This is a genomic window from Micromonospora sp. WMMD964 (assembly GCF_029581455.1).
Lineage (GTDB): Bacteria > Actinomycetota > Actinomycetes > Mycobacteriales > Micromonosporaceae > Micromonospora.
This window is the reverse complement of the sequence record NZ_CP120860.1, coordinates 3,825,007-3,882,275: the sequence shown is the minus strand read 5'-3', so window position 1 is coordinate 3,882,275 and position 57,269 is coordinate 3,825,007. Positions and strand designations below refer to the sequence as shown.

Here is a 57,269-nt window from a genome sequence, read left to right as displayed (position 1 = left end):
CTCCCCCGCAGGATGTCGGTGCCCGGCAACCAGTGGACCCGGTAGAGCCGCTCCCCGGCCCAATCACTCACCGCGGCGCTCCCACCGTCCCCGACCCGACCAGGCGGGCCAACAGCCGCCGGGCGGCCAGGCCCCCGGTGTCGATGTTGATGCTCAACTCCTGGTAGCGGTCCGGCTCGGCGGCGATCACCTGCTCCAGGATGTCGAGCGCCGTCACGTCCTGCATCACCACCGTGTGGTTGCTGTCGTGCAGGTACTCGCTGACCGACTCGTCGTCGATGGCGAAGTCGCGCGCCACGGCCCAGAAGTCGTAGGTGGTGTGCTCGGTCGACGGGGTGATCGCGTACACGATCTCGGCGTGGAAGGCTTTGTCGTCCTCGCCCTCGGCGGGCGGATAGACGCCCTGCGGCGCGATCCGGCTGTGCAGGAGGTAGAGGCAGGGCGGGTGGTACTCGATGTCCTGCCACCGGGTGATCCGACCCTGGATCCCGGTCGAGCGCGCGTAGAACGGTGGACACGCGGCGTCGTCCATGTGCCGGCTGACGTAGACGATGCCCCGGTCCTCGTCCACGGTGGTGGTGATCGGGGTGTCCGCCACCTCCGGCGTGCCGATGTAGCCGCCATGCAGGTACGTCTCATGGGACAGGTCCATCAGGTTATCCACCAGCAGGCCGTACCGCGCGTTCAGCGGGGCCATGCCCCGCACCACCGCGTAGCGGGGGTCCGCCAGCCAGGGCGCGCGGGGAATCGTCGTCGGGTCGGCCCGGTCCAGGTCGCCGATCCAGACCCAGACGAAGGAGTCCTGTTCCACCACCGGGAACGAGACGACCCGGGCGGTGCGCGGGATGCGCTGCTGACCGGGTACGAAGACGCACGCGCCGGTCGGGTCGTAGGTGAAGCCGTGGTATCCGCAGACGATCGTGTCGCCGTCGAGCCGGCTCTCGGACAGCGGGAAGCGCCGGTGCACGCACCGGTCGGCGAGGGCGACCGCCTGTCCGGCGCCGGTGCGGTACAGCACCATCGGCTCGCCGAGCACCGTACGGGCGAGCAGGTCCCGACCGACCTCACCGGCGTAGGCCGCCACATACCACTGGTTACGAGCGAATGCCATGCGATCGACCCTCCAGCCAGACGAACGTCGATGGAGTCGAATCATCCCGCGCGGCCTCCGCAGCGGAGGCCGAAGCTTTCACTGAGTGAAAACCTCGGCGTTCCGGGGGTGGCTGCCGTGCCGTCGGCGCGGCAGCCACCCTCACGTCACCTGTTCTGCTTCTCCTGGCACGGGACGCAGAAGCGGGCATGCGGGAGCACGTCGAGCCGCTCGGCCGGGATGCTCTTGTGGCACCTCTCGCAGAGTCCGTAGGTGCCGTCGCTGATCCGGCCCAGCGCACCGGTGATCTGCTCGATGTTGTGGCGGGTGGCGGCCAGCAGCGCGGCCTGGTTGTGCGCCTCGCCCGGGTCGCCGGTGTCCGCGTTGAGCTCGGTCAGTTCCCGGAGCCGGGCCGTCTGTGTGGCGAAATCATCCGCCAGCGACGCGCGCAGGTCAGCCAGCCAACCCTGGTCGACAGTTCGATGATCGAGGCTCATGGCCTGCCTTTCCGAAGAAGGGGTGAAAAAAGAAAAGGGCCGAAGCTCGAATGGCTTCGCCCTGGCGGTCGTTCTGGGTGCAACGATTCCGCCGGGGGGTCTCGACCGGTTCGCGCCGGGCTGGACACCCGGTGGGTGAACGCGATGCGAGGCGCGCGGACGACCGGGACCCGCAGGTCGGCCGTCAGGCGGGCCGCCGTCGACATCCGGGCGGCACCGGTCGCCGCCACCTCGGTGACGGCAGGCGAGCGGAGAGTCACCGGCGGCATGCCCTCCACCATAGGGCGATCGTCAGCCGAATACCAATGCCGTCGACCCTCGCCCCGGTCACGACCTCCTCAGCGACCAGAGGTCCAGGGCCACGCCGTGCCGGTCGGTCGACAGCAACTCCCGGCTCGCGCGGCCGGCCCCGTGCCGTGGTGCCACCTGCTCCTCCGTCACGGCGGTCAGGCCGGCGGGCAGGCGTCCGCCGGGCTCAGGCCGGACACCGCGTTCAGGTCGATGGTCCGCTCACCGTGTGGGGTCTTGAGGACGAGCGTGCCGGCACCCACCCGGACGACGGTGCCGCAGACGGTCTCGCCGGTCACGACCACCCGCACCCGCTGCGCTTCCTTGGCCGGCCCGTACCAGGTGACCGCCACCGCGGCGATCAGCAGAGCCGAGCACGCCGCGAACGCCCCGATGCCATCGCGCAGAGCCCGCTGGGCACGGACGGCCTCGTCGTGGTCGGCGGCGATCCGGGACCGCACCACGGCGCGTTCGACCACCTCGGGCAGCCCGTGCGCCGCGCGCAGCAGCCGCATCGCCGCGTACGCGCCGGCCAGCAGGGAGGCCAACAGGAGCACCCCGACGAGGACGGCCCAGGGACTCGCCAACCCGCTGATGTCCGCGCGGCCCTTGACGAGGCTGAAACCGAGCACCCCGGCGAGCAGGGCGCCGAGCCCGTTGCGCCAGGCGAGGGCGGCAGTCCGTACGCGTGGGAGTTCCTCGCGGTAGAGGCGCTGGAGCGCCTGGGCGTTCTGCCGGCCGGGTCGACGGGTCGGCGCGGGCCCGGTCACGAGTCCAGCGGCAGGTCCCAGAACGCCCCACAGCCGAGGTAGTCGACCGGGCGTCCTGGATGGTCCTGCTCACACGTACAGCACATCTCCTCGACCGGTCGGGCCACCGTCGGGGCGGGGGCCCTCCGCGCTCGCCATCCTTTGACCACGCTCGTGGTTATCAGGTATTCCATGGCGTGCCCGCAGCGCGGGCACGGCCCGCTGAGCACGACCGTGCCGTCGGCGGTGGTCTCTCGCAGGAAGGCCGCGGCGGCCTGCCCGAAGTCGTCCTCACTGGCTTCGAGGTAACGCATGTCGGTCTCCTCGGCAGTCGACAAGGAGTTTCCCTTCACGGCCCGGTGTGGGTGAACGGTGTCCAGACACTCGGCTGGTCGGCGGCGGTGTCGCGAAGTGCGCGCGTCGCCCGGTGCAACGCGTGGGCGCTGCGGTGCGGATACAGGCGTCCGTCGCTGATTATCTCCTCGTAGAGCGCGCGGAACAACCGGGTGGTGTGGTCGCTGTCGTACACCGACCACAGGGTGCCGATGACGTGCCGGTATCCGGTGTAGTGCAGCGCGGCCGAGAGGCTTATCGCCTCGTCGAGCAGATTGACGCCGCCGGTGGCGGTCTTGCAGGCGGAGAGCCCGACGAAGTCCGCGTGATACTGCCCGGCGGCGATGTCGGTGACCGTCAGCGTGCCGTCGGCCAGCACCAGTCCGGCGCGGGACGGGTCGCGGAGATCCTGGATGCCGTGGCAGCTGAAGTGCGCCCACCGGTGACCCACGAGCTGTGCCCGGATGGCGTCACGCGTCGCGGCCGACCCGGTCAGCTCGGTGAGCCGGTCGGCGGGGAGCAGCTCCGCCAGGGTCGTCAGCTCGTCCGCCACCCCGCCGAGCGGCGCCTGCCCTTCGGCGTCGCTGACGCCGACCGCCAGCATGCGGTGTGCGCCGGGGGTGGGGGCGAGCGGGCGGCGTGCCTCGCGCAGAGCGCGCAGCGTCGGCGTGTAGGACGACACGACCCGATCGATGACGGTACGCCCGGGTCGGTCGCCGGAGGTGTGATGCCCGGCCGCGTGCAGCGGCAACAGCGTCATCGGACCGGTGGGACACCACCAGATCCTCGGCCACGGTGCTCCGGACGGCGGTGTCTCGCGCAGGCCCAGCTCGTCGAGCACCGGGCCGGCCGCGACATCCCAGAGCCAGGCGAGCAGATCGGTGAGCATCGCCTCCGTCGCCCTCAGCGCCGTCGACATCGTCCGCTCGGCCCGCTGCACGGCTTGACGTCCTCTCATGCCGCCGTCGCCGGGCCGGTGCTCGCGGAGCGCGTCGAGGTCGCCGGCGGCCCGCTCGGCGTCGCGGAGGGTGCCCAAGTAGCTGTTGGTCCAGTCGGCCGCGCTCTGCGCGGTCAACTCGGGCAACGGTAGTGCCGTCACGCCGGTGTGCCGGACGATGAACGCGTCACAGCGCCACTGGCTGACGTTGACGACGACCACCGGCCCCTCCGTGGGCGGGGGCAGCAGCGTGTCCAGGTCGGGAGGTTCGAGGAAGTCGGCGAGGTCGGGCAGCTCACGCACCTCGTCGACGAGCCGGTCCCACTCGCGCGCCAACGCCATACGCCGGTCGGTCGCGGACGTGGTGTCGTGCCAGGGCTGGACCATCTGCTGCGGCACCGTCCCGTGGTCGGATGAACGATACGGCTCACCAGCGTAGTGATTCGAGCAGTGAAGATTGACCGGGAGAACTGCCGACAACATGACAACGGAGGGTGCGAGTGTCCGACGTCGAGCGACTCCTGGCGGCGGTTCGCAGCCGCGTTCACGCCTTCGACCTCGGTGACCCTGCTCAGGTGCTGGACGAGGAGGCGTTGTCCGAGGTGGACCGCCTGCTGCGCGATACCGACGCGGCGACCCGGTTCGAGGCGGTCCGGGCGGCGGCCTGGTTGCACTGGTGCCGCTACCTCGCCCTGCCGGCGGACGGCGAGCAGCCGGACCTCCGCCGGGCGATCGAGCTGTTCCTGCAGGTCGCCCGCGTCGACCTGCGGGCCCTGCCCGGGCCGCTGTTGCGGAAGGTGCTGGGCACCGACGGCGTCGCCGACTCCGCGCCGAAGGCGGGGACCACCCGTGACCTGATCCGGCAGGCACGGCGTACCGGCGACCCGGTGGTGTTGGAGGAGGCGCTCAGGCAGGTCATCGAGGGTGCGCGCGACTCCGACCCGGCCGCCGCGCCCCTGGCGGACCTCGACGAGGCCATCCTGGTGGGCAGGGAGACGATCGGCGTCATCGCGCACGATCACCCGTACCGGTCCTTGGTCATCGGCCGGCTGGCGAGCGCCATCCAGGTCCGGTACCGGCGGACGGGCCTGACCGCGGACCTCGACGACGCCATCGCCTTCGGCCGGATGGGGCTGCCCGCGAGCATGTCCCCCTCGTCGTACGTCGTCCACCTGGCGAACCTGGCGGGCGCGCTGGTGCACCGGTACGACCTGGCCGGGGTCAGGGCGGATCTCGACGAGGCCATCACGCTGAGCCGTCGGTCGGTGGCCCATCAGCCGGAGGGCCACCCCGACGCGGCTGCCCTCTGGAACCTCCTCAGCGGGGCGTTGTGCCGCCGCGCCCAGCGTGACGGCGACGCCGCCGACCTCGACGAGGCCGTCGAGATGTGCCGGCTGGCGGTCGCGGCGGCCGCCCACCCGGCGATGTACCTGTCCAACCTGGGCGGGCAGCTACGGCTGCGGTACGCCCGGCGCCGCAGAGACGCCGACCTCGACGAGTCCGTCGACGTCGGGCGGCGGGCGTTGGCATCCGGCCCGACGAATGCTCCCGATCGCGCCGGCTACCTGATGAACCTCGCCGGGGCGCTGCGGCTGCGTTCCGCCGGGACGGGCGATGACGCCACCCTTGACGAGGCGATCGCGCTGGCCCGGCAGGCGGTCGCGGCGACAGCCGTCGAGAGCCCCGAGCGTGCCGACCGGTTGACACTGCTCGGCACCGTCCTGCACGACCGGTACGAGTCGTCCGGCGACGACGCCGACGTCGACGACGCGGTGGACGCCTGGTCCGCGGCGCGGGCTTCGGTCACCGCCCCGGCGGCGACGCGGCTCCGAGCGGCCATCCGCGCCGCGCGAGCCGTCGCCGAACGGGACGGCCCGTCCGCCGCCGTCGGCGCGTACAGCGCGGCGGTGGGGCTGCTGCCGTTGCTCGCCTGGCGCGGCATCGACCCCGACGACCAGCAGTTCCTCATCGAGTCGCACGCCGCCGGCCTCGCCTGTGACGCCGCTGCCGGCGCCGCCACCACCGGCGCCGTCAGCGTGGGCATCGAACTGCTCGAACAGGGGCGCGCCGTCGCGTGGTCCCAGATGCTGGACCTTCGTGGCGACCTCTCGCCCGTCCACCGGGCCTCGCCGGACCTGGCCGAACGCCTCGTCGCCTGCCGCCGGGCACTCGAGCAGCCATTCCACACCGCGCGCGGCGCAGGGCGGTGACGGCGACGGCGCATCCCGTCGCCGTCCACGAGCGGTTCAGCTCTGGATGGAGAAGGTGGCGACGACCCCGTTGTGGTCGGACTTCGTGCCGCCGACGATGTCGTATCCGGTCATCCACATGAGCTGGTATTCCGGCAGCCGCTTCCAGAAGTAGACGTAGTCGATGTGCCGGTTGCCGTGCGTCCCGGTGCCCTTCTCGCCGTAGAGGTTGTAGGTGGAGCGCAGATTCGGCAGCTCGTTGGCCTCGAAGACCTTCCACGGGAACTTCGCGTACCCGTAGCTCCGGTCGGCGCTGAAGTCCACGTTGAGGTCGCCGCTGACGATGACCTGACCCTCGGCCTGCTTGGCGACCGCCAGGTCCCTGAGGTGCTGGAACTGCGCCTCGGCGCACCTGGTGCGCGGCAGGTCCTCCGGTCGGCCGGCGGCCTCGATGCCCGCCACGGCGTGGGCGTTGATGTGGGTCACGGCTCGGCCGCTGGCCTTGTGCCGGTACCTGACCCAGTTGTCGTACCGCGCGGGCGGCACCTCACCGGGACCGTTGGTGTCACAGACGAAGACCGAGCCCTTGTCGAGTACGTCGAACATGCTCTTCTTGGCGATCAGCGCCTCACCGGCCTGGTTGGTTCCACCCGGCGCGTACAGCCACCAGCCGTTGTTCGCGGCCCAGTTCTCCAGGAAAGCCTTGCGGTTGCCGACCTCGTTGAGGCCGACGACGTCCGCCGTCGACGCGATCAGGTTCAGGTCGTGGACGAAGTCCGCCTGGCTCAGCCCGTTGTAGATGTTCAGGGTCGCCGCCCTGAAGGCCACGGTCGCCGCGGCCGCCGGTGCGGCCGGCAGCAGGGCCGCCACCAGCGTCACCGCAGTCGTCAAAGCCCCCAGGGCCCGAGCGGACCAGACTGTCGTCTTGCGCATCGACTCTCCTTCGCACACGGACCGCCGTCGATGGCGGCCCGACGCACCCTATCGATCCGAGTCGACGCGACACCGAACATCAGGGAACAGGAGATCGACGAGACCGCGCCGACCGGCCTGGTCACCCGTCCCCTGAGACGGCGAGCCGCCCCGGGCGGAGTCGACACCCGGGGCGGTGGCCGGCGGTCGCCGGCTGTGGAACGTGACGATCGACGTCAGCAGCCGAGCCGTTTGGTCGAGAGGGCGATGTCGTCGATCCACAGGTCGAACGCGCCGGGTGTGGTCCCGCCCTGGTAGAGCTGCCAGCCGACCTTCACGGTGTCGACCGTCGGCAGGACGAAGGGCACGTCGTTGCCTCCGTGGTCGGTGGTGGAGGCGGTCAGTTCCGGGTTCGCCACGCCGTCGATCCACACCGCGACGCGGTTGTCGGTCGGGTCGAGTTTCCACTCGAAGCACTGCCAGGTGTCCTCGGTGACCGGGGCGGACTCCCGCCAGTTGGTCCAGTCCCCGGTCGGGCCGCCGTCGGCACCCACACCCCAGAAGATCCCGGGGACGGTGGGCGCGTACTGGCCGCCGATCGGGCGGACGACCTCGGAACTGCCCGTGCCGGTCGCCTCGACGAGCGTGAAGTGCGCCCAGTCGGGGGCGGTGGGGAAGGCGTCGACACGCAGTCGCATCCGGCCGTAGAAGCGGTTACCGGGAGCGGCGAAGTCGTCGACGCGCAGGAACGCACGCCCGTTGTCGACGGTGTGGATGTGCAGCACCTGGTTGCCGCGTCGGCCACGCTCCACGGTGAGCGTGCCGTTGCGGGTGTCGACGCCCCAGTCCAACGTGCTGGCACCCCCCGGAGGGAGCCGCTCGAAGTCTTCGCAGAAGAGCAGGCCACGGGTGGCGCACGAGCGGTGGGAGGCACCCGACGCGCCCGCCGGGACACTGCCGGCGGTCGTGCCGAGGATCAGGGCGGCGGTGAACACCGCAAGGTAACGGCGCATGGTCATCCTTCGTGAGATCGGATCCCTGCCGAGCGGGCAGGAACGGGAACCGTTCTTCCGAACACGGCGCTCGCTGCCCGCCTCGTCACCGGTGGACGCGCCGGCCCGACGCATCGGACGTTCCGGCGGGACGGAGGTCGTGGCGGGTCACGTACGGCGGACGCCTGCCCGTCTTCGTGGAGATGGCCCGGCGATGCCGCGTACGCCGCCGACGTGGCGGGTTTCCGGCACCGCTCTGCTCCCGTGTCGGCCGTTGCCCAGCACGGTTGCCCCCGTGCTGCGGCCCGGGTCATTCCAGCACACCGGCAACCGCCCCGGCAACATCGACTCCCGTCGCTGTCCGACGGTTCCTGCCGGAGGGCACCCCGGCGGGCGTCCGCCTCGGGCGCACCGACGGGGTTTGCCCGCGTCCAGGCCGGGGCAGTGATCAGCCCGACGAGAATTCGGTGGGAGGACAACGACAATGGAAATCGCCGGCTTTTTCAGCGCGATCATCATCGGCCTGATCATCGGCGTGCTGGGACGCCTGATCCTGCCGGGTAAGCAGAACCTGTCGTTCCTGGTGACGCTCGCGGTCGGCGTTGTCGCCGCGATCGTCGGCACGCTGGTCGCCGGGGCTCTCGGCGTGGACGACACCGCAGGGATCGACTGGATCGAACTGGGCCTGCAACTCGCCTTCGCCGTGGCCGGCGTCGCGATCCTCGACCGCACCTACGGCCGCCGCACGCACTAGCAATCACCGCCGCCGCGGGCCCGTCCACACCGCCTGGACGGGCCCGCTTCGCGCTGTCCGCGACCTGTGACCTGCGAACCGGGAAGGACTTGACGCGCCGACATCCATCACGCATCGTCAATCAGGCATCGATGGTCTCGGATGTATTGACACGGGGAGAACCGATGAAGGGCTTCATCACCACCGTCTCGGCTGCGGCCCTGCTACTCCTGGCCACGGGCAGCGCGTCGCACGGCCGACCGGCAGCCGACGCGCCCTGCGCCGGGCAGATCCACGCCAACCCCGGGTTCGAGCGCGGCACCACCGACTGGACCGCCGGCCCCCGGATCGTCGTGTTCGGCGACACGACCCGACCCGCGCACACCGGCCGCGCGTACGCCACCTTCGCCGGGCTGGACGTGACGCGCAGCGACCTGCTGCGCACCACCGTCACGGTGCCCGCCGACTGCGACCTGACCGTCCGCTTCTGGGTCCGCACGACCACCACGGAGACCAGCCGCGGGGATTACCTGAACGTCGGACTGGCCGTCACCGGGATACCCCCGAAGACGCGGTTCTCGCTGGCCTTCGACGGCGGGGCGCAGTGGCGGCAATACACCATGTCTAGCGGCACGGCGACCACCGAACGCACCGCGACGGTCAGCTTCCTCGCCAGCGAGACGGCCGGCAACGGCGTCACCACCTTCGACGTGGACGACGTGACCTTCACGCTGGGCTGACCACCGGGCGGCCGTGGCGACGGCGGTGGCCGGCGCCGGGGCCGCACCGGTTCGGGCGGGGTCGCCGTCCGGTGCACGCCGGTACGTGTCCGGCCGGGCCGGCGGAGTGCGGGTGACCGCACCACACCGGCCCGACCGTTTCACGAGGCGTTCGCCAGGGCCACCTCAGAGGGTGAACACGAGTGTGGAGATGCTGCGAGCACCCACGTTGATGGTGGCCTGCCCTCCGTTGACGCTCGTCGGTTGGCTGGCCGCGTTGGCGTTCTGCGAGGTGAGGTAGTGCTCGGCCCGGGTGACGTTCTGCGGGGCCTGGACGACGGCGTTGGTGACCGCGCTGTTCGAGCGGTTGAGGATGACCAGGGTGATCTTCCCGTCGCCCTGGTAGGCGGTGACCTCCAGCGGGGAGGCCTTGGAGCTCTTGGTCAGGGCGACGCGTTGGTAGCCGGGGCGTACGTACTTGGCGTACTGGGAGAAGGCGTACCCCCGCTTGAGCGGCGCTCCCGCGACGGTGCCGTACGCGGACTCGCCGTCGCCGATGAAGGAGTAGTAGCGCTTGCCGTACCACCAGATGTAGGCGCTCCAGTTGGCCTCCATCGACTTGTGCACGGTGCGCATGATGTCGTCGAGGGTCTCGTTCCAGACCGCCGTGTTGGCGGGGTTGCCCCAGATGTTGGAGCCCCCGCCGTCGGCGGCGTGCAGGTTCCACTCGGTCATCCAGACCGGCTTGTTGTGCTGCTGGGCGAGGGAGTAGGGCCGTAGCCGGCCGGCGTCCTCGGTGCCGTACAGGTGCCCGCCGATGTAGCCGATGTTGTTGCGGGCGGTCGAGTCGTTCAGGGTCGGGTCGGTGAAGTTGTAGTTCAGGTTCACCGCCTCGGCGACCATCAGCTTGGTGTTCTGCACCTTCGTGCCCTGGTCGCGGACGAAGGTGCGCAGCTCGGTGCCGCTCCAGTCCATCGAGTCGTAGTCCGGGTGCCAGTCCGGCTCGTTCTGCACCGAGGTCACGTCGATCGTCACGCCCTGGCCGCGCATGTACTGCACGTAGCTGTTCAGGTGGTTGGCGTAGTCGTCGTAGTAGTCGGTCCGCAGCTTCCCGCCGTTGACCCGGCTGTTGTTGGTCTTCCATGCCGCCGGCGCGGTCCACGGCGACGCGAGGATCTTCACGTTCGACCCGGAGGACTTCGCGGTCTTCAACGAGTTCACATGCGTCGCCCACTCGCTCGACACCGGCGACAGACCGGTCCGCACGATGGACAGTCCCAACTGGTTGGCACCCATCCCGACCAGGGTCTGCGTCTCGGCCGTCGACCAGGCGCTACCCCAGATGGACTGCGCCGCCCCGAACCCGTCGACGGTCTGGTACCTGGTCGCGCTGTTCACCGTGATGTCCGCCGGCCCGTTCGGCGGCGGGGTCGTCGGCGGCGGAGTGGTGGGCGGCGGAGTGGTGGGCGTCGTGTCGCCGGTGCAGGCCACCCCGTTCAACGCGAAGCTGGTCGGCGCGGGGTTGCTGCCGGTCCACGAGCCGTTGAAACCGAACGACGCCGTGCCGTTGGTGGCGATGCCCCCGTTGTAACCGACGTTTCTCGCGGTCACCGCCGCACCGCTCTGGGTCACCGTCGCGTTCCACGCCTGCGTGACCGTCTGACCGGCGCCGTAGGACCAGGTCAGGGTCCAACCGGAGATCGCGTCGCCGAGGTTGGTGATGGTCACGTTGGCCCCGAAGCCGCCCTGCCACTGCGACGACACCGCGTAATCCACCGAACAGCCGGCGGCCGCGGCGCCGGCCGGCACCGCCGTGGCCACCGCCGTCGACGCCAGCAGGACGGCCCCCGCCGACGTCAGGGCCATTGTGGTCTTTCTCGGTCTTCTCATCGACATTCTCCTGAGATGCTGGGGCCGCCCGGTTCGACAGGCGGAGACAGGAAGCGGGACGGTGTCGCCGGGTTTCCGATGGCGGTGCGGCCGGACATGGTGGACACGCCCGCGATGGAGCCCTGGCAGTGGATCGCGATGACCGCGGGGCAACCGATGCCCTGATCGGGTCAGCCGCGTCGGTCATCGTCAGCGCTCACAGGTGCGGCCCGTCGCACCTCGGCACCGACGTCATCGGCGTCTCGCCGGCGCCCGTGCTCCCGGACGACGCGCCAGCCAACCCACATCGACTTTCGTAGATGCGCAACGACCCGTCAAGGTGCGCCGACGATGTTTCGCGAAAGTCTTTTTCGGTGCGGGCCGTGATCACCACATCCTGGACCAGAAACTCCGTCACCAGACACGGCCAAACCACCCGATACGGGTCGGGCCACGGACACGAAATGTTGTCGCGAACATTTCGGCGGCGCGGCCAACCCCCGCCGACCGCCGACCGATCCGGCGAGCGGGGCCACCGCCCACCCGTAGAATTTCCCTCGTGATCGAGGAAGGTCAGGGACGGCACTCCCGCAAGCCCTGGCGCGGTGACCTGCCCATCGCCACGATCGCCGAACTCGCCGGGGTCTCCCCACCGACGGTCTCCAAGGTCCTCAACGGTCGCGGCGGCGTGGGTGAGCAGACCCGGCAACGGGTGGAGGCCCTGCTGCGTGACCACGGCTACCGCCGACGGACGACGAGCGGCGCGACCCGCTGCATCGAGGTGGTCTTCCACCAGATGCTGCCCTCGATCGCCATGGAGATCCTGCGCGGCGTGCAGGAGATCGCCGGCGCACGGGACCACACGGTCGGCTTCAGCGACATCCGACGACGCGTGCTGGCCGGCCAGCCCTGGGTGGAGTCATTGCTCCTGCGCCAACCGACGGCCGTCATCACCGCGTTCGCCCTGGTCACGGCCGAGCACGGCAAGCGATTCGCCGAGGCCGGCATACCGCTTGTCGCCATCGACCCGACCGGTGACCTGTCGCCCACACCGGCGGTCGGGGCCAACAACTGGAGTGGGGCCCTCGCCGCCACCCGGCACCTGCTCGATCTCGGCCACCGACGGATCGGCGTGATCACCGGCCCGGTCAACGACCTGTCGGCGCGGGCCCGCCTGGACGGCTTCCGGGCCGCGCTCGACTACGCCGGCGTACCGTTCGACGAGACCCTCGAACGGCGCGGTGTCTTCAGCTTCGACGGTGGCCGCGAACTCGGCGCCGCGTTACTCGCCGGGGAAGCGCCACCGACAGCTGTCGTCTGCGGCAACGACCTTCAGGCGCTGGGCGTCTGCGCGGCGGCGCGCGAGCGTGGCCTGCGCATCCCGGAGGATCTCAGCGTCGTCGGCTTCGACGACATCGACCAGGCGGCCTGGCTGTCCCCGCCGCTGACCACGGTGCGGCAGCCCTTCGCCGAGATCGGCGCCACCGCCGCCCGGCTCGCCCTGGCCCTGGCCGACGGGGGTCGGTTGGCCCAGGAACGATACGAACTCGGCACCACCCTCGTCGTGCGCGGCAGCACCGCACCGCCCGCCGACCGATGATTGCGGTCGGCACGAGGCGGTGGTGCCACGGCCGCCCGGCGACGCCGACGGGTCACCCCCCGAGATCGGGTCGGCCCCTCAGCTGCCGTCGCGAGGTGACGCCGAGCTTGCGGAAGATGTTGCGCAGGTGGGTGTCCACGGTGCGTGGGCTGATGAACAACTGGGCGGCCACCTCGTTGGACGTCGCGCCGGAGGCGACCAGACGGGCGATGTGCAGCTCCTGGATCGTCAGCTGGTCGTACGTGTGTGGGGACCGCTGACGTGGCCGCTCCCCGGTGGCGCGCAGCTCGACGGCGGCCCGCCGGGCGAAGGCGTCCATTCCCGCATCCGACAGCATGCGGTGCGCGATGCGCAGGTGTTCTCGGCAGTCCCGTCGGCGGCCCTCGCGCCGCAACCACTCCCCGTACACGAGATGGGCCCTGGCCCGGTACGCCGACAAAGGGCTCCGCTCCAGGTGCGCGACGGCGGCCCGGTACTGCTCCTCCGAGCCGGTCACCAGGCCACGGGCGTACGCCGCGATGCCCAGGCCGGTCTCGGTTCCGCTGGCGTCGGCGCGGTCGACGAGCGACTCCAGCGCCACTGCGGCGGCGTCGGGGTCACCGCAGCGGACCGCCGCTTCGATCAGTTCCGGCAGGGAGAAGCTGGCGAGGAAGAGAGCGCCGTCCGTGACGGCCCGCCGGGCGGCGGCCAGCGCGGCCGGGTAGTCGGCGAGACCGTTGTACAGCACCGCGCACGCCCAGTCGATGTTGCCGATGAGGAGACCGCTGCCGCTGGTCGTGGCCGCGGCCAGGGCGCTCTCGAACAGCGCCAGCGCCTCGGTGCGGCGACCACGCACGGCCGCCAGGTGGATCCGGTGGTAGAGCATCGGCGACCCACCGGTCGCGTCGGCGATCGCCTCCTCCTCGGCGATCGACGCCGCCGCCAGGCCGAGGTCGGCGGTGAGCGCGCCGTACGAGCCATTCTGCGCGAGCCCGAGCCGCAGCAACAGTGGCGACCCGGACTCACGGCCGGTCCGCATCAGCCACTCGACGATCGCCGAATACCGGTGCGGATCCCAGGTCTCCGCCGCGAGCATCAGGGCGAGGGCGGGATGCTCGGTCCACCCCGGACCGTCGGGGGCGTCGAGAACCTGCCGGATCAGCGGGACCGCGCGGCCGTATCCCGCCGTCTTGAGCGCTTCCAGCGCATCCAGTACGTCCGGCGGACGTGCGTCGGTCACCGGTATCGACCGTACGGCGGCCAGCACCAGGTCCTGCACGCCGCTCGCCCGACCGACGAGGAGGCTCGACTCGATCGCGTCCACGAAGCACCTGCGGGCCCGCTCCGGGTCCAGCCCGGCCAGGCGTCTCCCCGCGCGGATCATGAATTCCGGACCGCTCATGTCCCGGTCGCTCTGGAAGGCGATCCGCCCGCGCACCACGTCGGCATGCGCGAGCTGGAACTCGTCGAGCGCGGTGTGCTCGATCGCCCGGACCAGCGCCGCGGCCCGCTCGGGACGGCCCGCGACGAGGGTGGCCTCCGCCGCGACGAGCGCTCGTTCGATCCGGCCGTCGGGGTCCCGGGACAGCTCGGCCGCCCGTTCCAGGAATGCCGCCGCGGCCACCACGCCACCGCGTGCCTGGGCGCGGGTGGCGGATCGTACGAGTTCGGCGGCCACGTCGTCGTCGGGGCCCACGCTGGCCTGGGCGCGGTGCCACGCCCGCCGGTCCGGGTCGGTGCCGGCGTCCGTCGCCTCGGCCAGCGCCCGGTGCGCCTGCTGTCGTTCGGGCTCCGATGCGGCCCGATAGACCGCGGAGCGGGCCAGCGGGTGGCAGAAGTGGATGCCGATGGCGAACTCGACCAGCCCGGTCGCGGCAGCGCTGGCGCTGGCGGTCGACACGTCGATGCCCGACAGTCGCGCGGCCGCCCACAACAGGGTGGGGTCGCCGGTCGGATCGGCGCTCGCCACGGTCAGCAGGAGACGGGCCTCGTCCGGCAGATTCGACAGCCGGGCCTGGAAGCTGCGCTCGATCCGGGTCGACACCGGCGCGGTGCCCGACGGCCCGAAGCCGCCCGCCGTGGGCAGTTCGAGCAACGCCAACGGGTTTCCCCGAGCCTCGGCCAGCAGGCGGCCGAGCACCTGCTCGTCGAGGAGCAGGTGCCGTCGGGCCGCGAGCAGGCTCCGCGCGTCGGCGTCGCTCAACCCACCGACGTCGAGGCCCGGCAGCGCGTGCAGTTCGTCCGGGGCGGGCATCCGCAGCGCGAACAGCATGGCGATGGGCTCGGCGGCCACCCGCCGGCCGACGAACGCCAGCGCCTTCGACGACGCCGTGTCCAGCCAGTGGGCGTCGTCGACAACGCACAGCAGGGGGTGCGCCCGGGCCGCGACGGTCAGCAGACTCAGGGTCGCCACGCCGATGTGGAACAGGTCGGGCGTGCCCGCCGTGAGACCGAAGGCGACCCGGAGTGCGTCGGCGTGCCGGACGGGCAGATCCGCGAGGTGATCCAGCACCGGCACACACAGTTGGTGCAGCGCGCCGAAGGGCAGCTCCCGCTCGAACTCCGCACCGGACGCCTGGATGACACGTGCGTCGGACGCCGCGTCGCGGGCGTACCCCAGCAGTGTGCTCTTGCCGATGCCGGCCTCGCCGCGCACCACCAGCGCCCCGCCCCGACCCGCCCGCGCACCCTGGATCAGTTCGTCGAGGACCTTGCGCTCGACGTCCCTGCCGACGAGTGGGCCCGGGGGGACAGCGGCGGATCGCACGCCGGACAGGCTACCCGTGTCCGGGGGCCGGCAGAGACGCCCGGAATCGCGCTGTTCGCGCCCGGCACGGCCCGTCCGAGGTCGGTCGGATGACCACGATGTACGCCCCCGACGAGCCGAGCGGCGTCCGGGGTGACCGCACGGGCGACTACGCAATTTCCACCGATGCGACGCCGAGCCCCGCTGACGGATGGTCTACCCGTCACGAATACGACGTGCTCCAGCAGACGGGGAAAGCACATGATCACCCAGACCGACGTCGCCACCGCCGCCACGGCACCGACCCGCTGGCAGGATCGGACCGGGCGCATCCTGATGGCGATCACGGCAGCGGCCACCCTGGTGCCGTTCGTCGAGGGTGTCACGCGCCTCGGTGACCTCCCCGAGGACCAGATCCTGACCGAATACTGGCGGACCTGCGCCTACCTCGTCTTCGCCGGCATGTGGGCCCTGCTGGCGGTCGCGCCCCGCAAGCAGCGCGGCATGTGGGAACTCCTGCTGCTCCACAAGATCGCGGTCACCGTCCAGGCGGCGTTCATCCTCGATGTTCCGCACGCGCCACTCACCCTGATCGCCGACGGGCTCGTCTCGCTGACCACCATCGCCGGCTACGTGCTGTGCCGTGGCTGGTACACCTGGCGTCGCGGGGCGCTGGGCCCCGACGACAACCGCTGACCCTGCCGGCCGTGGTGGCGGTCCTGCCGTCCGACGCCGACACGATCGCACACCCCGCGACGACCCGACCAGTAGCCGAGATCCTCCGGAGGATTGCCGCCATGCCCAACGCCGTCACCACGAGTACGACCGAGGTAGTCCTACCCGGCCTGGTCGAGCCGACCGGGCTGGAGGTGCGCACCCGCGAGCTGCCCGCGCCGGCGGCGGGACAGGTCGTCCTGCAGATGGAGGCGACCGGTGTGTCGTTCGCCGAGCAGCAGATGCGCCGGGGCAAGTACTACGACCAGCCGCCGTTCCCCTTCGTACCCGGATATGACCTGGTCGGCACCGTCACGGCCGTCGGGCCCGGCGTGGACACCGGGCTGGTCGGACGCCGGTTCGCCGCGGTGACGAAGATCGGCGCATGGGCCACCCGGGTGCTGATCGAGGCCGCCGACCTGGTCCCGGTGCCGGACGGGGTGTCCCCCGCCGCGGCGGAGACCGTGGTGGTCAACGGCATCACCGCCTGGCAGATGCTGCACCGGCTGGCCAAGGTCCGTTCCGGGGGCGTCATCGTCGTGCTGGGCGCGAACGGCGGCGTCGGCTCCACGCTCGTCCAACTGGCCCGGCACTCCGGGATCAGCGTGATCGGCACGGCGTCGCAGCGGCACCACGACGCGGTCCGCGAGTTGGGCGCCACCCCCGTCGACTACCGCGACCCGGGCATGTACGACCGGATCAGGGAGTTGGCACCGGACGGCGTGGACGCGGTGTTCGACCACGTCGGCGGCCCCGGCGTGGAGCGGTCCTGGCAGTTGCTGCGCAGGGGCGGCACGCTGGTGTCCTACGGCACGGCGGCGACGAAGGACGAGGAGGGCGACTCGCGGCTGCCGGTGCTGAAGCTCTTCGCCCAGTTGAAGCTCTGGCACACCCTGCCCAACCACCGCAGCGCCTACTTCTACAACTTCTGGGCCGGCCACCGCCGCCTGGGAACCTTCCGGCGCACCCTGGCCGAGGACCTGACCCAGGTGTTCGGACTGCTCGCCGACGGTGTGCTCGACCCGCAGATCGCCGCTCAGATTTCACTGGCCGAGGCCGCGTCGGCGCTGGCGCTCGCCGAATCCCGCACCGTCGCCGGCAAGGTCATCCTGGTGCCCTGATCACACCTCGACGGGTGGTACCACCGCGTCACGGCGCACCGGTCGACGCGTCAACGGGGCACTGCCGGCCGCTCGGGAGGTTTGCCTCTGGCGCGCATCATGTCGGCGGTGGCGATACCGGCCAGCACGACCACGGCGGCGACGGCGACGGTCAGCGGCGGCACGAAGGTCATGGTGGGCGCGATCCCGGCGAGTACCAGTGCGCCGATCACCCGGGAACGGGAGACCCGGGCGAACACCGCGTGTTCCACCAGGGCACGCCCGAACAGGAACAGGATCGGACCGCCGAGGATGGCGACGGTCCAGGCCGTCTCGGTGTGCCCGAACGGGTGCCTGATCACGATCTCGTAGCCGACGGCGACCGCGACGACGCCCGTGATCATGAGGACGTGCGCGATGAACGCCTCCCGGATGAGGCGGGATGGTTCGCGGGCGGCGGCGAGCGCCTCGGGCAACAGTTGGCCCGCCTTGTAGACGTAGACGCGGAACAGCAGCACCGTGGTGGCGAACGCGACGGCGAAGGCCGCGACGGCGCCGGCCCCCCGGAACGAGGTGTCGCTGTAGGCCGAACCGGTCGTCAGGATGAGTTCGCCGAGCCCGATGATGAAGAACTGTCGGTAACGCTCGGAGATGTACTCCGCGGAGACCGGCCACTGCTGCGGGGTGGCGAGGGTCCACGGGGCGGGGTAGAAGAGCAGCAGCGCCGTGCCGTCGATGGCGACGGCGAGCGCCCACAGCAGCCCGCGCGCCGGGTCCGGCAGGATCGCGCCGGCGATCCACGGCACGGCGGACAACGAGAACCAGAGCAGCACCCCTGCCGCTCGGCGCTGCGCCTCGTGACCGTGCAGCGCCGGCACGATGACGAGACCACGAATGAGGTGCACGGCGATGTACGCGCCGGCGAACACCAGGCCGGCGTCGCCGAACGCCCGGGGCACGGCGACCGCCATCATCATGGCACCGAGCATGGCCACGTAGACCAGCACCTGAAGCTGTGGCGCCTTCGCGTCGTAGATGTCGGTCACCCACGCCGTGACGAACCAGAGAATGAGGAAGGCCAGCAGCAACAGCAGTGTCTCGCCGGCCTCGGCGACGACCGCTCGCCGCTCGGTGAGGTCGTCCACCAGCCGGTGGGAGACCCGGTTCAGGGCGAAGACGAACACCAGGTCGAAGAACAGCTCCAGCAGGCTCGGCCGCTCCGGTTGCCCCGGCTTACGAAGCAGCGCTGCCGCTCTTGTTGACATCCGGCCGCCCGATTCCGCCCGCTTCGTTCCCCCTCCGGGAATTGATACCACGCCCGGCAGGCCGCCGAGGCCGTTACCGGGACGACGGTGATCGCAGGTGGTGGGACGGCGGACCACGCGACAGGGTGGCAGAACGTGATTCTCACCTGACCCGAAGATTCTCCCCCTAGGTTCGATGCGCAGGAGGCCGCCGAACCGGGGAGAGACGTGGACAGCTATCCGGCGATCGAGGATCACGGGCTCATCGGCGACCTGCAGACCGCGGCGCTGGTGACCTGTGACGGCACGGTCGACTGGTTCTGCGCGCCCCGCTTCGACTCACCGAGCATCTTCGCGGCGCTGCTCGACAAGGACAAGGGCGGCTACTTCCGGATCGCGCCGTGCGACGTCCGGTACGTCACCAAACAGCTCTACCTGCCCGGCACCCCCATCCTGATCACCCGGTTCATCAGCGCGGACGGCGTGGCCGAGGTGATGGACTTCATGCCGGTCACCGGCGAGCGGGCCACCGACACGCACCGCCTGGTCCGTCTCGTCACCATGGTGCGCGGCAGCATGCGTTTCAAGGTCGAGTGCCGACCCCGGTTCGACTACGCCCGCGAAGAGCACCAGTTGCAGACCCGCCGCCACGGCTACGTCTTCCGCAGCCGGTCGGCGAACCTGACGTTCAACCCCGTCGACCCGGTCCGGCACCTGATCGCCGAACGCGGCGACGTCCGCCTCGAAGACGGCGACCTGGTCGCGTACGGCACCCTGAACCAGGGCGACACCGGCGGGGTGGTCCTGGAGACGGGAGACGCCGACCCGCGGATCTTCTCGCCCGAAGAGGTCCAGGGGATGTTCGAGTGGACCCGGGACTACTGGCGGCGCTGGCTCGAACGCTCGCGCTACACCGGCCGTTGGCGGGAGATGGTGGAGCGCTCCGCCATCACGCTGAAACTCATGACGTACGCCCCGACCGGCGCGATGATCGCCGCACCCACCGCCGCGCTGCCCGAACTGGTGGGCGGAACCCGTAACTGGGACTACCGCTACACCTGGGTACGGGACACGTCGTTCTCGGTGCACGCACTGCTCGGCCTCGGCTTCACCGAGGAGGTCAGCCGGTACATGGACTGGCTGGACGAGCGGATCCGCGAAGCCGGCGACCTCCAGGACCCACTGAAGATCATGTACCGGGTGGACGGCTCCTCCGACCTGCACGAGGAGACCCTCGGCCACCTGGAGGGCTACCGTGGCTCGCGACCGGTGCGGATCGGCAACGGTGCCGCCGACCAACTCCAGCTCGACATCCACGGCGAGGCGCTCTACGCCATGCATCTCGCCGACGAACAGGGCATCCGGGTCTCCCACCAGGTGTGGAAGAGCACCGTGCGGCTCGTCGACTGGCTCTGCCGGCACTGGGACCGGGCCGACGCCGGCATCTGGGAGAGCCGCCACCACCCGCGCAACTACACCTTCGGCCGGGTGATGTCGTGGGTCGCGCTGGACCGGGCCGTCCGCCTGGCCACCCGTACCGGCCGGCCCGGGGACGTCACCAGTTGGACCGAGCAACGCAACCGCATCTACAACCAGGTCATGGAACGCGGGTACGACCGGGGTCGCGGCACCTTCGTGCAGGCGTACGGCGAGAGCGTGCTGGACGCGGCGTTGCTCGCCATGCCGGCCGTCGGTTTCGTCACGCCGAGCGACCCCCTGTGGCAGTCGACGTTGGCCGCGATCGAGCGCGAACTCGTCTCCGACAGCCTGGTCCACCGGTACGACCCGGTCCACTCCCCCGACGGCCTCCCCGGCCACGAGGGCACCTTCAACATGTGCACCTTCTGGTACGTCGAGGCGCTGGCCCGTTCCGGTCGCCTCGACGACGCCCGACTCACGTTCGAGAAGATGTTCACCTTCAGCAACCACCTGGGCCTGTACGCCGAGGAGATCGCCTCGACCGGTGAACAGATCGGCAACTACCCGCAGGCGTTCAGCCACCTGTCGCTGATCAACTCGGCGCTGACCCTCAACGACCTGCTCGACGCCGAGGCCGACGCCCGACGCCGCCGATAGCCCGGGCCACGCATTCCCGCGTACGCCGGCCGTGTCACGACCTCGGCGGAGGGTGAGCCGCACGCCCACGCCCTCGGCCGCGGCCGGGACCTCGCGGCGATTCGCCCGACTTATCCTCACGGGTCTCGCCCGCCGCGCAGACATGGATAGCCTTCGACCACCAGCCCGACGTCGCGTCGGCCACCTGGGTGACGGGGGATCATCGTGTTCAGTAGGCTCGCGCGCGCCCGGGGCGCCGTTCTGGCGACGGCCGCGTTGGCCGTCGGAGTGCTCGCCGGCAGCGGCGCATCGGCGGTCTCAGGTGGCCAGGACGTCCCGGACGGCGGCCACCCGTTCACCGCCAAGGTGATGTTCGGGAGCCTGCACAGCTGCACCGGCGCTCTCGTCGCCAGCCGGTGGATCGTCACCGCGAAGACCTGCTTCGCCGACGGAACGGCGCCGGTCGCCGAGGGTGCGCCGAGCCGTCCCACGAGCGCCCTGGTGGGGCGGACGAACCTCGCCGGCACCTCGGGGCATCGCCTCGCGGTCACCACTGTGGTTCCGCACCCGACGCGCGACGTCCTGCTCGCCGAGCTGTCCGCGCCGGTCACCGACGTCACGCCCATCCCCTGGTCCGGCACACCGCCCACGGCGGCGGAGACCCTGCGGGTCACCGGCTACGGGCGCACCGCGACCGAGTGGACACCCGACCGGCTGCACACCGCCACCTTCACCGTCGACGCGGTGGGCGCGGCGACCGTGGACGTCGCCGGCACCTCCGCCGCGGCCACGGTCTGCAAGGGCGACGCGGGTGGCCCGGCCTTCCGGGAGACCGGCACCGGCCCCGAACTGGTGGCGATCAACAACCTGAGTTGGCAACACGGTTGTCTCGGCGAGACCGAGACCCGTACCGGCGTCACCCAGACCCGCCTCGACGACCTGGGCGACTGGTTCCGGCAGACCCTCCACCTCCAGCCCTACGCGCTGTCCAACACGGTCGTCGGAGAGTTCACCCGCGACGGACGCGACGACCTGATCGCCGCGGAGCCGGGCACGGGCAAACTCTGGCTCCATCCCGGCACGTCGACGGACCGGGTCTGGGGCGAGCGGGTCCAGATCGAGCCGGAGACCGACTGGAGCGGTTACCGGGACCTGGTCGCCGGCCAGTTCGACGGGGACGCGTACGACGACCTGTTGGGCGTCGAGGTCTCCACCAACACGTTGTGGCTCTTCCCCGGCACCGCGGGCGGGGGTGGTTTCGCAGACCGCGTGGTGGCCGGCACCAACTGGCAGGACCTGGCCGACCTCGTCGTCGGCCGGTTCAACAGGGATGCCTACGAGGACCTGGCAGGCATCCAGCTCTCCACCGGCAAGCTGCTCATGTTCCCGGGCACGTCCGCCGGAGGCAGCCTGTGGGGCACGCTGACGGAGATCGGGTTCAGCGGGTGGACGGGCAAGCGCGAGCTGGTCGCCGGGCGTTTCAACCGCGACGGCTACGACGACCTGGTGGTGGTGGACAAGAGCAGCGGTGACATCCAGATGTACGCGGGCACCGCGACCGGTGGATCGACCTGGGGGCAGGTGTCCACCATTCAGACCGGGGGCAAGGGGCTGACCGCGCTCGCGGCCGGCAAACTCAACCCGGACGGCTACGACGACCTCGTCGCCGTGGAGAGCGACCAGGTCTGGTTGTACCCGGGCACGGCCGCCGGCGGCAGTCTGGGTGCCCGCGTACAACCCGTCGGCCGGGTTCCCGTCCTGCAGCCGCACGGTCTGCTGGAGTCGGTGACCGGCGAGTTCAACCGCGACGCGTACGCCGACCTGATCGGTGTCGAGAAGGGCACCGGGCGGCTCTGGCTCTACCCGGGCACCGCCGCCGGCACCTGGGGTCCGCGAATCGCGGTCGGCTCCGGCTGGAACGGTTACCGGGATCTGACGGTCGGCCGGTTCAACCGGGACGACTACGACGACCTGCTCGCCATGGAGCTGAGCACGGGCAACCTCTGGCTCTACCCGGGCACGGCGGCCGGCACCTTCTGGGGCAGTCGTGGCACGACGCCCGTCGGCTTCAACTGGCTGGGGTTGGAGCGGCTGACCGCGGGCCGCTTCAACGGCGACGCGTACGACGACGTGGTGGCTGTGGAGAAGACGACCGGGAAGCTGCGTCTCTACCCGGGCACCGCTGCCGGCAGCGGTTGGGGCGCGAGCAGCATCATCGACTCCGGCGACTGGAACGCCCTGGGCGCGGTCGTGCGTGGCCGGTTCAACCGGGACGCGTACGACGATCTGATGGCCGTGGAGAAGGCTACCGGGAAGCTGTGGCTCTACCCCGGTACCGCCGCGGGCGGCTCCTTCGGCAGCAGGGTCGAGGTGTTCGGCGGTGGCTGGGCGGGCCGAAACGAGCTCGCCGCCCTCCGCTTCGATCAGGACGGTCACGACGACCTGGTCGCGGGCGACGCGGCGACGGGACAGGTCTGGGTCTACCCCGGCACCCCCACCGGCGGCGCGGTGTGGGGCGACCCGACCGAGTACGGGCCGATCTCCTGAACGGCGAGACCAGCCCGGACACCCGGCGGCGTCGTCGTACGCCTGGCCACTGACCCCGCTGGTTGCCGGGAGGGCGTTCACTCGTAGCGGTACCTGAGCGAGTCGGCCTCCGCCTGCTCGATGTCGGCGATCGTCAGCTCCGGCATCCGCAGCTGGGCCAGCGTCACCTCGGCGGAGGTCGGCTGGGCGTCCGCCGGCAGCCACTGCTCCGGCTTCCAGGCCCCACTGCGCAGCAGCGCCTTGGGGCAGTGGGGGTAGACCTCCTCGATCTCCACCACTATCGCGCTGGCCGGCGGCTTACCGACGGCGGTGAGCTGCGACAGCAACTCGGGGCGGGTGGAGACGCAGGCTCGGCCGTTCACCCTGAGCGTCGTGGTGCGCCCCGGGATGACGAAGAGCAGCCCGGCTCGCCCGGTCGTGACGATGTTCTGGAGGCTGTCCAGGCGTTTGTTGCCCGTCGCGTCCGGTATCGCCACCGTCCGGGCGTCCAGGACGGCGACGAAGCCGGCGGGGCCACCGCGCGGGGAGACGTCACAGTTGCCCTCGGCGTCCACGCTGGCGACCAGGACCAGCGACGAGCAGGCGATCAGCCGGCGGGTCTGCTCGGTGAGTTCGGTCATCTGCTTGCGCACGGCCGCGTCGCTGGGGAGCGCGTAGGCCCGGCGCAGCGTCTCATGATCGCGCACGGCGTCGAGGCGCAGTGAGTCGTAAACGCTGGTGGCAGGGGCTGATGTCATACCGCCGACACTAATGGAACGACCCGGCGGAGGGCGTCCCGAGAACGCCGACGCTCACCTGCGCGTCCTCGATCCGGTCTCCAGCTCACACCGGGATATGTGGCGGGAATGTCAATGAGGTAATCCCTATTGGTCGCGGTCACCGGTGACCCGAAACCGCAAGGAATTGAGATTCCCCTCTCTGCCGGCAAAGTTCCTGGCCGACGTGGAAAACCACTTCTATGCTTGCCGCCGAATGCACTGCGGCTCATCCGGGGCCGGGGGGACACCACCATTGCGAGGGCTTGCGAATGCGCCGGAAGTCTGCCCTGAACGACGCCGCTACCGGGGTCAGCGCGGTGACACCGGACGACGGACCGCCGGTCTCCACCGCGGAGGGCGTCGCGCGCCGATCCGCGATCGCCGAGGAGCAGGCGTTTCTCGACCTGGCCACAGCCCAGCGCGACAGGTTGGCCGACCGCCTACGGATCGAGTTGTCGTCGGATGCCCTGGACGCGTTGGAGCAGGCCCGGCAGCGCATGCTTCGTCAGCAGTACGAGGAGCTACGGCGGGCCCGGGATGGGCTGGTCTTCGGCCGGCTCGACGGTCTCGACGGCACCGTGCGACACGTGGGCCGGGTCGGTCTGCGCACCGACGGCGAGGACGCTGAGCCGCTGCTCCTCGACTGGCGCGCTCCCGCAGCTCGCCCGTTCTACACGGCGACGGCCGTCGACCCACAGGGTCAGGCACGTCGCCGTCACATCCGGACGAGGGAGTCGGTGGTCGTCGGGGTGGACGACGAGCCACTGGACGGGACGGTCACCGGGGAACTCGTCGGGGAGGGCGCGCTCCTTGCCGCCCTCGACCAGCGGCGCACCGGCCACATGTCGACGGCGATCGCCACGCTGCAACGCGAACAGGACGACATCATCCGGGCCGAGGCGACCGGGCCGCTGATCGTCCAGGGCGGCCCCGGCACCGGCAAGACGGTGGTCGCCCTGCACCGCGTCGCCTACCTGCTGTTCGCCCACCAGCGGATGGCCGACCAGGCGGTCCTGGTCCTCGGCCCCTCGCCGCGGTTCCTGCGGTACATCGCCCAGGTCCTGCCCGCGCTCGGCGAGACCGCCGTCGTCTCGGCGACCTGTGACACCCTGCTGCCCGGGGTCCGCGTGGCACGCGACGAGAGCAGGCTCGTCGCCGAGATCAAGGGTCGCGCTCTCTGGCAGCCGGCCCTGGAGGACTACGTCACGTCGCTGCTCCCCCGGCCCCGCGAGCTGACGTTGCGCTGGGAAGGGGAGTCCTACGTCATCGCAGCCGACCCGGTGGCGCAGGCGTTCGCCTCGGCGGTGCAGGGACGCCCGTACCACCGCGCCCGAGCGGCGTTCGCCGAGCAGTTGCACCACCTCCTCGCCGAGGCCGTCGTCGAGCAGCGCGAGGCGTTGATGGACGAGATGGAGGAGGGCTTCGAGGACATCCTCGCCCGCGTCGACCGGGACATGCGGCAGGACCACCGGTCCAGCCGGGCGCCCGCGGGCAGCGACATCGACGGTCTGTTGTCCGAGGAGGAGGTCGAACACCTCCGTGATCGGATCGCCGGGAACGCCACCATCGCTCGGTTCGTCGAGGCGTGGTGGCCCACTCTGGACGCCGAAACGGTGCTGGGTGGTTTCCTGGCCGATCGCACCCTGCTGGCCCGGTTCGCACCGCGGCTGTCTCCGACGGAGATCTCGGCGGTTTCGGCGGAGCCCGCGCCGTGGGCATCGAGCGACATCCCCCTGCTCGACGCCGTCGCCGACCTGCTCGGTGAGGTCGACGCCCCGCCACCGCAGGGTGAGTTCGTCGCCGAGCGCGCTCGTCGGCAGCGCGGCTGGGTGTACGGCCACGTCGTCATCGACGAGGCGCAGGAGCTGTCCGAGATGCAGTGGCTCATGGTGTTGCGGCGGTGTCCCAGTCGATCCATCACGGCGGTCGGCGACATCGATCAGGCGGAGGCGGCGCACCGGCACACCAGTTGGGCGGAAGCGGTGCGGGCTGCCTTCGGGGACCGCTGGACCGCTGCGGAGCTGACCATCTGCTACCGGACGCCGCGTGAGGTCATGGACCTCACCGCACCGGTCCTGAGGAAGGCGGGCAGCCACAACGCGCCGCCCCGGGCGGTACGTTCCTCCGGCATCACGCCCTGGGAACTGACGATCACACCCGCCGAGCTTGCCGACGCCGCCGCCCAGGCGGTGCGACGGCTGCGGCGACGGTGGCACGGCGGCACGGTCGGCGTCATCGCCCCCGCGGAGCGCATCGCCGAACTCTCCTCCGTGCTGAGCGATGTGCCGGTGCTCACCGCCGCCCAGTCCAAGGGGTTGGAGTGGGACGCGACGCTGGTCGTCGACCCGCACCGGATCGCTGCCGAACCGCGCGGCTGGAACGGCCTCTACGTCGCCCTCACCCGATGCACGCAGGAGCTGGGGCAGCTGATGCTCACGCCGTAACCCTGCGGATCGTTCCTCCGGGCAGAGTTGGATATCGAGTTGGTTCGATGTAGCGTGGGAACGCTCCCAGACCGCCTCCACCACCCACCTGCTCGAGGAGCTGAACATGTCGCGACGACGTCGTCGCCCGGCCGCCATACTGGCCGGGCTGCTCATCCTCACCCTGTCCGCGCTCCTGTTGCCACAGTCATCGGTGACCGCCGGCCCGTCCCGCACCCGGGCGGTGCCACTCACCGAACTGACCGTGGTGTCCGAACGGGTGGCTTTCGGCCTGCAGCGGCCGATCGCCATCACCGGGCTGCCGGACGGCCGCATGCTGATCGCGGAGAAGGCCGGCACCGTCCGTGCCTACCACCCGGACACCGGTCTGGCCGCCGATCCGGTGCTCGACCTGACCGCCCGGATCGACACGTCGGACAACGAGCGTGGCCTCCTCGGCATCACGCCCGCGCCGAACTTCGCGCGGACCGGGATCCTCTACGTGGCCTACACGAGCCTGCCGGCCGGCACGCTGACCCTGGCGCGGGTGCCCCTCGGTGCTCCCGACCGGTTGCAGGTGCTGCTCACCCAGGAACACCCCGAGTACGGCAACCACAACGGCGGGCAGGTGGCGTTCGGCCGCGACGGCTACCTCTACTGGTCGACCGGCGACGGCGGCGGCGCGAACGACCCGTTCAAGTCGGGCCAGAACCTCGGCACCCTGCTCGGCAAGATCGTGCGGATCGACGTCAACCGCAGCTGCGGCGGCAAGCCCTACTGCGTACCCTTCGACAACCCGTTCGTCCGTACGGCGGGCGCGCGTCCGGAGATCTGGGTCTACGGGCTGCGCAACCCGTGGAAGTTCTCCATCGACCCGGTCGACAACTCGCTGTGGATCGGTGACGTCGGCCAGGGTCTGATCGAGGAGATCAACCACATCCGTCCGTCGCAGCGCGGAGCGAACCTCGGCTGGTCCTGCCGGGAGGGCACGCCGGTCTTCGACCAGACGCAGTGCCGCCCCGGCGTGCGGCTCACCGACCCGATCGCCGAGTACGACCACTACATGACGGAGAACTGCTCCATCATCGGCGGCCTGGTGTACCGGGGGTCCGTCACCCCGGAGGCGCGCGGCACCTACATCGCGAGCGACTACTGCTCGACGCGTGCGTTCGCCATCCGCGCCAAGTCCACGGGTGGCTACGAGTCCGCCGAGATCGGCACCTTCCCCACCCAGCCGACGGCGTTCGGCGCCGATGTGAACGGCGAACTGTACGTACTCAGTGACCTACCGGGGTGGCTGAGCAAGGTGCGGTTCGAGCGGGTCCAACCCGCCTCGAACCGCTGACCCTCGAAACACTTCGCAACACCTGCGGGGACGGCCGCTCCCGAGCGGCCGTCCCCGATCAACGGGTCAGAGACCGGCGGCGTGTGCGGCGGCGGTGCCGCCGACCACGGGTAGGACGATGTTGCTGCTCTTCAGCGCCACCTGCAGGTTCGCGGCGGTGGTGTCCGCCTGGCTGGAGTACTGCGGGTAGCTGGCCACGATGATCACACCGATCCGGTGGCCGGGCTTGAACACGTAGTCCTCCGGCAGCAGCGGGAAGCTGAAGTTGTACGACTCCCCCGGCACCAGTGGCACGCCGACGCGGATCGACTGCCGGTTCTGGGCGTCCATGATGCCCTTGGTGACCAGTTCGTAGTCGGCGGTGGCCACCCGCTTCGCCGTCTGCTTGTAGCAGCCGTCGTCGGTCGGGCTGCTCTCGCCCCAGCAGTCCGACGTGTCCAGGGTGATGATCCCCTCGCCGGAGGCCCGGTGCGCGACCCGCTCGTCGGTGCCGTAGTCGACCAGGATCGCCCCGAGGTTGGTGTCGGTCTGGTCGGCGGAGGCCCGCAACTGCACGGTGGGGGTGCCGGAGATGTGCAGCGGCGCGGTCAGTGGCGCGGAGAGGAAGGCCAGCCGGTTGGGCTGCACCACGTCCGGGTTGAGGATCATGGTGTTCTGGCTCTGCGTGCGGCTGTCCTGGAACGCCCCGGTCGCCGGCTTCGCGGTGGGCACCAGCGCGAGGCCGCCCGCGCCGGTGGTGCCGGGCTGCAGGAACACCTCGGTGTCGGCCTTACCGGGGATGGGCCAGTCGGCGTGGGTCTCCCACACGTCGGCGGAGCGCTCCAGGTCCACCCGCGGTTCGTCCATGATGCCGTTGGCGACGCCCTGCAGCCAGAAGTCGAACCAGCGGTGCAGCGTCGACACCCACACCGCGCGGCGCGAGTCGAACGGGTCGACGTGGCCCTCCTGCGACAGCCACAGCTTGCGCGGCACGTTGTTCTCCGCCAGGGCGTACCAGAACTTGCTGAAGTGGTCCGGCCGGACGTTGTCGTCGTTGAGGCCGTGGTAGAGCAGCACACTGGCGGTGACGTTGGGGACCTTCTTGACGTAGCTGCGCTCGTTCCAGAAGGCCGTGTAGTCGCCGTGCTCGTCACCGTCGGCGGCGGCCAACGCGTCGCGTACCGGCTTGCAGTAGTCCCGGCGCTCGGGGTTGGTGACCGTGTTGGCCAGCGACGCCACGTAGCTGTTGCCACGGGTGATGACGCCGTTGCTGCGGACGTAGTCGTAGTACTCGGTCGGTCCGCTGATGGGCACGACGGTGGTCAGGCCCTTCACGCCGGTCACCGCCGTGGCCATGGCCAGCGAGCCGTCGTACGACTTGCCGATCATTCCGGTCTTGCCGTTGTGCCAGTCCGCCTTGACGATCTGACCGGCGGCGTTACGGGCGGTGGCCCGGCCGTTGAGCCAGTTGATGGCCTGCTTGGCGCTCAGGTTGTCCTGGTTGGCGTTGGTGGTGGGGCAGCCGGTGGAGTTGTTGGTGCCGACCATGTCCAGCAGGATCACCGCATAGCCGCGCGGCACGAAGTAGTTGTCGTAGAACAGCGGCCACTTGTCCAGCAGTCCGTCGCCGTCGAGGTCCGCCTTGCACTCGGACTCGTTGCCTCGGCAGAGCGTCGAGTAGTAGGGGCTGGCGTCCATCACCACGGGCGCCTTGAGGCCCTGCGCGGTGGCCGCCGGCCGCATCAGGTCGAACGCGATGATGTCGCGTAGACCGTCGTTGTCGCTGTCGAAAGTGGAGTCGATGAAGAGGCGTTCCCGGATGGCGTCGGCGTAGCCGAACACCGGCTGGGTGACGCCGTCCTGGACGACGATCGACGGCGGGCCGTCCGCCGCCAGTGCCTGCGGCGCCGCGCCGAGGGCGGCGAGCACCGTCGCGGACAGTACGGCCACGCATCTGCGCCAGCGCGTTCCCACTGTGGACATGCAGTCTCCTTGATGTGTCCGAGGTTGCGTACGCTACGAGCCGGTGGCCGGTGCCACCACCTGCACGTGTAGGAACTTCGCCCGGTGTGGTTCGACGGGCCTACGGCCGGTCGGCCAGCACCAGCTCCCGCAGCCGCTGGTCGAGTGCCGGGGCGTCCAGACCACCCGGCCAGCCGCGGAGCAGGGCGCCACCCTTGGCCACCAGCACGACGGTCGGCGGCTCCCGCACCGCGTACGAGCGCCAGATGGTCTGCTGGTCGTCCAGGACGATCGGATACTCCACCCGGTGGGTGCGGAGGTATTCCTGGACGTCGTCGGCCTGGTCGGCACCGGCCACGCCGACGAACACCACCCGGTCCCGATAGGTGCGGGCCAGGTCACTGAGCGCGGCCTGGCGGCTGGCGCAGGTGGTGCACCAGGAGGTGAAGAAGGTCAGCACGACGGGGCGCTGCGCCCACACGTCGGCGGCGGCGAACGGTGTGCCGTCGGTGAGCGCGCCGGTGAACGTCGGGGCGGCCGGTGCGGTGCCGGGCACCGGGCGCAACGCCAGGTCGGCGGGGACCGGTCCGGGCAGCGCCGCAGCCCCTCCGGCGGGCGTCGGCGCGGGCGCGGGCTCGGGCGTGCTGCATCCGCCCAGCAGCGCCACCGCCAGCAGCAGCGGCAGGAACGCCCGCCTCATGACGGGACCACCGCGACCAGCGCCGGGCCCTCGCTGCTGTCCGGTGTCAGGTCGAGTGGCGGCCGGCCGTCCACCTCCAGTCGGTAGGAGTCGCGCTGCGGCACGCGTACCCCGACGGCGAACTCGCAGTAGGTGGGCAGGCGTTCGACGCCCAGGTCCTCGGCGAAGGCGGCCACCGCGGTCCCCGCCGACAACTCCCCGCTGGCCAGGGCCGCCCCGTCCGGGTCGAGCACGCGGAACGGCGCGCGGTTGTGGAAGTGCTGGTAGGGACCGGTGCCCGCGCAGTCCACACCAGCGGCCCGGATGTTGATGTCGCGGACCAGGACCCGGACGGTCGTCGGGGAGACCGCCTCCTGGGTGGCACCGACAGTGCCGCAGCCGGTCGCGCCGAGCAGCAGCAGGGGCAGCAGAACCGTGGTGCGTCGCCGCACGTCATCCTCCTCTCGCCCGCCTGCCGGGTCCGCGGCGGTGGGCCGCCGTGGACCCGGCAGGAACGGGATCGACCTCGGGCGTCGGTCAGGACTTCTCGACCCGGCACTGCTTGGTCACCGTCTTCGTCGGGTCGCTCTCCGAGGTCGCGGTGAGCTTCACGAAGCCGGTGGCCGCCGCGGCGGCGGTGGCGCCCACCGACACCCTGACCGTGGTGGCCTTGCCGAACTGGGCGGTGGCGAGCTGGTTGGGCAGCCAGGTCCGCCAGCCCTTGCCGGCCACCTCCGCGGAGAGGCGGTAGACGTCCGACTTCAGGTACGCGCTGACGTCCTCCGGGTGCTGCTGCCCGCCGGCCGAGTAGGTACCGGTGTTGGTCAGCTCGAACGAGCAGGTCACTCCCCGGTTGGTCGGCTTGCCGCCGCCGGTCACCTCACCCTTGCCCAGCGCCACGCCGTGGGCGCTCGGCCCGCCGGTGCCGTCCAGCGAGCGCACCGCCACCGTGTACGAGAGCGATCCGGCGGCATCCCGCTTGAGGTCGATGATGTAGAAGTGCAGCCGGTTGGCCTCGTCGACGTACTCGTACTGGCTTCCGGTGTCCGCCCCGGCGTGGAACAACGCGTCGGAGAGCTGCCGGTAGTCACCCATGGTGATCTTCTGCGGGGTGCCGTCCGGCCGGTAGAAGTCGATCATGTCGATGTCCTGCGGGTTGGCGTCCACCACCCACTGGAACGGCGCGCTGTCGGCGTTCTTCGTCTTACTCAGCAGCACGCCGCTGTCCGGGGTGAAGGAGTCCGCACCCATCCGGTCGACGACCTCGACGGTGTAGTTGTTGAAGCTGCCACCGTCGCACAGTGGGTCGGTGCTGACGCCGCACGCGGGTGACAGGTCCTTGTTCAGCGCGATGTTCACGCCGGTCAGACCCTTCGGACCGGCGTCGACCGCCCGGGCCGTGACCTGCGCGACGACCAGGCCCGAGGAGGCCAGCGACTCCCGCGACAGCCGCAGCACGTGCTCCTCGCCGAGCAGGCCGATCTTCAGTTTGTCCCGCACGGTGTGCAGCGAGCCCATCGAGCCGCCGTTGGTGGGCGGGATCTGCCAGCGGGTGTGCGGGCCGCCCGGGCCGTTGAACGACCCGCGCGACATCATGCTCCAGATCCCGGTGTACGCCCTGCGCAGCGGCTCGCCGTACGGGTTGTTGTAGTTGTCGCCGATGCCCAGCAGGTGGGTCAGCTCGTGGGCGTAGACGCCCATACCGGAACTCTCCCCCTGCGTCGAGGAGCCGCCGCCGGCGTTCGGCCACAGTGTCGCCGCCGCCTTCCACGAGGTCCAGTCCACGTAGCGGGTCTTCGCCCAGTTCGGCAGGTTCGGGTCCGGCGGGCCCCAGGCGTCCGGCACGTCCTCCTTGTTCTGGAAGATCATCTGCCCGAACTCCTGCCAGGTCGACGACTCGTCCTGGCCGGCGCTGAGGATGAACACCAACTCGTACTGGTTGGCGACCTCCTCGCCGACGGCGGCCCGCCACGCGCCCAGGCCGTCGGTACGGATGTTCTTGCCGCACACGTCCCCACTCGGGCAGGCGCCCGGGTTGAACCCGTTGTCCAGCCCGTACTGGTAGGACTTGGCCGGCATCTGGTACGGCCCGAACCCGGTGAGGTCGACGCCGTAGCGGCCGTTGGAGTCCTGCATCCAGTACTCGTGCAGGGTGTGCCCCTTGTTGAGGGTGTTCGGGGTGTTCAGGAAGTCCTGGTAGAACTTCGGCACGTCCGCCCGGGGGATGTTCGTCGCGACGGACTGGGGGTTGCCGAAGACCGTCGAGCGGGCCCGCTGGGAGACCGCGAACGTCTCGTCGGGATAGTCGAGCGCCACCAGGGCGATCTTGAAGTTGCGGACCGAGCCGGACACGCTCGGGTCGGCCCAGTTCTTGCCGGGCACGGCCTTGTAGTCGTTCCAGGTCATCGTGTCCGGGTTCTGCCATGCCTGCGGGTCGAGGACCTGGAACGGCGCGGTGCCGCCGGCCGGGTTGGCCGGGGCGGCGGCGGCCTGCGCCGCCCCGGTCGCCACGAGCGTGGTCACCACGGCTGCGGCCAGCACGGCCCGCCTCAGCCGGGTTCGATGGGGGGTACGGGGCACGGAACCACCTCTCGTCGGAGGAAACGCGGCGCCGGTGTCCCGGTGGGGGTTGCGCGGGACACCTGTCAGCAGGCCGCGCAGCGAATCTAGGAGCACGGGCCGGTGCCGGTCACCGTGCAGATGTCGGCAGGTGGGCCGGCGACTTCCGACACCTGAAGGACCAGCGCCCACCGGCGGCTCAGTCAGGGCGGCCGCCGGGAGCCGGTTCGGCGGTCGTCGCGAGGGCCCGCCGCACGTCCCGGCGTACCCGGTCGGCGGCGGCCCCGGACAGGGCTCCGCGCGGTGGGCGACACCGCCCTCCGAAGCGGCCGGCACACTCCATGGCGAGCTTGACCGCCTGCACGGACTCGGGCCGGGAGGCCCAACCGAGGATCGGGTGCAGCTCGGCGTAGAGCGGCAGCGCCCGACCCAGGTCACGGGCGACGCACAGCTCGTACAGGCGCACCGCCTGGCGGGGCAACGCGTTGGGCACCGCGGCCACCCACCCCTTGGCACCGCACACCACCAGCTCCAGCACCACGTCGTCGGCGCCGGCCAGCACGTCGACGTGCGGGCAGAGGTCCCGCAGGCGATGCAGCCTGCGTACGTCACCGGTGACCTCCTTGACCGCGACGATCCCGTCGATCTCCGCGACGGTCGCCAGCAGGTCCGGTGTGAGGTCGATCCGACTGGCGCACGGCTCGTTGTGGGCGACCACCGGCAGGCCGACCGCCGCGACCTCCCGAAAGTGGGCGACCACGTCGGCGGCACCCGCTGCGGGCCCGTCCGGTGGCCGCGCGAGCACACCGTGGGCACCGGCCTCGGCGGCCTGCTCCGCCCAGCGACGGGCCTGCCTGCTGCCGTACCCCCCGACGCCGGGCACCACCGCGCAGCCGGACGGCGCGGCCTGCACCGTCGCCCGCACCACGGCGGCCCGCTCCTCGTCGGAGAGGGCCCGGTACTCCCCCGTCGACGCGCACGGCGCGACCCCGTGGCATCCCTCTGCGGCGAGCCAACGGACGTGTTCCTGGAGCTGGTCGAAGTCGACCGACAGGTCGGCGCGAAACGGCGTGGTGACGGCGACCAGCACACCCCGCCAGGGCCTACCAGATCCCACTCGGACGTCCCCTCTCCGCCGGCACCGCCCGGTGCGGAGGCGTCGGGCCGGTGCGTATCGGAACCCTAGGAACGTCCGTCGCCTCCGGTCTTCGGACAGATGCCGGAACAGTCGCGACGCCGCCCGTCTTTTTGTCGCGACTTCGCGAGTGGACCTTGCGCGATGCCCCACCCGCACCGGAGGGTGAGGACTGGCGGTCGCGCGATCCCTGTCACGCAGCGCAACCAGGGGAGTCGAATGCACGGTGAGCTCCAGCGAATCGTCGACGCCGTCGCCGCCCGGGTGGGGCGACCCGCCCTCATCGAGGACCGACGACAGCGGGTGGTCGCCTACAGCGAGCACGACGGCCCGATGGACGACGTCCGCCGGTCGTCGATCCTGCGCCGGCAGACGACGCCGGAGGTGATCGCCTGGTTCCGGGGCATGGGCGTGCTCACGGCGTACGCGCCGATCCGCACCCCGGCGTGCCCCGAGCTGGACCTGCTGGCGCGGGTGTGCGTGCCGATCCGGCACGACGACCTGCTGCTCGGGTTCGTCTGGTTCATCGACGCGGACGGGTCGATGACCGACGCCGACATCGCCACCGCCACCGGTCCGTTCACCGACCTGTCGCTGGCCCTGTACCGGGAGAACCTGCTCGGTGAACTCGCCTCGCAGCGGGAGACCGAGGCCACCCGTACCCTCCTGGTGGAGAGCCGGCAGGCGCGCGAGCACGCGGCGCGGGCGCTGCTGGAGGAGGGCGTGGTGGCCGCCGACGGGTCGACGGTCGCGCTCGTCGCCCAACTCGTGCCGACCGGCGGACGGCAACCCGACGAGGTGGCCCGGATCGCCCTGGAACAGGCCCTGGTCACCACCCGCCGGTGGATCGGGGTGCGGGAGACACTGCATCTCGTCTGGCACGACCACGGGGTGCTGCTGCTCTGCGGCGACCGGATCGCCGGCCGCCCCTCACCGGAGGCCTGCGCCGGGCACCTGGACGAGGCGCTGGGCACCGCGACCCGGGGCCTGGCCTCGGTGGAGCGGACCGTGACCGGGATCGGTCAGCCTCGCGTCGGCCTGTCCAGCGCTGTCGAGTCCTACCAGGAGGCCGCGCAGGCCGCCCGGGTCGGCACGCAACTGCCCGCGCTGGGCCGGGTGGTGTCCTGGGCCGGGCTGGGCATCTACCGGGTGCTGTCCCAACTGGACAGCCGGCACCTCGACGTCGCGGGCGTCCACCCCGGGCTGGAGCGGCTGCTGCGCGACGACGCCCACCAGGTGCTGCTGGAGACCCTGGAGGCGTACCTCGACCTGGCGGGCAACGCGCACGCGACCGCCGAGAAGCTCCGGCTGCACCGGACCACCCTCTACTACCGGCTGCAACGGGTGGAGCAGCTCGCCGGGACCGACCTCAAGGACGGCAACGAACGACTGTGCCTGCACCTGGCCATGAAGCTCGGCCGGCTCACCGGCCACTACCGCACGACCTGACACCGCCCGCAAATCGTCGTCGCTCGACGCTTCAGCCGTCCTCGTCAGGAGGATCTCCGGCAACCGGCGGCTGCTCCGACGACCACCGGTCCCCGGCGCTGACCCTGATCTCATGGACGATCTCGTCGGGCAGGGCCGCCCTGGTGATCTCCGGGAGTCCGTCCAGCCAGGCGTTGAGCTGATGCGGCAGGCCAGGGTAGCCGGCGATTTTCCACAGGCTGCGGGCGGCGAAGACCTCCAGGACCACCGGCACGAGTTGCAGATTGCCCGCGGCGTCGTCGAGCAGGTCGTTGACGAAGTCCTGGATCACCCAGGCGGGCGGCAAGGCGTCGTTATGGTCGCTGGACATCATCACGAACAGGGCTTGGCGCACCAAGGCCCGGCGGTGGCTCTCCAGTCCCGGCCCCAACCGGATCAGGGCGCGCAGGAAGCGCCGGATGATCGCGGGTCCCGCCGCTGGATCGTTGTCGATCATCCTGAGCAGTCCGTAGAAGGACTCGGGGTCCAGGTGACCGTCGCGGGCGGAGAGGTGGCTCAGCAGCAGTTCGGTATAACGGATCCGGTCGGTGATCGACCCATGGCGCTCCAGCGTGTCGATCAGCGCGTAGTACTGCCCGTCGCGCACCTGGTCGTCGCGCGCGAGCAGCAGCGTCAGGAGACCGCGGACCGGGGCCTCGTCGCTGCCGCCCGGGAGGAACCCCTCCGCGTTGAGAGCGGCGACGATCGGCTCGACGGCGCGCAGCAGTACCGCCAGCTCCGGCTCCTGGACCAGGCTGTTCGTCCTGATCAGGTCGTGGACGAGGCCGTCGGGGGCCTCGGTGTGCTCGCGGCGGCGGCGCAGCGCCAGTCCCGGGGCCGCCTCGACCACCTCGATCTCGTCGCTGACGACGTGTACGGCGGTGTGGCCCCCGGCTGCCAGCCAGAACTGGGCGAGCCGGTGCCAGCGCACGCGCAGTTCGTCCGGGTCGGCCACATCGAAGGCGACGGCGAGTGGGAGTTCTCCACCGGGCGCCAGGAGCACCGCCAGGAGGAGCAGATTCGCGCTGTAGAAAGCCATCCGCTCGGCAACGTTGCCCCTCGTCGGCCGGTAGTCCGCGAATGCCTGCCAGGCGATCGAGTCGAAGCACCCTCGGAACGCCTCGAGAAGCTGGTCGTACACCCCCGCCCGGTCGGTCATGACGGTTGCCAGGTGCTCGAAGTAGACGACGATCTGGGCGCGCTCGGCCAGGATCGCGTGCGAGAGGATCGCTGCCAGAAGACTGTCGTTGCGGTCCGGTCGCACACTGGTCAAAGTGCGGGAGATCGGCGGTCGGGGTAGGGCCCGGGCGACGAACCAGGCGACGAGGTACTCGCCGAAGGTGGCGTGCAGGAATTCGTACGTGCGCAGAGTGTCGGCGTATCGAGCGGTCGCCACGTGCACGAAGAAGAACCTGCCGACCAGCCGTTGGGAGCCGGTCTGATGCGCTCGATCCGGGCCGCCGTAGGGGTGCGCGAGAAGTAGTGCCCGCATGTCCTCGTCGAGGTCTTTCTCGGCCACGTACTGGCTACCGCGGTTGAACATCGCCAGGGCTGCGATGGCCAAACGCTCCAGTTCCTCGTCGACGAGTGCGCTGACCTCGGCGTCGGTGAGGTGCGGCCCGTCCTTGCGAACCTCCCGACGGGTGAACGCCCGCAGCAGGCGGTCGTACAGGTCCGCGTCGGCGAGCTGACCCGACTCGTCCTGCAGCTTGTTGCCATCGGCGTCGTAGAGGGCCAGCAGCAACAACAACAGCGGCTGGGCCGCCAGGTGCGGATAGCGGGCCACGACGTCGACCGAGAGGCCGACGAGTTGCCGCTGCCGGAGGTAGTCGGCGTTCGAGCTGTTCCAGGTATCCAGCCAGTCCGTGATGCGGGCACGGTCGAACGGCTCCAGGCGGACCACCTGCACGCCGGCCGGGATCCGGGCGCGATGAGCGACCACGGTGCGGCTGGTCACCACGACGGCCACCGGTGCATCCCGGATCGCGGCCAGCCGCTGGAACTCGCACATCCGCTCGAGGAAATCGGCTTGGCTGGTAGCGCTGCTCTGCAACAGTTCATCGAATCCGTCGAAGAAGATGACCGGCGTCGCACTGTCGACACCGGCGGCGAGGTCCGCCCACTCGATGTCGCGCTGCAGTGTCTGCCGCAGCGCGTGTCGGACCTGGTCGACGACCGAGGCGTCGGCCGGCACGGCACGCAGGTCCACCCGCAACGGACGAAAGCCGGTGTCCTGCAGGCGGGCGGCGAACGCCTTGGTGAAGACGGACTTCCCGGACCCCGGGTGCCCCAGCACAAGCATCGGCAACTCCGTGGCGTCCGGGGAGCTCAGGTACCGGACGAGGAACTTCTGCAGGTCGTCCCGCAGCGGCACCTCGGCGTCCCACCAGTGGTCCTCGGAGACTCGGCTCGCCTCACCGGCGGCGACCACCCGGAAGGCCGGGTTGACGTACGCGGATCCGAGGGTCGGGATCACCAGGTCCGGCGCGGCACCGTGCTCACCCGGCCGCACTACCGGCCGATCCAGCTCCGCCAGATAGCCGGCGGCCAGCTCTCGCCAGCGCTGGTCCATCCGGCCTATCGGCTGCACCATCGCCAGGAGCCGGCCGAGTTGGGAGAGCCCTCGGCGGGTCTCCTCGGCGAAACCCACCGCGGCCGCCCGCGTCGACGTGTATTCCCACTCGACGATCCAGAACCCGAAGATCGGGCTCTCGTGCGCCAGCTCCCGCACATACGACTCGTATCTCTCGAGCGCGAGACCGGGCACTGTCTCGGTGAGGTGTTGTTTCAGGCGGGCCTGCTCGGCGGCGGTCAGTTCCTCCACGACGGCGAAGCCGGTGAGGAACCTGTTCAGGTTCGCGCCGAGATCCTCGAACCAGCCGGCAAGCTCACGTCCGAACTCTTCCCGGGGGGTGCAGGCGACAGGCACCGGAACGACAGCGGTGAGCAGTTCGGCGACCTCGCCGGACCGGGCCCGCATGAGGTTCTGCTCGTCCTCGGAGGTCAGGCCGACCCGAGCCACCACCGGATCGGCGCTGACCTCGTCGAAGAAGGCCGCGGTGACCAGAACGGTGTGGGTGGCGATCATGAGGCTGGACCGGGCCCGCGGTGGACCGGCCCGCAGGGCACCACCCGCCCGGCCCCGCACGTCCCGGATCAGCCGTATGAGGTCGTTCTTGGGATCGAACAGTCCGATCGCGCCGGTCAGCAGCAGGACGCCACTCAGGACGTGGTCGAGGCCCGTGAGCAGCTTGCCGTCGTCATTCGCCAGCAGACGGACGGCGTCCGCGAAGCGCGTGGGTCTGGCCATGCCTCATTGCATCAGACCGCTATGGCGTCGTCACGAGCTGTTCTCGGCCGGGATCTCGACGATCGGCGGAACCCGACAACCGGCCCGCCCACGGCAGAGGCCGCTCGTCCGAGGTGAGATCAGCCGACGTGCCGAGCCAGGAGGCGAGGTCGCGACGGCAAGGCGGAGACGCTCGTCACCGACGCCGACCCGTTCGCCGGCAGTAGCTGAGAGAATCGCCGCGACCGAGCACTCGCGACCGCAGATGTCCCACATGCCACGGCAGGAGACGCCCGCCGATGAGAGGCCGTTACGCCAACCTGAACCGGATCCGTACGCTGGACCCCGAGCGCGACTACCTGGACATCTACCAGACCATGCTGCGCTACGAGTTCCCGTGGGACATGAAGCTCGGCCTCAACCTGGCTTTCAACCGGTCCTTCTCGATCCCCGCCATCGCCGCCGTGCACACCGCCACCGGCGAGCTGACCGAACGCACCCAGAAGCGGATCGACGACACCGGCCTGCTGATGTACGAGATGGTGCTCAACGGCTTCGAGCAACCCCGTGGTCGGGACGCGTTGCGACGCGTCAACCAGATCCATCGCCCCTACGACATCAGCGACGACGACTTCCGCTACGTCCTCGGCTGCCTGGTGGTCGTCCCGACCCGGTGGCTGCAGGAGTACGGTTGGCGCCCGCCCTGCTGCCACGAGCGCCAGGCCACGTACCTGTTCTATCGGGAACTCGGGCGGCGGATGGGCATCACGGACATCCCCGGGTCGTACGACGAGTTCGAGACCTGGTTCACCGCCCACGACGCGGCTCACCTGCAGCCGAACGATGACGCGGCGGCCATCGAACGAGCCACCCGCATGCTGATGCTCGACCGGATCCCCCGCCTGTTCACACCGCTGGGCAACGCGCTGGTCAGTGCCATGTACGACGCGCCGCTGCGGCGCGCGATGCGAGTCGACACGCCGCCGTGGCCGGTCCGGGTCGGCCTGCGTGTGGCGCTGAAGCTGCGCTCGCTGTCGCAACGGTGGTTCGGGGCGCCACGGACGACGGCACTGTTCGCCGACGGGATCAAGACCAAGAGCTACCCCGAGGGGTACGAGATCAGCCGGCTCGGTCCGCAGCAGGACCGCGCCGGCTGAGCGTCAGCAGCAGGTCGAGCCGTACCCCTGTTGATTCCCGCAACGGACCGGACCGGGCGCGACCTCGCCAGGTGCGTACGGTCAGTCCGTGGACTACCGGGGCTTCGGTTTCGTTGGTGGCGTTGCTGCACTGCTGTGCGGCGGCCTTGGATGCACGGTCTTCGTAGGGGCCATGGGGATGCTTGTGATGTGGTGGCGAGAGAAGTGGTGACGCCGCTGGCACGGTTGCTGTACCTCTCTGCTGTACTTCTCATCCGCGTGTAGAGCGCTGCTCAGCCGACCCCGAGGGTGGCAGCGAGCTTGGCGATCGTGGTCGGGGCGCGCGGGTCGCGGGCAACCTCGGCAAGGATGTCCCGGGCGACGGGCCGGTGCGTGATCTCGGCCGGTGCGGTGCGCTCAGCCTGCACCAGCAACCGAGCGGCGTTGGCCACATCATCAGCATGCAGATGAGCACGCGCGACGTCGAGCAGGTGCGCGGCGCGGTGTTCTGCTGGCAGCCACCGCCAGCCGTCCCGCCCGGCGGCCTTCTCGTGCCAGCGGATCGCGGCATGGAAGTCGCCGGCCTCCACGGCTGCGGCGGCACGAGCCACCTCGACGGCGGTCGGCCCGAACGCGGTGCGGTGATGATCGTGCCCGTCGCCGACGCGCTCTGCCATGCCGGCGGCCTCGTCGATCAGGTCGGTGACGGCGGCCTCGTTCCCGTCGTGCGTAACTGCCAGTGCAGCTTGGAGGAGCAGGGTTCCGCACAGGGACAGCTCCGCCGGTGTGCCGTCCTCCACCTGGCGCGGGGCGATCCGGTACGCGGCGGCGAGCAGCGCCGACTTCGCCTCCCGCGCCCGCCCTGACGTGCGCAGCACCTGGCCGAGCTGCACGGCTGCGGCGGCCACTGACTCCGGCTCGCCGGTGGCGGCGAGCATCGCCCGGTCGGTGGCCAACCACGCAAGCCCGACCTCCCCGAGCTTGACCAGCAGAGCAGCCGTGACCCGGTACGCCCCCACCAGCGGCACCCGACCCGCCGCCGAGGCTTGCGCGTGAGTGCGCTGCGCATTACTGAGCAGGTCCGGCAGCAATTTGATCACCTGCGGGTAGCGGCCGTGTTGGAACGTCGTCCACGCATACTCCACATCCCGCAGCATCCGGTCCACCGGCAACACCGGCCGGTGACCCGCCGGCTGGCCCAACGGGACCTCGTACCGCGCCAACGCCGCCCTGATTCGGTCGACGCCCTCGACGCAGTCGGTCGCCTCTACCGGCGCGACATCGCGGCCGACCAGCACGGCGGCGTCGATCCTCAGCACGCGGGCGATCTCTTGGAGCGTCGACAGCTTGTCGAGCGACCGCACACCACGTTCGACCTTGTCGACCCAGCTCTTCGACTTGCCGAGCCGGTCGGCGAACACCTGCTGCGACAGCTTCCGTCGCCCCCGCCAGTACGCCACCCGCCGCCCCACGGGCAACAGTTCAACGTTGCCCATGACGCCGACTCCGATCCGGCTTCGCCCGGGTCGTCTCCTCGGCCGGTATTCGATCCGCCTCAGCCTCGGCGAGAAGGCGTCGCTTGGCCGCCTCCCGCTCGGCCGCCTGGATCTGCTCGCCTCGGCTCACCGCCGGCTCGCCGCCGTCACCCGCCATCTCCACCTCCGTCAGCAGAAGCACGACGGCACCCGCGACCGTCGCACGTTCACACTGACGTCGCTATGTCGCCGACCGCGACGGCACGAGATACGACAACCCGACCACATTGCCGACGACATTCAGGCGACATGACGCTATCGTGGCGGTCATGGCCGCCCCCAACACCGCCCTCCGCGCCGTCCGTACCGGGATGCGCATGAGCCAGGACGATTTCGCCCGCGCGCTCCAGGCCGCCGGCCACCGCGTCGGTGAGCCCAACGACGCCAACAAGAGACTCGTCCAGCGATGGGAGTCCGGCGCGATCGCTGCGCCCCGACCCGTCTACGCCCGCGCCCTGGAAGTCGTCACCGGCCTACCCATCTCGCTGCTGGGCTTCGCCGCGGTGCCCGGCGGGGAGGTCGCCGACGACGAACACGGCGGCCATGACATGACCTCCCCCATGTCCAACCTGGCCACGCCGACGCCGACGTCCAAGCCCGCCACGGCCCACAGGTCGTACGAGGGTGTGTGGCTCAGCCGCTATCAGTACTACTCCAGCGGGCGGGGCGACTCCTTCGCCGGACAGCACTTCGTGGTACTGCTCCAGCACGGCGATCGACTGACCGCGCGCAGCCTGCCCGGCTCGGCGGCGTCGTCCCTCTCGCTGGACCTGACCGTGGACGGTGCCGTCGTCACCGGTACCTGGGTGGAGCAGACCGACCCGGCCGGCTACTACCGTGGCGCCCGCTATCACGGTGCGATCCAGCTCCTCGCTGAGCCCACGGGTCGACGGATGGCCGGGAAGTGGGTCGGGTTCGGCAAGGACATGGACGTCAACACCGGGCCGTGGGAGCTTGTCTTCCAGGACGCCTCGACGTCCAAGGCAACGCTCGATCGCTACAACATGTCCGCGACGTAGCGCGCGAGAGCCACGTGCCTTCGACCCCTCGCTTGTAAGTTCTGGGCGCTCCATTCGGGCTGGTCCGCGCACGTCTCGGACGTCGGAAGATAGTCCGCTGCCCGCCGTACCCGGCCCTCAATGTCTGACCCCGCTGCTGTCACCGTAGCTGCGCGACAGCGGCCTACCGGCTACGTCCGGCGATTCCGATTGCGGTGGTCCCGCAGCCAAGCAACGGCGCTCCCTATAGCGACGATGGTGCAGGCACCGAAGGTGAGCGGAACCCACCACGCACCATCGGGGTCTAGCGTCGTGGCGACCGTCAGCCACAGGCACACCAGCGCAAGCAGGAACCAGGCGATCGGGAACCAGGGCACACCTTGTCGAGCCGCCAAAGCTCACCCCTCATCCAACCAACGATTTTGCGCTAATCCAGATCAGTCTATAGGTGAGGGTGAGCCACCATCAGCTTGGGAATCACGACCTTCCGGCGTAGAGATCAGAATCCTGACCGCTTCGTTTCGAAGGAACCACCGGCCATCGAGGAACTGCGCCAACAGCAGGGCTGAGCCCGCCGAACGGTCCTTAGGGGTCCATGGGCGTCCGGCGCTGGCCGCGCCCGTCGGCACGCAGTTGGCCACTCACTCAGCTAGGGACTCAGGTCGAGACATTGTCCCGTGTTCGTCGGGACGGACCGCGAAATCACTGGGCCGCGTCTGCCTCAAGAACTCCGCCCGCTCCGCGAAGAGGTCGATCGCGCGCTGGAGGCTGCATGACTCAATCTCGCGGATGGCCTTGATCGCCATGATGTTTCGCCGCTGCACGACGAGGTCATCGACCGACTGCCAAGCATCCACCGGGTCATCCTGCAGGAGGACTGTCAGCTTGGGAACCGGATTGACTACTGGTCTGCTGGACCAGAACGGCAATGAAGCCCACGGCTTCGTCGACGGAGCCGGCGCAAGCTGGGTGGAATTCGACCCGTACTGGTACGCCACGCCCTGCTGGGGCTGTTTCATAAGAACTGGCCAGCCTGCAGCGGGCCCGGCCGACCGCGTTGACCGCCGTGCTGCCCTGTCGTCACTCCGGTGGATCCGCCGCCGACTGGTGTGACGGCACGGCCGCGCTGGGAAGGGTCTTCACCCGTCACGGGACGTCCCTTAGGGTTCGGCCATGCTGATCGTCGAAGGTGCGGGCCGGTGGACCGCGCCCGCCGGGGCCGCCAACGACTGGGTCGAACACCTGAGGGTGCCGGACCTGTCGGTCGGGACGTACTGCATCCCGGCCGGTGGTCTCGACGATCAGAGCCCGCACACCGAGGATGAGATCTACGTGGTCACCGCGGGGCGGGCCCGGATCGTGACGCCGGACGGCTCGGCCGAGGTGGGCCCGGGTTCGGTGATCTTCGTGCCGGCCGGCGAGGAGCACCGGTTCGACGAGGTGGCCGAGGATCTGGCGCTGCTCGTGGTGTTCGGTCCGGCGTACGGCTCACGCGCCCCTGATCGGCGCGCCGAGTAGCGCGGCCGGGATTTCGCTACAGATCCGAGACGGACGCCTACGCACGCACGTCGGAACAGTAGCGACTTTCGACGACGCCGCGCTCAACCCGCCCCGGAAGCGCAAGGGCAAGACCGTCGTTCGGGTGCGCCGGTGATCGCCGATGTGGCACCGCCCGCGCGATGGTCAGGCCGAGCGTTCGGCATGGTGTAGCACCTCCGCGACGAGTCGCCTGGTGGCCTCACCGCGCAGCGTGTAGGTGACCTCTCGACCGCGCCGCTTGCGCCGGATCAACCGGGCGTCCCTGAGGTACCGAAGGTGGCGGGCGATGATCGTCGAATCCGTCGACATGGCCGCCGCCAGCGAGGCCGGTGTCTGGTCGCCGTCCCGCAGCAGCACGAGGATGCGCAGCCGGTGCTCGTACGCCATGGCGCGCAGCACGACGACGGCGCGGTCCAGTACGTGCCTCGTCTCGTCGAGGCGATCGGTGCTCATGCCAGTGCCCGCAGGCGGGCGACCGTGAGTCTGGCGGCGAGATACGACACGTGCATGCGTTCCTCGGGGGGGCGGCCGGTCGACGGTCAGGCCACCGCCGCCAGCGCCGCGTGCCTGCCGCATCGCCAGAGGATTCCGGCCTGGCCGAATCCGGCCTCACGAGCGGCGGCGGTGTGCCACGACACCGGTGCGGTGAACTCGGCCGGTTGGCGGCTGCCGAAGACCGCCTCCCGCTGCGCCAGCAGCGGGCGCAGCACCTCCAGGTCGGCGATGTCGTTCCACCACTGCGCCCAGGCCAACTCCGCGGCGGCCTCGTTCGGGGCGGGATCCAACGCGCTCATCAGGGACGGGAGTCCGTCGTCGGGCATGAGGTCCGCGACGACGAGCAGTCCGCCGGGGGCAAGGCAGCGTCGCGCGTCGTCGTAGAACGCCCGCACCTGGGACGATGGCAGGTAGTGCAGGGTCATGACCACTGTGATCAGGTCGTGGCCGCCACCCGTTCGGTCCACCCAGCGCGGTGTCGACAGGTCTCCCTCCAACGCGCGCACCTGCCCTGCCAGGGCGCCGCGTGCCAGCGCCAGCAGCACCGGGTCGATGTCCATGAGGGTGACCTCGGCGCCGGCCCACCGCCGGGCCATCCGCTCGGCCAGCAGCCCGGGACCGCCGCCGAGGTCCAGCACTCGGCGGGGCGCCCGGCCGTGAACGGTCTCGGCGACCCGGCACAGCGTCTCCTCAAGGCCGGCGAGGTACGGCACGAATCCCTCCATGACCTCTGACCACGTCTCGCGCCACCGGGCGGTCTGCGGTGGGTCGAGCGCGACGCCGGGCGCGCCGGTGGTCGTTGCCATGGGTGCACTCCGGACGACGTACGGACGGGAAGGCTAACGATAACGAGAGCCATTTCCGACAGGATAGGCGAGTCGAGACGGAGGGGCCGGCCAATCGCGGCGTGTCGGTCAATCGCGGTCGAGTTCCACCAGGACCGACAGGAGCCGGTCCACCTCCTCGGCGGTGTTGTAGACGTGCAGGCTCACCCGTACCGATGCCGTCTTCTCGCCCTGGTCGCCCTGACAGTGACCGTCCGCGCGGACCAGGAGTCCGTGCGCGGCCAGGATGAACCCGAGGTCGTTCGAGCCGATCAGGCGGTGCCGGAAGGCCACGATGCCCTGGCGTTGCTGGGTCCGGCTGTCGGCGGCCAGGCTGCTCTGACAGCCCAGCACCTCGACGGTGGACAGCGTGCGCAACCCGTCGGTGAGCCGTGCGCCGAGAGCGGTGTTCCACCGGGCGATGCGATCCAGGCCGGCGGCGTCGAGCCAGTCCAGTGCGGCCACCAGGCTGATGATGCCGCTGGTGTTGGGTGAGCCGAGCCAGCCGGCCGGCGTGTAGGTCGGACCGCGCTGATTGCGCGCCCAGATCGCGCCGGTCCCGGGCAACGCCATCGCCTTGTGCCCGGAGAACACCACGAAGTCGACGTCGGTCGTCGCGGTGGACAGCGGCAGGTGCCCCACTCCCTGCGCGGCGTCGAGGCAGATCGGGACGCTCGGTCCGGCTGCCGCGCGCAGCCTGTGCACGTTCATGTCGTTGCCGTAGACGTGGTGCACGTGGGTCGCGGCGATCAGACGGGTCCGGTCGTTGATCATCGCAGCGAGCCCGGCGGTGTCGTAGTCGTGGGCGTCGTCGTACGGCATGGCTCGGACGTCGATGGACACGCCCTGGCGACGCAGCAGCTCGGCGGCCTCCAGCCAGGGTGCGTTGTTGGCCGCGTGATCGGCGAACGGCACGATGATCTCGTCGCCGTCGCGTAGCTGCGGGGCGAGCCAGTCGCGGGCGACGGCGCGCAGCCCCTCGGTGGTGCCGCTGACGAAGTGCACCCCGGACCGCTGTGGCACCGGGTCGTCGAGGAAGCGGCGCAGTCGGTCGCGGGCCTGCTCGATGCGGGTGGTGGTCCGGTTCGCCCACGGGTACGTGCCCCGCGCGGCGTTGGCGTTGCCCGTCGTCAGGTAGGTCAGGACGGCGTCGAGGACCGCCTGCGGCTTCTGCGAGGTGGCGGCGCTGTCCAGGTACGCGACCTCCGGGTTCGCCGTGATCAATGGGAACTGACCACGCAGGCCCTCCTGCCACGTGTGCAGCTCGTCGAGAACACCCATGTCAGTCGCGTACGAGCTCAGCGCCCGCGTCGCGCCAGGCGATGATCCCACCGTCGAGCGACCGCACGTCACGGTGACCCATCCGGGTCAGCAGGGCGGCGTACCGGGCGGACTTCTCCCCCACCGGGCAGACCAGGAGCACCGGCTGGCGGCGACCGAACGGCAGCCCACCATGCAGCAGCTCGGCGAACAGCTCGTCGACGATGTTGACCGAGCCGTCGATGTGCAGCGCCTGGTACGCGAACGGGCTGCGCAGGTCGACGACCAGCCCTCGGCGCTCGGCGATCCACCGCTCCGCTTCCGCGACATCCACGGTCACCGCCTGCCGCACCTCCGCGTCGGTGACCGTGCGGAGGGAGTTACGTCGCGGTGGCCGCCCGAACAGCTCGGGGCGTCTCTCCCGCAGGTAACTCATGTAGCTCTCCACGCGGTCGCAGACGATGAAGACCGCCGTGCGGCGTTCGGGGAGCTGCGCGTCGACGGCGCGCAGGTGGCGGACGGCGCCCTGGTAGGCGCCGCCGCCGGTCGGCCCGGCGAGCGTGCCGCACCGGCGTACGAGGGTCAGCAGGCCGTCGATGGCGTCGTCGGCGGTGATCGTCTCCACCTCGTCGTAGACGTCGGGGTCGAAGAGGCCGACCTCGTGCACCTCGTCGATGGTGCGGATCCCCGGGATGAAGTCGGACTTGTGCGCCACCAGCCCGACGACCCGTACATCGGGATTGTGCTGGCGCAGCGCGGCCGCCACGCCGGTGGACGAGCCGGCCGTTCCGACGCAGGCGATGAAGTAGTCCGGGGCCCGCCCGTCGAGATCCTTCACGATCTCCGGGCCGGTGCCGTTGAGGTGTGCGTCGACGTTGAGCTCGTTGAAGTACTGGTCGGTGTGCAGGTAACCGCCGCCCGACCCGGCGAGCCGGTGGTACATCCTGGTCAGCGGGTCGTCGGTGTCGCTGGGGTCGAGGCATTCGGCCTGGCCGGGCAGTTCGTCGATCTCCGCGCCGAGCAGCAGGAGCAGGTCCTTGATCTCGGCGACCTTCATCCGGTTGGTGACGCTCTTGAAGGTGAGCCCGTGCATGCCGGCGATGACGGCGAGGGCCTTGGCGGTGTTGCCGCTGGACAACTCCACGACGGTGTCGCCACGCTCGACGGCCTGGGTGAGCAGGGGCCGGGCCATGTTCCACGCGGCGCGGTCCTTCAGGGAACCGAACGGGTTGAGCAGCTCCATCTTGGCGTACAGGTCGATGTTGCGCAGACCGTGCACGGCGGCGTCGATGCGCACCAGCGGCGTGTTGCCGATGGCGTCCGTCATGGTCTCGAACCTCATGTCGTCTCCACGCGATGGTGAACGGGCCAGTACTGCTCATCGAGGCACCATCGCCACGCGCCGCCGTCGCGGTACAGCGCGACCTTGCGGCCGATCGGCTGGTGCAGCGCCTGCGTGGCGCTGAAGTCCATGAGGTAACCGGCGGTGTTGACGAAGGCCAGCAGGTCGCCGGTGCGGGGCCTGGAGGGAAGGAAGACCTTGCGGCGGGTGATGAGATCCGCCTCGAGACAGAGGTTGCCGAACAGGTACACCCCCACTGGCCCCGGACCGGCCGGAGTCGTCCGGTGCACGACGACCGGGTCCATCAGGACGCCGTGCTCCTCGAGGCTGACATCCCGTGCGTTGCAGTCCAGGCGCACGATCGTGTCACCGTCGGCCTCGTCGCGAACCTCGAGGACGCGGGCCAGGACCAGGCCGCACTGGTCGAGCAGGGCCCGACCCGGCTCGATGTGCAGGTCGTACATGTTGTCCAGGAGCAGCGTCCCGAGCGGGCGGCGCAGCTCGGGTGCGAGGGTCCGCAACAACCGATCGAGGTACGCCGGCCCCGAGACGGGCCGGTGCGCGGGGTACAGGCTCAACGAGCCCCGAACGTGGCCACCCTCGGCACGCAGACCGTAGCCGTGCCCGTTCCAGGTCAGCGGCGCACGCCTGCCGAGCACCGCCTCGGTCAACGCGGAGGTGTACCGCTCCCACTGCACGCCGTCGGCGAGGTAGTCGACGCCGAACCCACCGCCGATGTCCACCGACCACGGTCGCAGACCGCGTCGGCGGCACTCGTCCAGCGCACCGAGGCAGCCCTCCAGGGCCGCGGCCTTCTCCGGCAGCCCGATCGTGTCGAGGTGGAACGCCACTCCGACCAGATCGAGGGCGTCGGGGTGCTTCTCGACCACGTCGAGGATCTCGCTCGTCTCGGCGGCCGGCACCCCGAAGCGGCTGCGTCGGCTGCCGAGCCGCACGCCCGACGAAGCGAAGCCCGACAGGCGTGCCATCACCCGTACGCGCGGCAACGACCAGTCCGTGACCAGCCTGGCGAGCGTCGCCATCTCGCCGACCGAGTCGGCGCCGACGGTGACTCCGGTGCGGGCGCAGAGCCAGAGGAACTCCTCGTTCTTCGGCCCGGTCGCCATGATCCGGTGCGGCACGAAGCCGGCACCGAGCGCGTGCTGCAGCTCAGCCAGCGACGCGACGTCGATGCCCGCGTCGGTGGCGGCGAGCTCGCGCACCAGGGCGCTGGATCGGTTGGCCTTGTGCGCGTAGTACATCTCACCGGAGAGGCGATGCTCGTCGAAGACCGCACGAAATGCGGCGATGTTGTCCCTCAACCGGTGCGGCAGAATCACACCGAGCGGGGATCCCATTGCGTCGGATAATTGCGTCATGAGGGCGGTATCGTCGAGCACCGACTGGAGCGTCGGATCGATTCGCGGAGCCAGATGAAGGGGCAATGCGACTCCTCAGGTGAGTCGTGGTGCCACGGACGCCACCGCCCCTCGCGCCGAGAAACCCTTCGTGGCGGCGGCCTGCTTCAACGTAACCGATGTTCCGACGCCCGCCAAGGGGCGATAGACGAACGACTGAGTAAACGTCCTTACATAGTCAATCGTGCATATGCTTTGGCGTTATCCCCTATTCGACACCGCGCGGCACGACGGAAGTTCCATTTCTTTCCGATGCGCCATGTGGCGTCACCACGACGCCTTGCGCACCCCGGGCAGCTCGCCACGCAGAGCCAGCTCGCGGAACCGCACCCGGGACAACCCGAACCGGGTCAGCACGCCGCGCGGGCGGCCGTCGATCTGGTCGCGCGAGCGCAACCGCGCCGGGCTGGAATCCCGCGGCAGCCGACTGAGCTGACGGACCGCGTCGGCGCGTACCCCCGGGTCGGTGTCCGGGTGGGCGACCAGCCGCTTCAGCTCCGCGCGCCTCCCGGCGTACCGGCTTACCAGTTCCTCGCGACGCGCCTGCCGGTTGACCAGGCTCTTCTTGGCCATCAGCGGGCCTCGCGGAACTCGACGTGTCGACGGACGACCGGGTCGTACTTGCGCAGGACCAGCCGGTCCGGGTCGTTGCGACGGTTCTTGCGGGTGACGTACGTGTAGCCGGTGCCGGCGGTGCTGCGCAGCCGCACGATCGGTCGTACGTCGGTCTGGCGGGCCATCAGAGCTTCACCCCCCGGGCGCGCAGCTCGGCGACGACCTTCTCGATGCCCTTGCGGTCCACGGTCTTCAACGCCTTCGTCGTCAGGGTGAGGCTGACCCATCGCCGTTGCGACGGCAGCCAGTAGCGGTGGTTCTGCAGGTTCGGGTTCCACCTGCGGCGGGTGCGCCGGTGGGAGTGGGACACGGCGTTGCCGAAGCTCGGCTTCGCGCCGGTGACGTCACAGCGTCGGGACACAGTGCACGCTCCTCGTCGGGGTTGACGATAACGACAACGGTTTTCAGTTCTACACCATCCGTTCGGCCGGAGCCGCGCCGGGTCGGGGCGGCAGGACCACGGCCGGAGCGAGTCGCCGCGCCCCGGGGCCGCTTCGACTCGCCGACTCAGGTGTGCCTAGAATGACAACCGTTTTCATTAACCGTCGAGAGGAGCGCGATGTCCTCGTCACCACAGACCCCGACCCACGTCGTGGCAACGGACGCCGACACCCGCCCGTCGTTGACCGTGCTGTCCGGATTCTGGCCGGCGGCGACCTTCGCCGTCGCTCGTGCGCTGCTCGCCGCCGACGAGTCGCTGCTGCTGGTGCGGCACGACCTCGGCGGGATCCGCGACGGCGTCGTGCGTCGAGTGGTTCGCACCGGCACCGGCATCGTCGAGGACGAGCAGGTCGACGTGAGGCACGGTTGCGCCTCCTGCACCCTGCGCGAAGACGTGCTGCCCACCCTCGTTCGACTCGCCCGCGACCATCCCGGTCGGGACCTGGTGCTGATGCTGCCCGAAGTGGTGGAACCGGAGGCCGTCGCCGCCGCCTGCGCCCGCTGCCTCGTCGACGGCGAACCGATCACCGAGGTCATCCGCGTCGACTCCTACGTCACCGTCCTCGACGCCGAACACCTGCTCGACGGCCTCGCCAGCACCGACGACCTCAAGGCACTCGGCATTCCGGCCGCGGAGAACGACGACCGTGCGCTCGCCGACGTCGTGGTCCGCCAGATCGAGTACGCCGACACCCTGGTGCTGTGGGGGCAGTCCCGGGAGGGCGCATTCGACACCAGCCGACTGTCGGTCCTGCTGCGGCGGATGGCGCCGTGGGCGGTGCACATCCGCGTCGACGGTGACCTCGTCGACGCCGGCACGCTGACCCGCCGACTGCGCCACACCCATCGGCACCGGCCCGAGACACCCGGGTTGCTCGCCCGCGGTCTGCAGGGCTACACGCTGGGTTCACACGAGCCGGAGTCCGACTGCGGTGTGGTCTCCGCCGTCTTCCGCGCTCGCCGCCCCTTCCACCCGCAACGCCTGCACGACGTCCTCGAACAGGTCAACGCCGAGGTGATCCGGTCCCGGGGTCACCTCTGGCTGGCCAGCCAGCCCGACACCGTGGTGGCCTGGGAGTTCGCCGGCGGCGGTCTGGCCATGGGCTCGCTCGGACACTGGTTGGTGAGCCTGCCCCAGAGCCACTGGGAGCACGTCGAGGACCAACGTCGGCTCGCCGCCGCCATGGAGTGGGACCCCTACTACGGCGACCGTCACCAACACCTGGTCTTCATCGGCCTCGACGTCGACCCCGTCGAACTGCACCGCACCCTCGCCCGCTGCCTGCTCACCGACGGCGAACTCGCCGACGGCGAGGCGACCTGGCGCACCTACCCCGACCCGTTCGCCGGTTGTTTCCCCCTCGGGGTGGAGGAGCCGCCAGACACCGACACCGACACCGAAGGAGCGCGACCCGTATGAAGCCCGGAATCCATCCCGACTACCGACCTGTCGTCTACCGCGACAAGGGCGCCGACTTCGCCTTCCTCACCCGCTCCACCGCCTCCAGCGACCAGCGGATCGAATGGACCGACGGCAACACCTACCCCGTCATCGACGTGCAGATCTCCTCTGCCAGTCACCCCTTCTGGACGGGGAGGCAGCGCCTGCTCGACACCGCGGGCCGGGTCGAGAAGTTCCGCCGGAAGTACGCCCGACACGGGCCCCAGGGCACCTGACCATCGGGACGCTCGTCGTCGGGGCGACAGGCATCGCGACTGGGCGACGCCACCCGGCACGACCGAGGCCGCCACCTGACACCCGCCCGTGAGCTGGTTGCTCCGGCAGCCTGCTCACGGGCGATCAGTGGCGGCGGGTGGTCGACCCTCGCCACCATCGCCGTGAGACCGACACGCTCACCGACACGGCGGGATGCTCCGTGCTCACCCGCACCGCACCGACCGGCGCACACTCCGCTCTCCCACAGGGACCAGGATTTCCGGACCCTCTCAGCGCACGCACTCGGCGCAGGTGCCGAAGATCTCCAGGGTGTGGCCGACGTCGACGAACCCGTGCTGTGCGGCAACCTGATCCGCCCACCGCTCCACGGCCGGCCCGGCCACCTCGACCGTGCGCCCGCAATCCCGGCAGACCAGGTGGTGGTGGTGCTTGCTCTGGCTGCACCGGCGGAAGAGCTGTTCGCCACCCGGCAACCGAGTCGAGTCGATCTCGCCGGCGTCCACCAGCAACTGCAGTGTCCGGTAGACGGTGGTCAGACCCACGCCCGCCTTACGCGCCAGCAGCATCTGGTGCAGTTGCTGTGCCGAGTGGAAGCCCTCCACCTCGCGCAGCAGCGTCAGCACCTCTGCCCGCTGTCGGGTGTTCCGGGTCACATTCGGCATCGCCTGGTTCACCGTGGCCGCCATCCTCCCGTGATCTGGGCGCCGTCGGCCTACCTCTTCCGACACCTCGCCTCGCTGCGCGTCAGACCCATTATGCGCGTCGAAGAGATCCCCTACATCGACGTGGAAACCTGGCGACAGGACCGCGCCCAAGGATCCGTACGAGTAGCCTTCCGCAGCGCCTGGCCAGGCTGTTTCATCCGCCGGCCCTCCACTCGAAGCCGTCGAGGTCGGTGAAGGTCCCGGCGGTGCTGCTGCCGATGACCAGCCGGTGTGACCCGGTGCCGTCGGGCGCGACGCCCGCGTCCTTGGCGGCCGCACGACGGCCGTACAGCGCCAGCTTGATGTTCGAGGTGGCGAACTCGACGTACTTGCGGCCGAAGCTCTTGGCCACGGTGAGGCCGCGATCGACGTAGAACCGCTTGGTCGCGGCGACGTCGTCCACTCCCAACAGGATCACGATCTCGTCGATGTGTCGGCTGGCCGGTCCGGTGTCCTTCTTCGCCGATGTCGCGATCTTCCAGATGGTGCCGTACGGGTCGCGCAGCACCCCGCCGTAACCCCAGAAACTCTTCGCGGCCGGCTTCAGTGTCGTCGCTCCGCCATCGAGGGCGGTGCCGAAGAGGCTGTTGACGGTGCCCGGCTGGGACACCACGAGCGACATGGCGAAGCCACGAAAACCGGTCGTGGGTTCCTGTGACGCGCTGACGCGCAGACGGGGGCCGAGATCGAAGGCTGCGGTGTAGAAGTCCTGGGCGGGCGTCGGATCCGGGACTTCGAGCGTGACAGAGTCGATGGCGAGCATGAGTGGTCCTTTCGGGCTGCGCGGTTCGCGATCGGCAGACCGCGAAGAAGGAGAAGAAGGAGAGGTGGTTCGGATCTGGCGATGCTGCTGGCGGTGACGGGCTCGGACGAGCACCGTCGCTCAGCTGTCCTGAATCAGCCCCAGCACGTTCCCGTCGGGGTCGGCGACCGTGGCCACGAGGCGACCGCCGCCGACATCGTGTGCGGCCTCGGTCACTGTGGCGCCGGCGGCGCTCAGCTCGGCCAGCTTCGCGTCGATGTCCGTGACATGCCAGTAGGCCACCGGCGCGGTCAGGCCCTGCGGTCCGCCGTCCGGCACCAGGCCGATGTGCTGGCCCGCGGCATTGAAGCCGACGTAGTAGACCGACTCGTCGGTCGGCGGCACGCCGAGCAGTGCCTCGTACACCGCCGTGGACTTGGTCAGATCCGACACCGGGTGCAGCACGGTCCTGATTCCCTGCGTGGAAGAGCTCGCCATGGTCACTCCTTGGGTCGTGGGCCTCGGCCCGATCGGGTGCGTGCTCACAGCATGTCCTCGGCACGTCCCGACCGGATCCGTGGTGACCACGGAGTCGACCACGGAACCGACTCACGTAGAGCCGTGCGACAGAATGGGGTGGTGGTTGACGTCTCCCCTCGCGAAGCCGAGGTGCTCAGGCTGGTCGGAGACCATCTCAGCAACGCGGAAATCGCAGCGCGGCTCTTCATCTCGGTGCGTACCGTCGAGACACACGTCTCCTCGCTGCTGCGCAAGCTGGAGGTCCCGGATCGCCGGGCGCTCGCCCAGCGCGTGCGTGACGCGGCTGGCAGCGGCTCCGCGTCCCAGGCGTCGGTCCTGCCGGCTCCGCTGACCTCGTTCGTCGGCCGGGTGAGCGAGCGGACCGACCTGGCCGAGCTGATCCGGGCTCACCGTCAGGTGAGCGCGGTCGGCCCGGGGGGCGTGGGCAAGACCCGGCTCGCGCTCGCGGTGGCCGCGCAAGCCGCTGGTGACTTCCCGGACGGTGTGTGGTTCGTCGACCTGGTTCCGGTCGCCGACCCGGAGAGGATCGCAGCTGCGGTCGCCGTGTCGCTCGGCCTGGGCGAGCAGCCCGGTCGGGACATGACCGAGTCCGTTCTCGCCGCGTTGGCCGACCGTCACGCGTTGCTGGTTCTCGACAACTGCGAACACGTGCTGGACGGGGTGGCGGTCTTCCTCGAGCGGCTTCTGGCGGCGTGTCCCGCGGTGACGGTGATGGCGACCAGCCGGGCACGGCTGATGGTGCCGTTCGAGCGGGTGTATCCGGTGCCGCCGCTGTCGCTGGGTGTCGACGGCGAGTCGGACGCGGTCGCGTTGTTCATGCAGAGGGCGGCGGCGGTGGGCTGGCCGTTGGATCCTCCACTTCGCGACCAGGTCGCCTCGATATGCGCGCGGCTCGACGGGATGGCGTTGGCGATCGAGTTGGCTGCCGCACGGTATCCGATGCTGGGACTGGATGGCATCACCGCCGCTCTGTCCCATCCGCTCCGAATGCTCACCGGGGGTGCCCGCACCGATGACCGGCACCGGTCGGTTCGCGCGACGCTGGACTGGAGTCACGCCCTGCTGGAGCCTGCCGACCGGGCGCTGCTGCGCAGGGTGTCGGTCTTCGTGGCGCCGTTCACCGCTTCGGCAGCGGCGGAGGTAGCCGGGACGGAGGAGGGCATCGTCGCCGATGGGCTTGCCCGGCTCGCGGAACAGAGCCTGTTGGTGGTGAGGGGTTTCCCGGGTGGCACCGAGTACCGGGCGCTGGAACCCATCCGCCAGTACGGGACGGAGCGGCTCACCGAGGCCGGCGAGCTGGTGGAGTCCCGGCACCGGCACCTTCGCTGGTGTCTGGCCACCGCCGCTGACCTGGCCGTGGTGCGGGCGGATTGGCGTGCCCGGTTCGACGCGGTCGCGGACGAGCTTCGCGCCGCGCTGTCCTGGGCGACCGGCCGGCCGGAGCAGCGCTTGGACGCCCATCGCCTTGCCCGCCATCTGGCGGAGATGACCTTCATTCGTAACCTGATCGGCGAGTCTCAGCTGCGCTATGAGCAGGCGGCCGCGTTGGCCGTCGAGCCCGCCTCCGAGGCATCGATGCTCCGAGAGGCCGCTGCGGTGGCTGGGTGCCGCATGCGCGGTGATGACATGTACCGTCTTCAGCGGGCGGCCGCGCAGGCGGCCCGCCGAGCGGGCGACGCCGCAGGTGCCGCCGCCGACCTGGCGACCGCTGCCACCAACGCCTTCCGGTTCTGGAGCAAGTTCGAACTACTTCCGCCGCCGGAGGAGTCGATCGCGCTGATCTCCGAGGCGCGGGAGCTGGCCGGCGATGACCCGACTGCCCAGGCCGCGGTGGCTCTGGCCGAGGCCGGCGTGCTCAGCGACGCCTTCGGCGCCGCACAGGGCCCACCCGACAACGCGGTACCCGAGACGATCGCGCGCGCCGAGTGGGCGGTCCACCTCGCGCACCGTACCCGCGACCCGCTTGCCGAGTCCGCCGCGCTCGACGCGCTCACCGGTGCCCAGTGCTGGGCCGGCGAGACGTTCGCCAGCGCGGCGACGGCGCGGCGTCGGGTCACGCTGCTCTCGTCCCTACCGGCCGCTCCGGCCAACACCCATGAACTGCTCGACGCTCTCGGCAACGCCACCGAGGCGAGCCTCGGCGCGGGTGACCTGCCGGCCGCCCGCCGGTGGGGGCGGCAGATCGCCGACCATCCGCTGCTCGCGGAGGTTGGTCATCGTGCCACGAGTTGGTTGTTGGTGGCCGACGCGCTCGCGGGTGACACCGACGAGGTACTCGCCGGCAGTGTGCGGTTCCTCGACGCGTGGCAGCGGGCCGGCAGCCCGGCCAGGTCGGTCCTCGGTCCCGCAGCAGCGGGGGTCGCGATGATCCATGGTCTACGTGACGATCGGGAGGCCCAGAGCGTCTGGGCCGCGGTCCTGAATCAGCTCGGTAGCTCACACGAACAGATCCATGGGTACGGAGCGGTCTTCGACGCGATGGTCCTGCTGCACCGGGGGCAGGCGCCAGAGGCCCTGGAGCGGATGGCTCCCGAGCCGGGCGACGTGTGGAAGTCAGTCACCTGGGTCTGGCTGCACTGGTATGTCGCGCTGCGCGCCGAGGCCGCGATGCTCGCCGGGGGGCCGGGCGCTCGTGACCACCTGGCCGAGGCCAGGACCATCGTGGCCGGCAACGTCGTCGCCGAAGCCATCGTGCGACGAGCCGGTGCGCTGCTCGACGGCGATCAGCAGGTGTTGCTCGCTGCGGCGGACGCGTTCGACGCCGCGGGTTGCCGATACCAGTCCGCACGAACCCTGGTGCTCGCCGGTGGTGCCCATGCCGAGCGGGGCGCGGCCGCACTCGGCGACCTTGGACTCGCCCCGATGGTCTCCTGCCGACTCCAGAACACCGCGACCTGAGCGCGTGCCGGCGGGTGGGGCCTCAGCTGGTGCGACCCGGGGCGAGGATCGCACCCGTTGGCAGGCCGACGGCTAGCCCGCGTCGCGGGTGCGGGCCGCGATGCGGATGGTGGTGCCGGCGGGTCCGCTGACGACGAGAAGGTAGTCGGCCATCTGACCCACCACCCACAGCCCCATCCCGCCGGCGCCGGACAGGGGCGGTCGCTCGACGCGCG

The 57,269-nt window shown here is 70.5% G+C and carries 50 protein-coding genes (2 of these 50 only partly in view); 17 read left to right on the top strand and 33 right to left on the bottom strand.

Translation table 11 applies throughout. From position 1 onward, the window contains the following. The 6 genes from O7616_RS17760 to O7616_RS17735 all read right to left on the bottom strand — a co-directional run. Positions 1–71, bottom strand: the start of a protein-coding gene (locus tag O7616_RS17760) for a hypothetical protein (protein ID WP_282303023.1). The gene continues 136 nt to the left of window position 1, outside the view; the window shows 71 of its 207 coding nt (coding positions 1–71); its start codon is at positions 69–71; its stop codon lies off the left edge, out of view. Further along, positions 68–1,111, bottom strand: a complete 1,044-nt coding sequence (locus tag O7616_RS17755) for an aromatic ring-hydroxylating dioxygenase subunit alpha (protein ID WP_282303022.1) — start codon at positions 1,109–1,111, stop codon at positions 68–70. Before O7616_RS17755 ends, O7616_RS17760 begins: the two co-directional genes overlap by 4 nt. 146 nt (positions 1,112–1,257) lie before the next feature. Next, positions 1,258–1,587: a TraR/DksA C4-type zinc finger protein gene (locus O7616_RS17750; protein ID WP_282303021.1), complete on the bottom strand. Its 330-nt coding sequence runs from the start codon at positions 1,585–1,587 to the stop codon at positions 1,258–1,260. A 446-nt stretch (positions 1,588–2,033) separates the two neighbouring features. Further along, positions 2,034–2,645 (bottom strand): hypothetical protein, encoded by a 612-nt coding sequence (locus O7616_RS17745; protein ID WP_282303019.1) that lies wholly within the window; start codon positions 2,643–2,645, stop codon positions 2,034–2,036. Further along, a complete protein-coding gene (locus tag O7616_RS17740) occupies positions 2,642–2,938 on the bottom strand; it encodes a hypothetical protein (protein ID WP_282303018.1) in 297 nt (98 codons plus the stop codon). Before O7616_RS17740 ends, O7616_RS17745 begins: the two co-directional genes overlap by 4 nt. A 35-nt stretch (positions 2,939–2,973) precedes the next feature. Beyond that, positions 2,974–4,293, bottom strand: a complete 1,320-nt coding sequence (locus O7616_RS17735) for a CHAT domain-containing protein (RefSeq protein WP_282303017.1) — start codon at positions 4,291–4,293, stop codon at positions 2,974–2,976. A gap of 101 nt (positions 4,294–4,394) precedes the next feature. On the opposite strand from O7616_RS17735, the gene O7616_RS17730 reads away from it, so the two are divergent. After that, the gene (locus tag O7616_RS17730; RefSeq protein ID WP_282303016.1) at positions 4,395–6,104 is read left to right on the top strand and encodes a hypothetical protein; all 1,710 of its coding nucleotides are present in this window, start codon (positions 4,395–4,397) and stop codon (positions 6,102–6,104) included. 36 nt (positions 6,105–6,140) lie between these two features. Here O7616_RS17730 and O7616_RS17725 read toward each other — a convergent pair whose 3' ends face one another. Together O7616_RS17725 and O7616_RS17720 are read right to left on the bottom strand one after the other, a co-directional pair. Further along, complete coding sequence (locus tag O7616_RS17725; RefSeq protein WP_282303015.1) at positions 6,141–7,016, bottom strand: endonuclease/exonuclease/phosphatase family protein; 876 nt, start codon at positions 7,014–7,016, stop codon at positions 6,141–6,143. A gap of 215 nt (positions 7,017–7,231) precedes the next feature. After that, positions 7,232–8,008, bottom strand: coding sequence for a hypothetical protein (locus O7616_RS17720; protein WP_282303014.1), 777 nt, complete (start codon positions 8,006–8,008; stop codon positions 7,232–7,234). A gap of 463 nt (positions 8,009–8,471) precedes the next feature. Between O7616_RS17720 and O7616_RS17715 the strand changes: the two genes are divergently transcribed. Further along, on the top strand, positions 8,472–8,741 hold the full coding sequence (locus O7616_RS17715) for a GlsB/YeaQ/YmgE family stress response membrane protein (RefSeq protein WP_282260328.1): 270 nt from the start codon (positions 8,472–8,474) through the stop codon (positions 8,739–8,741). Between the two features lie 164 nt (positions 8,742–8,905). Next, positions 8,906–9,460 (top strand): hypothetical protein, encoded by a 555-nt coding sequence (locus O7616_RS17710; RefSeq protein WP_282303013.1) that lies wholly within the window; start codon positions 8,906–8,908, stop codon positions 9,458–9,460. Positions 9,461–9,625: 165 nt separating this feature from the next. On the opposite strand, the gene O7616_RS17705 is transcribed toward O7616_RS17710, so the two are convergent. After that, on the bottom strand, positions 9,626–11,329 hold the full coding sequence (locus O7616_RS17705) for a cellulose binding domain-containing protein (protein WP_282303012.1): 1,704 nt from the start codon (positions 11,327–11,329) through the stop codon (positions 9,626–9,628). A 538-nt stretch (positions 11,330–11,867) separates the two neighbouring features. Between O7616_RS17705 and O7616_RS17700 the strand changes: the two genes are divergently transcribed. Further along, positions 11,868–12,908 carry a LacI family DNA-binding transcriptional regulator gene (locus O7616_RS17700; protein WP_282303011.1) on the top strand — a complete coding sequence of 347 codons (1,041 nt, stop codon included), beginning with the start codon at positions 11,868–11,870 and terminating at the stop codon, positions 12,906–12,908. 52 nt (positions 12,909–12,960) lie between these two features. On the opposite strand, the gene O7616_RS17695 is transcribed toward O7616_RS17700, so the two are convergent. Continuing rightward, positions 12,961–15,654, bottom strand: a complete 2,694-nt coding sequence (locus O7616_RS17695) for a LuxR family transcriptional regulator (protein ID WP_282303010.1) — start codon at positions 15,652–15,654, stop codon at positions 12,961–12,963. Positions 15,655–15,894: 240 nt separating this feature from the next. Between O7616_RS17695 and O7616_RS17690 the strand changes: the two genes are divergently transcribed. Then, on the top strand, positions 15,895–16,329 hold the full coding sequence (locus O7616_RS17690) for a hypothetical protein (protein WP_282303009.1): 435 nt from the start codon (positions 15,895–15,897) through the stop codon (positions 16,327–16,329). Between the two features lie 101 nt (positions 16,330–16,430). Then, a complete protein-coding gene (locus O7616_RS17685) occupies positions 16,431–17,468 on the top strand; it encodes a medium chain dehydrogenase/reductase family protein (protein WP_282303008.1) in 1,038 nt (345 codons plus the stop codon). A 50-nt stretch (positions 17,469–17,518) separates the two neighbouring features. Here O7616_RS17685 and O7616_RS17680 read toward each other — a convergent pair whose 3' ends face one another. Continuing rightward, positions 17,519–18,712 carry a low temperature requirement protein A gene (locus tag O7616_RS17680; RefSeq protein ID WP_282303007.1) on the bottom strand — a complete coding sequence of 398 codons (1,194 nt, stop codon included), beginning with the start codon at positions 18,710–18,712 and terminating at the stop codon, positions 17,519–17,521. Positions 18,713–18,919: 207 nt separating this feature from the next. Here O7616_RS17680 and O7616_RS17675 point away from each other — a divergent pair, with 207 nt between their 5' ends. Together O7616_RS17675 and O7616_RS17670 are read left to right on the top strand one after the other, a co-directional pair. Next, a complete protein-coding gene (locus O7616_RS17675; RefSeq protein WP_282303006.1) occupies positions 18,920–20,767 on the top strand; it encodes a glycoside hydrolase family 15 protein in 1,848 nt (615 codons plus the stop codon). A 204-nt stretch (positions 20,768–20,971) separates the two neighbouring features. Further along, positions 20,972–23,293 carry an FG-GAP-like repeat-containing protein gene (locus O7616_RS17670; RefSeq protein ID WP_282303005.1) on the top strand — a complete coding sequence of 774 codons (2,322 nt, stop codon included), beginning with the start codon at positions 20,972–20,974 and terminating at the stop codon, positions 23,291–23,293. Between the two features lie 77 nt (positions 23,294–23,370). Here O7616_RS17670 and O7616_RS17665 read toward each other — a convergent pair whose 3' ends face one another. Next, positions 23,371–24,030, bottom strand: coding sequence for an MSMEG_1061 family FMN-dependent PPOX-type flavoprotein (locus O7616_RS17665; RefSeq protein ID WP_282303003.1), 660 nt, complete (start codon positions 24,028–24,030; stop codon positions 23,371–23,373). Positions 24,031–24,320: 290 nt separating this feature from the next. Here O7616_RS17665 and O7616_RS17660 point away from each other — a divergent pair, with 290 nt between their 5' ends. Both O7616_RS17660 and O7616_RS17655 read left to right on the top strand, forming a co-directional pair. After that, positions 24,321–26,495 (top strand): UvrD-helicase domain-containing protein, encoded by a 2,175-nt coding sequence (locus O7616_RS17660; protein ID WP_282303002.1) that lies wholly within the window; start codon positions 24,321–24,323, stop codon positions 26,493–26,495. A gap of 106 nt (positions 26,496–26,601) precedes the next feature. Then, complete coding sequence (locus O7616_RS17655; protein ID WP_282303001.1) at positions 26,602–27,819, top strand: PQQ-dependent sugar dehydrogenase; 1,218 nt, start codon at positions 26,602–26,604, stop codon at positions 27,817–27,819. Positions 27,820–27,885: 66 nt separating this feature from the next. Here O7616_RS17655 and O7616_RS17650 read toward each other — a convergent pair whose 3' ends face one another. The 5 genes from O7616_RS17650 to O7616_RS17630 form a co-directional block, all read right to left on the bottom strand. Further along, entirely contained in the window at positions 27,886–29,781 is a 1,896-nt protein-coding gene (locus tag O7616_RS17650; RefSeq protein WP_282303000.1) for a CocE/NonD family hydrolase, read from the bottom strand. Between the two features lie 100 nt (positions 29,782–29,881). Beyond that, positions 29,882–30,460: a TlpA disulfide reductase family protein gene (locus tag O7616_RS17645; protein WP_282302999.1), complete on the bottom strand. Its 579-nt coding sequence runs from the start codon at positions 30,458–30,460 to the stop codon at positions 29,882–29,884. Beyond that, positions 30,457–30,891 carry a hypothetical protein gene (locus tag O7616_RS17640; protein ID WP_282302998.1) on the bottom strand — a complete coding sequence of 145 codons (435 nt, stop codon included), beginning with the start codon at positions 30,889–30,891 and terminating at the stop codon, positions 30,457–30,459. Before O7616_RS17640 ends, O7616_RS17645 begins: the two co-directional genes overlap by 4 nt. 85 nt (positions 30,892–30,976) lie before the next feature. Then, positions 30,977–33,019: a M6 family metalloprotease domain-containing protein gene (locus tag O7616_RS17635; protein ID WP_282302997.1), complete on the bottom strand. Its 2,043-nt coding sequence runs from the start codon at positions 33,017–33,019 to the stop codon at positions 30,977–30,979. 178 nt (positions 33,020–33,197) lie between these two features. Then, complete coding sequence (locus O7616_RS17630) at positions 33,198–34,115, bottom strand: dihydrodipicolinate synthase family protein (RefSeq protein WP_282302996.1); 918 nt, start codon at positions 34,113–34,115, stop codon at positions 33,198–33,200. A 237-nt stretch (positions 34,116–34,352) separates the two neighbouring features. On the opposite strand from O7616_RS17630, the gene O7616_RS17625 reads away from it, so the two are divergent. Beyond that, a complete protein-coding gene (locus O7616_RS17625; protein WP_282302995.1) occupies positions 34,353–35,582 on the top strand; it encodes a helix-turn-helix domain-containing protein in 1,230 nt (409 codons plus the stop codon). Positions 35,583–35,613: 31 nt separating this feature from the next. Here the strand turns inward: O7616_RS17625 and O7616_RS17620 are convergent, their stop codons facing one another. Then, on the bottom strand, positions 35,614–38,910 hold the full coding sequence (locus tag O7616_RS17620) for an AAA family ATPase (RefSeq protein ID WP_282302994.1): 3,297 nt from the start codon (positions 38,908–38,910) through the stop codon (positions 35,614–35,616). A 278-nt stretch (positions 38,911–39,188) separates the two neighbouring features. Between O7616_RS17620 and O7616_RS17615 the strand changes: the two genes are divergently transcribed. Next, complete coding sequence (locus tag O7616_RS17615; protein ID WP_282302993.1) at positions 39,189–40,046, top strand: oxygenase MpaB family protein; 858 nt, start codon at positions 39,189–39,191, stop codon at positions 40,044–40,046. Positions 40,047–40,318: 272 nt separating this feature from the next. On the opposite strand, the gene O7616_RS17610 is transcribed toward O7616_RS17615, so the two are convergent. Both O7616_RS17610 and O7616_RS17605 read right to left on the bottom strand, forming a co-directional pair. Then, complete coding sequence (locus O7616_RS17610; protein WP_282302992.1) at positions 40,319–41,521, bottom strand: helix-turn-helix domain-containing protein; 1,203 nt, start codon at positions 41,519–41,521, stop codon at positions 40,319–40,321. Further along, positions 41,508–41,702, bottom strand: a complete 195-nt coding sequence (locus O7616_RS17605) for a hypothetical protein (RefSeq protein WP_282302991.1) — start codon at positions 41,700–41,702, stop codon at positions 41,508–41,510. The genes O7616_RS17610 and O7616_RS17605 overlap by 14 nt, the downstream gene beginning before the upstream one ends. Before the next feature lie 127 nt (positions 41,703–41,829). Here O7616_RS17605 and O7616_RS17600 point away from each other — a divergent pair, with 127 nt between their 5' ends. Beyond that, a complete protein-coding gene (locus O7616_RS17600) occupies positions 41,830–42,579 on the top strand; it encodes an XRE family transcriptional regulator (protein WP_282260367.1) in 750 nt (249 codons plus the stop codon). Between the two features lie 620 nt (positions 42,580–43,199). Here O7616_RS17600 and O7616_RS17595 read toward each other — a convergent pair. Further along, positions 43,200–43,577 (bottom strand): hypothetical protein, encoded by a 378-nt coding sequence (locus O7616_RS17595; protein ID WP_282302990.1) that lies wholly within the window; start codon positions 43,575–43,577, stop codon positions 43,200–43,202. Positions 43,578–43,731: 154 nt separating this feature from the next. On the opposite strand from O7616_RS17595, the gene O7616_RS17590 reads away from it, so the two are divergent. Next, on the top strand, positions 43,732–44,076 hold the full coding sequence (locus O7616_RS17590; RefSeq protein WP_282302989.1) for a cupin domain-containing protein: 345 nt from the start codon (positions 43,732–43,734) through the stop codon (positions 44,074–44,076). Positions 44,077–44,241: 165 nt separating this feature from the next. On the opposite strand, the gene O7616_RS17585 is transcribed toward O7616_RS17590, so the two are convergent. The 8 genes from O7616_RS17585 to rpmB all read right to left on the bottom strand — a co-directional run bounded on the left by O7616_RS17585 (position 44,242) and on the right by rpmB (position 50,412). After that, complete coding sequence (locus O7616_RS17585; RefSeq protein ID WP_282302988.1) at positions 44,242–44,550, bottom strand: metalloregulator ArsR/SmtB family transcription factor; 309 nt, start codon at positions 44,548–44,550, stop codon at positions 44,242–44,244. A gap of 86 nt (positions 44,551–44,636) precedes the next feature. Then, positions 44,637–45,398 carry a class I SAM-dependent methyltransferase gene (locus O7616_RS17580; RefSeq protein ID WP_282302987.1) on the bottom strand — a complete coding sequence of 254 codons (762 nt, stop codon included), beginning with the start codon at positions 45,396–45,398 and terminating at the stop codon, positions 44,637–44,639. A 108-nt stretch (positions 45,399–45,506) separates the two neighbouring features. Next, positions 45,507–46,697, bottom strand: coding sequence for an aminotransferase class V-fold PLP-dependent enzyme (locus tag O7616_RS17575; protein WP_282302986.1), 1,191 nt, complete (start codon positions 46,695–46,697; stop codon positions 45,507–45,509). Position 46,698: 1 nt separating this feature from the next. After that, on the bottom strand, positions 46,699–48,018 hold the full coding sequence (locus tag O7616_RS17570) for a pyridoxal-phosphate dependent enzyme (RefSeq protein ID WP_282302985.1): 1,320 nt from the start codon (positions 48,016–48,018) through the stop codon (positions 46,699–46,701). After that, positions 48,015–49,376, bottom strand: coding sequence for a Y4yA family PLP-dependent enzyme (locus O7616_RS17565; protein WP_282302984.1), 1,362 nt, complete (start codon positions 49,374–49,376; stop codon positions 48,015–48,017). Before O7616_RS17565 ends, O7616_RS17570 begins: the two co-directional genes overlap by 4 nt. Before the next feature lie 327 nt (positions 49,377–49,703). Beyond that, the gene (gene rpsN / locus O7616_RS17560; RefSeq protein ID WP_282302983.1) at positions 49,704–50,009 is read right to left on the bottom strand and encodes a 30S ribosomal protein S14; all 306 of its coding nucleotides are present in this window, start codon (positions 50,007–50,009) and stop codon (positions 49,704–49,706) included. Then, positions 50,009–50,176 (bottom strand): 50S ribosomal protein L33, encoded by a 168-nt coding sequence (gene rpmG, locus O7616_RS17555; RefSeq protein ID WP_013287204.1) that lies wholly within the window; start codon positions 50,174–50,176, stop codon positions 50,009–50,011. The genes rpsN and rpmG overlap by 1 nt, the downstream gene beginning before the upstream one ends. Continuing rightward, the gene (rpmB, locus tag O7616_RS17550; RefSeq protein ID WP_203118037.1) at positions 50,176–50,412 is read right to left on the bottom strand and encodes a 50S ribosomal protein L28; all 237 of its coding nucleotides are present in this window, start codon (positions 50,410–50,412) and stop codon (positions 50,176–50,178) included. Before rpmB ends, rpmG begins: the two co-directional genes overlap by 1 nt. A 198-nt stretch (positions 50,413–50,610) precedes the next feature. Here rpmB and O7616_RS17545 point away from each other — a divergent pair, with 198 nt between their 5' ends. Next, positions 50,611–51,912 (top strand): GTP-binding protein, encoded by a 1,302-nt coding sequence (locus O7616_RS17545; RefSeq protein WP_282302982.1) that lies wholly within the window; start codon positions 50,611–50,613, stop codon positions 51,910–51,912. Next, the gene (locus O7616_RS17540) at positions 51,909–52,169 is read left to right on the top strand and encodes a type B 50S ribosomal protein L31 (protein ID WP_282302981.1); all 261 of its coding nucleotides are present in this window, start codon (positions 51,909–51,911) and stop codon (positions 52,167–52,169) included. Before O7616_RS17545 ends, O7616_RS17540 begins: the two co-directional genes overlap by 4 nt. A gap of 270 nt (positions 52,170–52,439) precedes the next feature. On the opposite strand, the gene O7616_RS17535 is transcribed toward O7616_RS17540, so the two are convergent. The 3 genes from O7616_RS17535 to O7616_RS17525 all read right to left on the bottom strand — a co-directional run bounded on the left by O7616_RS17535 (position 52,440) and on the right by O7616_RS17525 (position 54,114). Continuing rightward, complete coding sequence (locus O7616_RS17535) at positions 52,440–52,856, bottom strand: transcriptional repressor (protein WP_282302980.1); 417 nt, start codon at positions 52,854–52,856, stop codon at positions 52,440–52,442. A 172-nt stretch (positions 52,857–53,028) separates the two neighbouring features. Further along, a complete protein-coding gene (locus O7616_RS17530) occupies positions 53,029–53,637 on the bottom strand; it encodes a glyoxalase (RefSeq protein ID WP_282302979.1) in 609 nt (202 codons plus the stop codon). 120 nt (positions 53,638–53,757) lie between these two features. Further along, complete coding sequence (locus O7616_RS17525) at positions 53,758–54,114, bottom strand: VOC family protein (protein WP_282260403.1); 357 nt, start codon at positions 54,112–54,114, stop codon at positions 53,758–53,760. 141 nt (positions 54,115–54,255) lie between these two features. Here O7616_RS17525 and O7616_RS17520 point away from each other — a divergent pair, with 141 nt between their 5' ends. Next, a complete protein-coding gene (locus O7616_RS17520) occupies positions 54,256–57,054 on the top strand; it encodes a LuxR C-terminal-related transcriptional regulator (RefSeq protein WP_282302978.1) in 2,799 nt (932 codons plus the stop codon). A 72-nt stretch (positions 57,055–57,126) separates the two neighbouring features. Here O7616_RS17520 and O7616_RS17515 read toward each other — a convergent pair whose 3' ends face one another. Next, on the bottom strand, positions 57,127–57,269 hold the 3' end of the coding sequence (locus O7616_RS17515) for an ATP-binding protein (protein WP_282302977.1). Its footprint extends 292 nt past the window's final position; 143 of the gene's 435 nt are visible here — the last part of the coding sequence; the start codon falls outside the window, past its right edge — the gene reads right to left on this strand; its stop codon occupies positions 57,127–57,129.

What these genes read in the sequence shown, in the direction of transcription:
- O7616_RS17690 (WP_282303009.1), top strand. Translation starts at nt 15,895, where the DNA reads ATGATCACCCAGACCGACGTCGCCACCGCCGCCACGGCACCGACCCGC.
- O7616_RS17590 (WP_282302989.1), top strand. Translation starts at nt 43,732, where the DNA reads ATGCTGATCGTCGAAGGTGCGGGCCGGTGGACCGCGCCCGCCGGGGCC.
- O7616_RS17705 (WP_282303012.1), bottom strand. Translation starts at nt 11,329, where the DNA reads ATGAGAAGACCGAGAAAGACCACAATGGCCCTGACGTCGGCGGGGGCC.
- O7616_RS17740 (WP_282303018.1), bottom strand. Translation starts at nt 2,938, where the DNA reads ATGCGTTACCTCGAAGCCAGTGAGGACGACTTCGGGCAGGCCGCCGCG.
- O7616_RS17680 (WP_282303007.1), bottom strand. Translation starts at nt 18,712, where the DNA reads ATGTCAACAAGAGCGGCAGCGCTGCTTCGTAAGCCGGGGCAACCGGAG.
- O7616_RS17565 (WP_282302984.1), bottom strand. Translation starts at nt 49,376, where the DNA reads ATGGGATCCCCGCTCGGTGTGATTCTGCCGCACCGGTTGAGGGACAAC.
- O7616_RS17715 (WP_282260328.1), top strand. Translation starts at nt 8,472, where the DNA reads ATGGAAATCGCCGGCTTTTTCAGCGCGATCATCATCGGCCTGATCATC.
- O7616_RS17575 (WP_282302986.1), bottom strand. Translation starts at nt 46,697, where the DNA reads ATGGGTGTTCTCGACGAGCTGCACACGTGGCAGGAGGGCCTGCGTGGT.
- O7616_RS17750 (WP_282303021.1), bottom strand. Translation starts at nt 1,587, where the DNA reads ATGAGCCTCGATCATCGAACTGTCGACCAGGGTTGGCTGGCTGACCTG.
- O7616_RS17580 (WP_282302987.1), bottom strand. Translation starts at nt 45,398, where the DNA reads ATGGCAACGACCACCGGCGCGCCCGGCGTCGCGCTCGACCCACCGCAG.
- O7616_RS17585 (WP_282302988.1), bottom strand. Translation starts at nt 44,550, where the DNA reads ATGAGCACCGATCGCCTCGACGAGACGAGGCACGTACTGGACCGCGCC.
- O7616_RS17650 (WP_282303000.1), bottom strand. Translation starts at nt 29,781, where the DNA reads ATGTCCACAGTGGGAACGCGCTGGCGCAGATGCGTGGCCGTACTGTCC.
- O7616_RS17665 (WP_282303003.1), bottom strand. Translation starts at nt 24,030, where the DNA reads ATGACATCAGCCCCTGCCACCAGCGTTTACGACTCACTGCGCCTCGAC.
- O7616_RS17685 (WP_282303008.1), top strand. Translation starts at nt 16,431, where the DNA reads ATGCCCAACGCCGTCACCACGAGTACGACCGAGGTAGTCCTACCCGGC.
- rpmG (WP_013287204.1), bottom strand. Translation starts at nt 50,176, where the DNA reads ATGGCCCGCCAGACCGACGTACGACCGATCGTGCGGCTGCGCAGCACC.
- O7616_RS17710 (WP_282303013.1), top strand. Translation starts at nt 8,906, where the DNA reads ATGAAGGGCTTCATCACCACCGTCTCGGCTGCGGCCCTGCTACTCCTG.
- O7616_RS17655 (WP_282303001.1), top strand. Translation starts at nt 26,602, where the DNA reads ATGTCGCGACGACGTCGTCGCCCGGCCGCCATACTGGCCGGGCTGCTC.
- rpsN (WP_282302983.1), bottom strand. Translation starts at nt 50,009, where the DNA reads ATGGCCAAGAAGAGCCTGGTCAACCGGCAGGCGCGTCGCGAGGAACTG.
- O7616_RS17755 (WP_282303022.1), bottom strand. Translation starts at nt 1,111, where the DNA reads ATGGCATTCGCTCGTAACCAGTGGTATGTGGCGGCCTACGCCGGTGAG.
- O7616_RS17725 (WP_282303015.1), bottom strand. Translation starts at nt 7,016, where the DNA reads ATGCGCAAGACGACAGTCTGGTCCGCTCGGGCCCTGGGGGCTTTGACG.
- O7616_RS17570 (WP_282302985.1), bottom strand. Translation starts at nt 48,018, where the DNA reads ATGAGGTTCGAGACCATGACGGACGCCATCGGCAACACGCCGCTGGTG.
- O7616_RS17610 (WP_282302992.1), bottom strand. Translation starts at nt 41,521, where the DNA reads ATGGGCAACGTTGAACTGTTGCCCGTGGGGCGGCGGGTGGCGTACTGG.
- O7616_RS17595 (WP_282302990.1), bottom strand. Translation starts at nt 43,577, where the DNA reads ATGAAACAGCCCCAGCAGGGCGTGGCGTACCAGTACGGGTCGAATTCC.
- O7616_RS17625 (WP_282302995.1), top strand. Translation starts at nt 34,353, where the DNA reads ATGCACGGTGAGCTCCAGCGAATCGTCGACGCCGTCGCCGCCCGGGTG.
- O7616_RS17535 (WP_282302980.1), bottom strand. Translation starts at nt 52,856, where the DNA reads ATGGCGGCCACGGTGAACCAGGCGATGCCGAATGTGACCCGGAACACC.
- O7616_RS17530 (WP_282302979.1), bottom strand. Translation starts at nt 53,637, where the DNA reads ATGCTCGCCATCGACTCTGTCACGCTCGAAGTCCCGGATCCGACGCCC.
- O7616_RS17645 (WP_282302999.1), bottom strand. Translation starts at nt 30,460, where the DNA reads ATGAGGCGGGCGTTCCTGCCGCTGCTGCTGGCGGTGGCGCTGCTGGGC.
- O7616_RS17525 (WP_282260403.1), bottom strand. Translation starts at nt 54,114, where the DNA reads ATGGCGAGCTCTTCCACGCAGGGAATCAGGACCGTGCTGCACCCGGTG.
- O7616_RS17540 (WP_282302981.1), top strand. Translation starts at nt 51,909, where the DNA reads ATGAAGCCCGGAATCCATCCCGACTACCGACCTGTCGTCTACCGCGAC.
- O7616_RS17615 (WP_282302993.1), top strand. Translation starts at nt 39,189, where the DNA reads ATGAGAGGCCGTTACGCCAACCTGAACCGGATCCGTACGCTGGACCCC.
- O7616_RS17720 (WP_282303014.1), bottom strand. Translation starts at nt 8,008, where the DNA reads ATGCGCCGTTACCTTGCGGTGTTCACCGCCGCCCTGATCCTCGGCACG.
- O7616_RS17600 (WP_282260367.1), top strand. Translation starts at nt 41,830, where the DNA reads ATGGCCGCCCCCAACACCGCCCTCCGCGCCGTCCGTACCGGGATGCGC.
- O7616_RS17620 (WP_282302994.1), bottom strand. Translation starts at nt 38,910, where the DNA reads ATGGCCAGACCCACGCGCTTCGCGGACGCCGTCCGTCTGCTGGCGAAT.
- O7616_RS17660 (WP_282303002.1), top strand. Translation starts at nt 24,321, where the DNA reads ATGCGCCGGAAGTCTGCCCTGAACGACGCCGCTACCGGGGTCAGCGCG.
- O7616_RS17545 (WP_282302982.1), top strand. Translation starts at nt 50,611, where the DNA reads ATGTCCTCGTCACCACAGACCCCGACCCACGTCGTGGCAACGGACGCC.